The 56,080-nt window shown below is 65.4% G+C and carries 56 protein-coding genes and 1 riboswitch (1 of these 57 only partly in view); of the genes, 23 read left to right on the top strand and 33 right to left on the bottom strand.

Translation table 11 applies throughout. From position 1 onward, the window contains the following. The 7 genes in view from E3T29_RS09055 to E3T29_RS09025 are tightly spaced (at most 43 nt apart) and all read right to left on the bottom strand, a layout consistent with a single transcriptional unit that may run on beyond the window. Window positions 1-503: the 5' portion of an alkaline phosphatase family protein gene (locus E3T29_RS09055; RefSeq protein WP_134345142.1), read on the bottom strand. The gene continues 910 nt to the left of window position 1, outside the view; the window shows 503 of its 1,413 coding nt (coding positions 1-503); the start codon lies at window positions 501-503; the stop codon falls past the left edge of the window. Further along, window positions 500-1,369 carry a TatD family hydrolase gene (locus E3T29_RS09050; RefSeq protein WP_134345141.1) on the bottom strand — a complete coding sequence of 290 codons (870 nt, stop codon included), beginning with the start codon at window positions 1,367-1,369 and terminating at the stop codon, window positions 500-502. The genes E3T29_RS09055 and E3T29_RS09050 overlap by 4 nt, the downstream gene beginning before the upstream one ends. Before the next feature lie 9 nt (window positions 1,370-1,378). Next, window positions 1,379-2,086, bottom strand: coding sequence for an EboA domain-containing protein (locus E3T29_RS09045; RefSeq protein ID WP_134345140.1), 708 nt, complete (start codon window positions 2,084-2,086; stop codon window positions 1,379-1,381). A 43-nt stretch (window positions 2,087-2,129) separates the two neighbouring features. Next, entirely contained in the window at window positions 2,130-3,002 is an 873-nt protein-coding gene (locus E3T29_RS09040; protein WP_198417739.1) for an SCO3242 family prenyltransferase, read from the bottom strand. A gap of 7 nt (window positions 3,003-3,009) precedes the next feature. Next, entirely contained in the window at window positions 3,010-4,875 is a 1,866-nt protein-coding gene (locus E3T29_RS09035) for an FAD-dependent monooxygenase (RefSeq protein WP_134345139.1), read from the bottom strand. Between the two features lie 2 nt (window positions 4,876-4,877). Continuing rightward, window positions 4,878-5,912: an ABC transporter permease gene (locus tag E3T29_RS09030; RefSeq protein WP_134345138.1), complete on the bottom strand. Its 1,035-nt coding sequence runs from the start codon at window positions 5,910-5,912 to the stop codon at window positions 4,878-4,880. Continuing rightward, window positions 5,909-7,429 (bottom strand): sugar ABC transporter ATP-binding protein, encoded by a 1,521-nt coding sequence (locus E3T29_RS09025; protein ID WP_134345137.1) that lies wholly within the window; start codon window positions 7,427-7,429, stop codon window positions 5,909-5,911. The genes E3T29_RS09030 and E3T29_RS09025 overlap by 4 nt, the downstream gene beginning before the upstream one ends. Window positions 7,430-7,627: 198 nt before the next feature. Here E3T29_RS09025 and E3T29_RS09020 point away from each other — a divergent pair, with 198 nt between their 5' ends. The 4 genes from E3T29_RS09020 to E3T29_RS09005 all read left to right on the top strand — a co-directional run bounded on the left by E3T29_RS09020 (window position 7,628) and on the right by E3T29_RS09005 (window position 12,004). Next, window positions 7,628-8,674 (top strand): substrate-binding domain-containing protein, encoded by a 1,047-nt coding sequence (locus E3T29_RS09020; protein ID WP_134345136.1) that lies wholly within the window; start codon window positions 7,628-7,630, stop codon window positions 8,672-8,674. A 72-nt stretch (window positions 8,675-8,746) separates the two neighbouring features. After that, entirely contained in the window at window positions 8,747-9,937 is a 1,191-nt protein-coding gene (locus E3T29_RS09015; protein ID WP_241987728.1) for a Gfo/Idh/MocA family protein, read from the top strand. 8 nt (window positions 9,938-9,945) lie between these two features. After that, window positions 9,946-10,950 (top strand): sugar phosphate isomerase/epimerase, encoded by a 1,005-nt coding sequence (locus E3T29_RS09010; RefSeq protein ID WP_134345135.1) that lies wholly within the window; start codon window positions 9,946-9,948, stop codon window positions 10,948-10,950. A gap of 172 nt (window positions 10,951-11,122) precedes the next feature. After that, window positions 11,123-12,004 (top strand): thioredoxin domain-containing protein, encoded by an 882-nt coding sequence (locus tag E3T29_RS09005; RefSeq protein WP_241987727.1) that lies wholly within the window; start codon window positions 11,123-11,125, stop codon window positions 12,002-12,004. Window positions 12,005-12,113: 109 nt separating this feature from the next. Here the strand turns inward: E3T29_RS09005 and crcB are convergent, their stop codons facing one another. The 4 genes from crcB to E3T29_RS08985 all read right to left on the bottom strand — a co-directional run bounded on the left by crcB (window position 12,114) and on the right by E3T29_RS08985 (window position 13,996). Further along, window positions 12,114-12,494 (bottom strand): fluoride efflux transporter CrcB, encoded by a 381-nt coding sequence (gene crcB / locus E3T29_RS09000; protein ID WP_134345133.1) that lies wholly within the window; start codon window positions 12,492-12,494, stop codon window positions 12,114-12,116. After that, window positions 12,491-12,928 (bottom strand): CrcB family protein, encoded by a 438-nt coding sequence (locus tag E3T29_RS08995; protein ID WP_134345132.1) that lies wholly within the window; start codon window positions 12,926-12,928, stop codon window positions 12,491-12,493. Before E3T29_RS08995 ends, crcB begins: the two co-directional genes overlap by 4 nt. Window positions 12,929-12,969: 41 nt before the next feature. Further along, window positions 12,970-13,039: riboswitch (Fluoride riboswitch) on the bottom strand. 9 nt (window positions 13,040-13,048) lie between these two features. Further along, entirely contained in the window at window positions 13,049-13,549 is a 501-nt protein-coding gene (locus tag E3T29_RS08990) for a universal stress protein (RefSeq protein WP_241987726.1), read from the bottom strand. Window positions 13,550-13,621: 72 nt separating this feature from the next. Next, the gene (locus tag E3T29_RS08985) at window positions 13,622-13,996 is read right to left on the bottom strand and encodes a helix-turn-helix transcriptional regulator (RefSeq protein ID WP_233197461.1); all 375 of its coding nucleotides are present in this window, start codon (window positions 13,994-13,996) and stop codon (window positions 13,622-13,624) included. A 180-nt stretch (window positions 13,997-14,176) separates the two neighbouring features. Here E3T29_RS08985 and arsB point away from each other — a divergent pair, with 180 nt between their 5' ends. From arsB to E3T29_RS08970, 3 genes are read left to right on the top strand one after another with little or no spacing between them, the layout of a single operon-like run. Next, complete coding sequence (gene arsB, locus E3T29_RS08980) at window positions 14,177-15,205, top strand: ACR3 family arsenite efflux transporter (protein ID WP_241987734.1); 1,029 nt, start codon at window positions 14,177-14,179, stop codon at window positions 15,203-15,205. 16 nt (window positions 15,206-15,221) lie between these two features. After that, window positions 15,222-15,623, top strand: a complete 402-nt coding sequence (locus E3T29_RS08975; RefSeq protein ID WP_134345129.1) for an arsenate reductase ArsC — start codon at window positions 15,222-15,224, stop codon at window positions 15,621-15,623. Between the two features lie 2 nt (window positions 15,624-15,625). Next, window positions 15,626-16,264 carry an arsenate reductase ArsC gene (locus E3T29_RS08970; protein ID WP_134345128.1) on the top strand — a complete coding sequence of 213 codons (639 nt, stop codon included), beginning with the start codon at window positions 15,626-15,628 and terminating at the stop codon, window positions 16,262-16,264. Window positions 16,265-16,492: 228 nt separating this feature from the next. Here E3T29_RS08970 and E3T29_RS08965 read toward each other — a convergent pair whose 3' ends face one another. The 5 genes from E3T29_RS08965 to E3T29_RS08945 form a co-directional block, all read right to left on the bottom strand. Next, window positions 16,493-16,783 (bottom strand): metal-sensitive transcriptional regulator, encoded by a 291-nt coding sequence (locus E3T29_RS08965; RefSeq protein WP_092340367.1) that lies wholly within the window; start codon window positions 16,781-16,783, stop codon window positions 16,493-16,495. A 1-nt stretch (window position 16,784) separates the two neighbouring features. Continuing rightward, window positions 16,785-17,087, bottom strand: coding sequence for a rhodanese-like domain-containing protein (locus E3T29_RS08960; RefSeq protein ID WP_134345127.1), 303 nt, complete (start codon window positions 17,085-17,087; stop codon window positions 16,785-16,787). After that, window positions 17,084-18,748: an FAD-dependent oxidoreductase gene (locus E3T29_RS08955; RefSeq protein WP_134345169.1), complete on the bottom strand. Its 1,665-nt coding sequence runs from the start codon at window positions 18,746-18,748 to the stop codon at window positions 17,084-17,086. The genes E3T29_RS08960 and E3T29_RS08955 overlap by 4 nt, the downstream gene beginning before the upstream one ends. A gap of 174 nt (window positions 18,749-18,922) precedes the next feature. Continuing rightward, window positions 18,923-21,163 carry a cation-translocating P-type ATPase gene (locus tag E3T29_RS08950; protein ID WP_134345126.1) on the bottom strand — a complete coding sequence of 747 codons (2,241 nt, stop codon included), beginning with the start codon at window positions 21,161-21,163 and terminating at the stop codon, window positions 18,923-18,925. Further along, entirely contained in the window at window positions 21,163-21,384 is a 222-nt protein-coding gene (locus tag E3T29_RS08945; protein WP_134345125.1) for a heavy-metal-associated domain-containing protein, read from the bottom strand. Before E3T29_RS08945 ends, E3T29_RS08950 begins: the two co-directional genes overlap by 1 nt. Window positions 21,385-21,520: 136 nt before the next feature. On the opposite strand from E3T29_RS08945, the gene E3T29_RS08940 reads away from it, so the two are divergent. Together E3T29_RS08940 and E3T29_RS08935 are read left to right on the top strand one after the other, a co-directional pair. After that, window positions 21,521-21,829: a metal-sensitive transcriptional regulator gene (locus E3T29_RS08940; protein WP_104089193.1), complete on the top strand. Its 309-nt coding sequence runs from the start codon at window positions 21,521-21,523 to the stop codon at window positions 21,827-21,829. Window positions 21,830-21,922: 93 nt separating this feature from the next. Further along, on the top strand, window positions 21,923-22,609 hold the full coding sequence (locus E3T29_RS08935) for a response regulator transcription factor (RefSeq protein ID WP_134345124.1): 687 nt from the start codon (window positions 21,923-21,925) through the stop codon (window positions 22,607-22,609). On the opposite strand, the gene E3T29_RS08930 is transcribed toward E3T29_RS08935, so the two are convergent. Next, window positions 22,509-24,263, bottom strand: coding sequence for a GAF domain-containing sensor histidine kinase (locus tag E3T29_RS08930; protein WP_134345123.1), 1,755 nt, complete (start codon window positions 24,261-24,263; stop codon window positions 22,509-22,511). The genes E3T29_RS08935 and E3T29_RS08930 overlap by 101 nt on opposite strands. Window positions 24,264-24,326: 63 nt before the next feature. Next, the gene (locus E3T29_RS08925) at window positions 24,327-25,181 is read right to left on the bottom strand and encodes a universal stress protein (protein ID WP_134345122.1); all 855 of its coding nucleotides are present in this window, start codon (window positions 25,179-25,181) and stop codon (window positions 24,327-24,329) included. Window positions 25,182-25,437: 256 nt separating this feature from the next. Between E3T29_RS08925 and E3T29_RS08920 the strand changes: the two genes are divergently transcribed. From E3T29_RS08920 to E3T29_RS08910, 3 genes are all read left to right on the top strand, one after another. Next, window positions 25,438-26,493: a zinc-dependent alcohol dehydrogenase family protein gene (locus E3T29_RS08920; RefSeq protein WP_134345121.1), complete on the top strand. Its 1,056-nt coding sequence runs from the start codon at window positions 25,438-25,440 to the stop codon at window positions 26,491-26,493. A gap of 26 nt (window positions 26,494-26,519) precedes the next feature. Beyond that, window positions 26,520-27,080 (top strand): flavodoxin domain-containing protein, encoded by a 561-nt coding sequence (locus E3T29_RS08915; protein WP_134345120.1) that lies wholly within the window; start codon window positions 26,520-26,522, stop codon window positions 27,078-27,080. Window positions 27,081-27,205: 125 nt separating this feature from the next. Next, the gene (locus tag E3T29_RS08910; protein ID WP_134345119.1) at window positions 27,206-28,069 is read left to right on the top strand and encodes a universal stress protein; all 864 of its coding nucleotides are present in this window, start codon (window positions 27,206-27,208) and stop codon (window positions 28,067-28,069) included. 164 nt (window positions 28,070-28,233) lie between these two features. Here the strand turns inward: E3T29_RS08910 and E3T29_RS08905 are convergent, their stop codons facing one another. Further along, window positions 28,234-28,413, bottom strand: coding sequence for a hypothetical protein (locus E3T29_RS08905; RefSeq protein WP_134345118.1), 180 nt, complete (start codon window positions 28,411-28,413; stop codon window positions 28,234-28,236). 220 nt (window positions 28,414-28,633) lie between these two features. Here E3T29_RS08905 and E3T29_RS08900 point away from each other — a divergent pair, with 220 nt between their 5' ends. Next, complete coding sequence (locus tag E3T29_RS08900; protein ID WP_241987725.1) at window positions 28,634-29,557, top strand: hypothetical protein; 924 nt, start codon at window positions 28,634-28,636, stop codon at window positions 29,555-29,557. A 41-nt stretch (window positions 29,558-29,598) separates the two neighbouring features. Then, window positions 29,599-30,759 carry a hypothetical protein gene (locus E3T29_RS20210; RefSeq protein ID WP_241987724.1) on the top strand — a complete coding sequence of 387 codons (1,161 nt, stop codon included), beginning with the start codon at window positions 29,599-29,601 and terminating at the stop codon, window positions 30,757-30,759. Between the two features lie 5 nt (window positions 30,760-30,764). On the opposite strand, the gene E3T29_RS08890 is transcribed toward E3T29_RS20210, so the two are convergent. Continuing rightward, window positions 30,765-31,523 (bottom strand): NUDIX hydrolase, encoded by a 759-nt coding sequence (locus tag E3T29_RS08890; RefSeq protein ID WP_134345117.1) that lies wholly within the window; start codon window positions 31,521-31,523, stop codon window positions 30,765-30,767. A 152-nt stretch (window positions 31,524-31,675) separates the two neighbouring features. On the opposite strand from E3T29_RS08890, the gene E3T29_RS08885 reads away from it, so the two are divergent. The 6 genes from E3T29_RS08885 (at window position 31,676) to E3T29_RS08860 (ending at window position 38,728) form a co-directional block, all read left to right on the top strand. Further along, window positions 31,676-32,731, top strand: coding sequence for a 2,3-butanediol dehydrogenase (locus E3T29_RS08885; RefSeq protein WP_134345116.1), 1,056 nt, complete (start codon window positions 31,676-31,678; stop codon window positions 32,729-32,731). Window positions 32,732-32,795: 64 nt separating this feature from the next. After that, window positions 32,796-33,560 (top strand): MBL fold metallo-hydrolase, encoded by a 765-nt coding sequence (locus E3T29_RS08880; protein WP_134345115.1) that lies wholly within the window; start codon window positions 32,796-32,798, stop codon window positions 33,558-33,560. Between the two features lie 611 nt (window positions 33,561-34,171). Further along, a complete protein-coding gene (locus E3T29_RS08875; protein WP_134345114.1) occupies window positions 34,172-35,125 on the top strand; it encodes a hypothetical protein in 954 nt (317 codons plus the stop codon). Then, window positions 35,126-36,700, top strand: a complete 1,575-nt coding sequence (locus E3T29_RS08870) for a hypothetical protein (RefSeq protein ID WP_241987723.1) — start codon at window positions 35,126-35,128, stop codon at window positions 36,698-36,700. Further along, a complete protein-coding gene (locus E3T29_RS08865) occupies window positions 36,657-37,388 on the top strand; it encodes an ABC transporter ATP-binding protein (RefSeq protein ID WP_134345113.1) in 732 nt (243 codons plus the stop codon). Before E3T29_RS08870 ends, E3T29_RS08865 begins: the two co-directional genes overlap by 44 nt. Continuing rightward, entirely contained in the window at window positions 37,388-38,728 is a 1,341-nt protein-coding gene (locus tag E3T29_RS08860) for an ABC transporter permease (RefSeq protein ID WP_370449140.1), read from the top strand. Before E3T29_RS08865 ends, E3T29_RS08860 begins: the two co-directional genes overlap by 1 nt. Before the next feature lie 54 nt (window positions 38,729-38,782). Here E3T29_RS08860 and E3T29_RS08855 read toward each other — a convergent pair whose 3' ends face one another. Beyond that, on the bottom strand, window positions 38,783-40,105 hold the full coding sequence (locus E3T29_RS08855) for a class I SAM-dependent methyltransferase (RefSeq protein WP_134345112.1): 1,323 nt from the start codon (window positions 40,103-40,105) through the stop codon (window positions 38,783-38,785). Then, complete coding sequence (locus tag E3T29_RS08850; RefSeq protein ID WP_241987721.1) at window positions 40,102-41,427, bottom strand: FAD-binding oxidoreductase; 1,326 nt, start codon at window positions 41,425-41,427, stop codon at window positions 40,102-40,104. Before E3T29_RS08850 ends, E3T29_RS08855 begins: the two co-directional genes overlap by 4 nt. 9 nt (window positions 41,428-41,436) lie before the next feature. Here E3T29_RS08850 and E3T29_RS19635 point away from each other — a divergent pair, with 9 nt between their 5' ends. Then, on the top strand, window positions 41,437-41,577 hold the full coding sequence (locus tag E3T29_RS19635; protein WP_166789821.1) for a hypothetical protein: 141 nt from the start codon (window positions 41,437-41,439) through the stop codon (window positions 41,575-41,577). Window positions 41,578-41,596: 19 nt separating this feature from the next. On the opposite strand, the gene E3T29_RS08845 is transcribed toward E3T29_RS19635, so the two are convergent. Further along, window positions 41,597-42,112 carry a bifunctional nuclease family protein gene (locus E3T29_RS08845; protein ID WP_134345110.1) on the bottom strand — a complete coding sequence of 172 codons (516 nt, stop codon included), beginning with the start codon at window positions 42,110-42,112 and terminating at the stop codon, window positions 41,597-41,599. A 117-nt stretch (window positions 42,113-42,229) separates the two neighbouring features. On the opposite strand from E3T29_RS08845, the gene E3T29_RS08840 reads away from it, so the two are divergent. Both E3T29_RS08840 and E3T29_RS08835 read left to right on the top strand, forming a co-directional pair. Continuing rightward, window positions 42,230-42,730, top strand: coding sequence for a helix-turn-helix domain-containing protein (locus E3T29_RS08840; protein WP_134345109.1), 501 nt, complete (start codon window positions 42,230-42,232; stop codon window positions 42,728-42,730). Then, window positions 42,727-43,059, top strand: a complete 333-nt coding sequence (locus E3T29_RS08835) for a DUF86 domain-containing protein (protein WP_134345108.1) — start codon at window positions 42,727-42,729, stop codon at window positions 43,057-43,059. The genes E3T29_RS08840 and E3T29_RS08835 overlap by 4 nt, the downstream gene beginning before the upstream one ends. A gap of 667 nt (window positions 43,060-43,726) precedes the next feature. Here E3T29_RS08835 and nrdF read toward each other — a convergent pair. The 10 genes from nrdF to araB all read right to left on the bottom strand — a co-directional run bounded on the left by nrdF (window position 43,727) and on the right by araB (window position 55,919). Then, window positions 43,727-44,704 carry a class 1b ribonucleoside-diphosphate reductase subunit beta gene (gene nrdF, locus E3T29_RS08830; protein ID WP_134345107.1) on the bottom strand — a complete coding sequence of 326 codons (978 nt, stop codon included), beginning with the start codon at window positions 44,702-44,704 and terminating at the stop codon, window positions 43,727-43,729. A gap of 37 nt (window positions 44,705-44,741) precedes the next feature. Then, window positions 44,742-46,847, bottom strand: a complete 2,106-nt coding sequence (nrdE, locus tag E3T29_RS08825; protein WP_134345165.1) for a class 1b ribonucleoside-diphosphate reductase subunit alpha — start codon at window positions 46,845-46,847, stop codon at window positions 44,742-44,744. A gap of 29 nt (window positions 46,848-46,876) precedes the next feature. Next, the gene (gene nrdI / locus E3T29_RS08820; RefSeq protein ID WP_092340388.1) at window positions 46,877-47,281 is read right to left on the bottom strand and encodes a class Ib ribonucleoside-diphosphate reductase assembly flavoprotein NrdI; all 405 of its coding nucleotides are present in this window, start codon (window positions 47,279-47,281) and stop codon (window positions 46,877-46,879) included. A gap of 56 nt (window positions 47,282-47,337) precedes the next feature. After that, window positions 47,338-47,571 carry a glutaredoxin-like protein NrdH gene (gene nrdH, locus E3T29_RS08815; RefSeq protein ID WP_134345106.1) on the bottom strand — a complete coding sequence of 78 codons (234 nt, stop codon included), beginning with the start codon at window positions 47,569-47,571 and terminating at the stop codon, window positions 47,338-47,340. A gap of 432 nt (window positions 47,572-48,003) precedes the next feature. Then, window positions 48,004-49,185 carry a multiple monosaccharide ABC transporter permease gene (gene mmsB / locus E3T29_RS08810; RefSeq protein ID WP_092340389.1) on the bottom strand — a complete coding sequence of 394 codons (1,182 nt, stop codon included), beginning with the start codon at window positions 49,183-49,185 and terminating at the stop codon, window positions 48,004-48,006. Next, window positions 49,185-50,723 carry a multiple monosaccharide ABC transporter ATP-binding protein gene (gene mmsA / locus E3T29_RS08805; RefSeq protein WP_092340390.1) on the bottom strand — a complete coding sequence of 513 codons (1,539 nt, stop codon included), beginning with the start codon at window positions 50,721-50,723 and terminating at the stop codon, window positions 49,185-49,187. The genes mmsB and mmsA overlap by 1 nt, the downstream gene beginning before the upstream one ends. Window positions 50,724-50,801: 78 nt before the next feature. Beyond that, window positions 50,802-51,926, bottom strand: a complete 1,125-nt coding sequence (chvE, locus tag E3T29_RS08800; RefSeq protein ID WP_134345105.1) for a multiple monosaccharide ABC transporter substrate-binding protein — start codon at window positions 51,924-51,926, stop codon at window positions 50,802-50,804. Window positions 51,927-52,006: 80 nt separating this feature from the next. After that, a complete protein-coding gene (gene araA / locus E3T29_RS08795; protein ID WP_092340392.1) occupies window positions 52,007-53,524 on the bottom strand; it encodes an L-arabinose isomerase in 1,518 nt (505 codons plus the stop codon). Window positions 53,525-53,538: 14 nt separating this feature from the next. Next, window positions 53,539-54,234, bottom strand: a complete 696-nt coding sequence (locus E3T29_RS08790) for an L-ribulose-5-phosphate 4-epimerase (protein WP_134345104.1) — start codon at window positions 54,232-54,234, stop codon at window positions 53,539-53,541. Next, a complete protein-coding gene (gene araB / locus E3T29_RS08785) occupies window positions 54,231-55,919 on the bottom strand; it encodes a ribulokinase (RefSeq protein WP_134345164.1) in 1,689 nt (562 codons plus the stop codon). Before araB ends, E3T29_RS08790 begins: the two co-directional genes overlap by 4 nt. Window positions 55,920-56,080 lie beyond the last annotated feature (161 nt).

The following is a 56,080-nucleotide window of genomic DNA, read 5'->3' as shown; positions in this document are numbered from 1 at the left end:
GTGAACAGCGGAAAGGCACCGAGCTTCTTGACCAGTTCGTCGTGCAGCTCGGGCGGGCGGATGTAGGCATCCGGTGATTTGCGTCCGTCGGCGTGATAGACGGGGCGCGGGGTGATCGTGACGTCGGTCGTGGCGCCCATGGCGTACCACCAGCACACGTTCGCCACCCGGTAGCCGGGATTGGTGCGGCGGGCGGTCTCCCAGACCTTCTCGCCGCCGACCAGCCGGTTGTGCTGGCGCCAGAGGTTGACCTCGCCGATGTCGCGCAGGTACCAGCCGTTGCCGACGATGCCGTGTTCGGCGGGCCTGAGTCCGGTGAGGAAGGTGGACTGTGCCGAGCAGGTGACGGCGGGCAGCACGGTGCCGAGTTCGGCGGAGAATCCGCGGGCCGCAACGGCCCGCAGCTGCGGCATCACGGCGAGCAGGCGCGGGGTCAGCCCGGCGACGTCGATCACGAGCAGCGGCGTGGGCCCGTTCGGTGCGCCGGGCACGGGGTCGGTCATGCGCGGGCACCCCGCATAATGGAGTTGCCGGCGAATTCGGCCGGCACCGCGGTATCCGTTGTGTCGCTGGGTTCATCGAGATCGAGGCGGCCACTCTGGCCGTAGAACTCGACCGGGTTGCGCCAGAGGATGCGGTCGACCGCGTCGTCGTCGAAACCGGCGGCCAGCATGGCCTCACCGGTTCGCAGCGTGGTGAGGGGGTCGCTGCGCCCCCAGTCGGCGGCCGAGTTGACGAGCACGCGGTCGAGGCCGACGTCTTTCAGCACGGCGACCATGCGGGTGGGGTCCATCTTGGTATCGGGGTAGATGCTGAAGCCCATCCAGCAGCCGGAATCGACGACCTCGTGCACGGTGACCTCGTTGAGGTGGTCGACGACGACCATGCCGGGCGCAATGCCGCTCTCCCGCACCACGTCGAGGGTGCGGCGGGTGCCGGCGACCTTGTCGCGGTGCGGGGTGTGCACGAGCGCGGGGAGTTCGTGGGCCACGGCGAGCGCGAGCTGGGCGGCGAAGGCGCGGTCTTCCTGTGGGGTCATCGAGTCGTACCCGAGCTCGCCCACCGCCACGACGCCGTCCTTCTCGAGGTAACGCGGCAGAATATCCAGCACGGCGGCCAGGCGCTGGTCGCCGGCCTCCTTCGGGTTGAGCCCGATCGTGCAGAAGTGGCGGATGCCGAATTGGCTGGCCCTGAAGGGTTCCCAGCCGACGAGGGCGTCGAAGTAGTCGATGAACGAGTCCACGCTCGTGCGCGGCTGGCCGAGCCAGAAGGCCGGCTCCACCACCGCGCGCACCCCGGCCGCGTACATGGCCTCGTAGTCGGTGGTGGTGCGGGAACTCATGTGAATGTGCGGGTCCATGATGCGCATGTCGAGTTCTTACTCCTTATATAGGGGAATGGCTGGTTGCAGTGCGAAGAGCAGGGCGGCCGGGAGGTCCGCGCGGTGAAGATACTCGGGAAACGCAGCGACCACGGCGGGAATATCGGCGGGAATATCGCGCCCCGCTGCGCTGCGTTCGTGGGCGAGGTCAACGAGCATGCGGGCGAGTTCGGCGTCTTGCCGCTCGGCGAGATTCGCGATGACGTGCAGGGGTACACCCATGAAGACGCACTTGACCACGGCCTGGCGGTACGCCTCGAGGCCGAGGTAGTGCGCGCCATACGGTTGCAGGGCAGCCGCGACCAGGCGCACGTCATTGGTGCGGAGGGCGTCTTCGACGAGGGTCAGGAGCTCTGAACCGATGCCAGTGCCGCCAGAAGCGTCGGGATCATCGAGCAGGTGCAGCCCGCGCAGCACCCCGCGTTTCTCCCCGGAATCGCCGTGACGATACAGGTCGTCCAGTAGATCAACGCGGGCCGGGCCGGCGAGTGCGCCCAGCAGCACTCCGCGAGCCGCGTCGTCGATGGTGCCGTAGCGCAGGCCCCGCGGATCGTCGTCCCGGAGCGGGGTACGCCCACAGCGCCGGGACACAGCCGGGAAGTACCGGGTGATCGCTGCCGAATGACGCTCAACGTCGCCCCGGGCGACTTCAAGCCAGATCGAACCGGCGTCGTTCAAGTGGTCGTGCAGGGCGGTGGCGCTCACTGGAACGCTCCCGAGGTTTTGCTCGTGGTGACACAGGTGACAATCATGTGGCGGATACCTTCCGGCTGAGGCGCAGACCGAGCGGCAGCAGGGCGGCAACGGCCAGCCCGGTTCCAACGAAGCCGGACCGCGCGATCAGCGCTGCCTGCAGTCCGATCGTGCCGATGACCGAGGCACCGACCGCGCGGCGCACGTCGCCAGCGGCGCGCGTGTTGCGCGCGCGCAGTTGGGCTGGCGCGACGGAGCCGAGGTAGACGGTGGCTAGGGCGGCCCCGACGGCCCTGGGTAGCCATCCGTTGGTCGGCCGGATGGCGGGACCGGCAGCGGCGACGACGGAAGCACAGACGGTACCCGCGACGGCCAGGGTGCCGACGAGTGTGCTCGTGGATCCGTGCACCTCGTCCCGGCTGAGGGTGGTGGTGCCGAGGGTGTGGGTGAAGACCGTGAGCGCCGTCGGCAGCGCTGATCGCACCGATTCGGCGCCGAGCAACACGTCGAGCAACCGGGTGGCCGCCATCGAGACCGGACCGAACGGGGTGGATTTGAACACCAGATCGTAGGCCCAGACGCTCGCGGCGAGCGGGAGCGCGACCGCAAGGGCACGCCGTCCGCCACTCAGTGCGGCGATGCCGATGCCGGCCGTGGTGAGCACGATGGCCACGGTAAGGGCCTCGGCGGGCGTCACGTCGCCGGCCGGAATTGGTCGTTCCGGGCGCTCGACCGCGTCCAGAGCCCGGTCGGCGTAGTCGTTCAGGGCCATGCCCGCCCAGTAGATGAGGGTTGAGCAGAGCGGGAGCAGAACGGTGTGCGGGCCGAGGGAGCGCCCAGTGGCTGCGGCGCCGGCCAGGGTGTCGCCGGGCGCGGTGAGCGCGGCGGGGAGCCGCACGAGGCGGGCAAAAGCATTCGGGTTCATCATGCGCGACTCAGGCCGACTGACCGGCGAAGACGCGGCTGTCGGCACGGCTGTCGGCGCGGCTGTCGGCGCGGCTGAGCATCGCCGTCATCGCTGCGAACACGGCCTCTTCCGGGTTCTCGGCGAGCTGATCCGACCGCCAGCCGATGTGCTTGTCGGGGCGCACGAGCACCGCGCCGTCTTCGGCCACCTCGCGCAACCTGGCCCAGTCGAAGTACAGGTCTGTGACGGGCTGGCCGGGACCGATGATCACGGTTTCAAGCTTGACACCGAGCCGCGCGCCCACCCGCGCCGCGGCATCCGCCCAGGCTGAGCCAGTGATGCCGGTGATCAGCGTGAACTGCGAGAAGGGAGCGAGATCGTGGGTCGAGATCTTGTGCACGCTGTCGCCCACCCAGGCGTGCGGCAGGCGCGAGCCTGGCACGGTCGAGGCTTGGTAGTACAGTTCGGGATCGCGCTCGGGTTCCGGGCGCCGTGAACCATCGCCGACGATGGCCGTAGATTCGTAGAACTGCCCGACCTCAACGCCGTGGGCGTTGAACTCGTAGTCCTTGACCTCCATCGCGGCCTGAATGGCCTGCCGTTTGGCTGCGCCCGCCGGGGTGTTTGCCTTGCGTTCCTCGATCATTTCGATCATCTCCGATTCGGTGCGCGCGGTGGTCACACCGAGGGCGTCGAACAGCTGGCCGAACTCGCGGGCCGACTTGTTCGCGCGCAGGACGATCTGGCTGGCGACCGGGGCACGCTCCGTGGAGTAGGTTTCCAGCAGGTCGGAGCCCGCCGTGCCGGCGAGCACGGCGGCGAGCTTCCAGGCCAGGTTGTAGGAATCCTGAATGGAGGTGTTCGATCCCAGCCCATTGCTCGGCGGATGCTTGTGCACCGCGTCTCCCACGCAGAACACTCGCCCGCACTGCAGCCGGGTGGCGTACTGGGCGTTGTTTCCCCACAGCGACGTTCCGGTGATCTCTACCTCGAGGTCGGGCAGGCCGAGCAGGTTGCGCACGATCTGCGTGGCTGCGGCCTCATCGATCACCGGAGCCGGTTGCGTGATGTCGTAGCCCCACACGACGAGCCACTGGTTCCACGGCCGGATCATGCGAACGAGGCCCGTTCCGATACCGCCGATGTTGGACCCGGGCTGCACCACCCAGTAGAGCACCGAGGGTCGATGCCCGACGAAGGGCGTGATGTCGGCGGTGAAGGTGATGTTCATCGATCCGGCGATATCCATTTCCCCTTCCATCGGCAGGTCGATGTCGGCGGCGACCTGGGAGCGTGCTCCGTCGGCGCCGATTAAATATCTCGCACGGATGCTGAACTCGGTTCCCGTAAGCCGATCCAGGACGCGCACGGTCACGCCGTGCGCGTCCTGCACGTGGGAGAGGTACTCGGTCGAGAACCTGGTCTGTGTTCCCCGCATCGTGGCGTTCTTCACCAGAATTGGCTCGAGGTAGGTCTGCGGAATGTCGCAGGTGCTGGCCGGGGAGGCCAGTTCGTAGTCGGCGTGGCGGGCCGGGTGCGTACCGAAGGTGAGAATTCGCCCGAGTTCTTCGCCGGCGATCGACGTGCAGAACACGGTGTCACCCATCAGTTCGTTCGGCGTCGACTCGGCACGCACCGCGTCTTCGATACCGATGTCCCGGAAGATCTCCATCGTGCGCTGGTTGGTGATGTGGGCGCGCGGGGTGTTGGCCGTCCACCGGTACTTGGTGATCATCATGTTGGCGACGCCGAGGGTGGAGAGGAACAGAGCCGCGGCGGCGCCGGCGGGGCCCGACCCGACGATCAGCACCTCCGTCTCGACCAGGGCGCCGTGCGGTAGAGCGGTCTCGCGAATCCCGTCATCGAAGACGACCGGCGCCCTGCTGCCCGGCACGGTCACTTGCTGCGGCTGCCGCGGGAGGCGAATCGCTGTTGCAACAGCACGGCGCCCACGATGATGACGCCCTTCGCCACGTTCTGCACCGAGGTCGAGAGATTGTTCTGAGTGAAGACGTTCGTGAGCGTGCTGAAGATGAGTATCCCGAGCACGGATCCCACAATGGTGCCGCGGCCGCCGATGAGCAGGGTGCCGCCCACCACGACGGCCGCGATCACGTCGAGCTCAAGGAGCGTGCCGTGCGTCGAGGTACCGACCGTGGTGCGGCCGAGGAACATCACCCCGGCGATGCCGGCGGTGAGGCCCGAGAGCATGTAGACGTACACCATGTGGCGCTTCACCTTGATGCCGGCGAGGCGGCTCGCCTCGGCATTGCCGCCGACGGCCACTGTACGTCGGCCGAAGGTGGTGCGGTTGAGCAGCACCCAGCCGGCCACCGCCACGACCAGGAAGATCCAGATCAGAATCGGCACGCCGAGCAGGTCGGCGCGAAAGAAGTCCAGGAAGCCCTGGTTGTTCACGATCTGGGTCGACCGGTTCGAGATGAGTTCGGCGAGGCCGCGCGCGCCGACGAGCATGGCGAGCGTGGCCATGAACGCCACGACGCCTCCGTACGCAATCACCACGCCGTTCACGAAGCCGGCCAGGGTACCGACGAAAAGCGCGACCACGACGATCAGCAGCCAGGACGACTGTGCGGAGGCGAGCTGCACCGCGGTGAGGCTCGCCACCACGCTCGACAGGCCCACCACCGACCCCACCGACAGGTCGATGCCCCCGGCCGTGATCACGAAGGTCATTCCGACGCAGACCACGCCGACGATCGAGGCGAAGCGGATGATCGTGACGAAGTTGTCGAAGCTGGCGAATCGGTCGCCCGCGGTGAGGATTCCCACCAGGATCAGCAACCCGAAGGCGATGACCAGCCCGAGGTTGCGGCCGACCGATCCGCCCAGCATCCGCTTGACGATGCCGGGTGGTGTGTCCGGCGTAACGGGGGTCGGCGGGGCCGCCTGGGTGATTTGCTCGCTCATGCGGCACTTCCTCTCATGACCAGATCGAGCACACCGGGCTCGTCGATTTCGTTGGCATTGGTAGTGGTGAGAACCTCGCCGTCGCTGACGACCAGCACGCGGTCGGCCAGGCCGAGTACCTCGTCGATCTCGCTCGAGACCACGATGATGGCGGTTCCGGCCTCGGCGAGACGTCGAATGAGACCGTAGATCTCGGCGCGCGCGCCCACATCGACACCGCGGGTGGGTTCGTCGAGCAACAGCACAGCGGTTCCGTGCACGAGCCAGCGGGCGAGCAGAATCTTCTGTTGGTTTCCACCAGACAGTGTTCGAGTCACCCGGTCGGGATCTGCCGGTCGCAGCTCAAGGGCCTCGATCTGCTCTCGCGCGGCCTGGCGCTCGCGGCGCTCGTTCAGAAACCCGCCGCGGGCGAACCGACCGAATGACGACAACGTGACATTTTTGAAGATCGGTTCGTCGAGGATGAGTCCCTGGCTCTTTCGCTCCTCGGGAGACAGCCCGATGCCGGCACGCACGGCGGCCTCGACCGAGCCGGCGCGCAGTACGGTGCCGTTCACGGTCACGGTGCCGCCCGTGCTGCGGCGAGCGCCGTAGATGGCCTCGAGAATTTCGGAGCGACCAGATCCCACGAGGCCGGCGAGCCCCACGACCTCGCCAGCCCGCACCTCGAGGGAAACATTGCTGAACACGCCGCGCACGCTGAGCCGGTTGCAGGCCAGCACCACCGGCGCATCCGCCGCGATCGGCGTGGCAGCGGGAAAAACGTTGGCCACGTCGCGGCCTGTCATCAGGCGGATGAGGTCGGGCGTCGGTGTGTCGGCCACGATCAGGCCCGACGCCGTGGTCTTACCGTCTTTGATCACGGTGATGCGGTCGCCAATGCGGCGAATTTCAGCGAGTCGGTGGGAGATGTAAACCACGGCGATGCCCTGCGCGGTGAGCTCGGCGACAACGCGAAACAAATTCTCCACTTCCTGAGAATCAAGTACCGCGCTGGGTTCGTCCATGATGATCAGCCGGGTGTCCCGGCTCAAGGCCCGGGCCATGCTCACGATCTGCTTGTTCGCGGCCGAGAGCAGGCCCACCTCCGTGCGCGGCGAGATTTCGCTGTGGCCGAGACGGGCGAGGATCTGCTCGGTTCGGGCATTGGCTGAGGCAACGTGAAGCAAACCGCCCGTGGATTGTTCGTGCCCGAGAAATACGTTCTCCGCGATAGTCAGGCCGTCGACCACGTCGAGTTCCTGATACATGGTGGCGATACCGAGTTCGAGCGCGGCGACCGGGCCACCAATGGTGACCGGGTTGCCCTGCCAAAAGATCTCACCGGAGTCGGGCTGGTACGCACCGGACAGCGTCTTGATGAGGGTGGATTTTCCCGCGCCGTTTTGGCCGAGTACGCAGTGCACCTCGCCGGGTCGCACAACAAGATCGACGCCCTGGAGCGCCTTCACCCCGGCGAAACTCTTTCTGAGCCCGCGAACTTCGAGCAATGGTGCGGAATGGTCGACAGTGATCATGCGAAAAACCTAACACAACGTGGGTACTTACGTCGATGAACAGCAATAAGTTGCACGCAAACCGTCATCATCTGCTATCGTTCAACTCGTCAGCGCCGACGACAGCTCAACTGATCGACAATTGCCCGCACCCGTCGCTGACAGAATTCGCAGCGCCACTTCCATACCCGCAGCAATTACCGAGTCAGAGGGAAAATCATGCTTGCACCACGCACCGTCCGTCGCAAAATTCTTTTGGCCGCCGGCACCTCGCTGGCCGTCGTCGGCCTCATCACCGGTTGCACTGCGGGCGGTGCAACGACGAATACCCAGCCCACAAACGCGAGCGTCGAGGGCAACGAAGCCCAGGGCGACACCATCACCATCGGTTACTCTGGCCCCGCGGCCGACCACGGCTGGCTTGGTGCCATCAACAACGCCGCTATCGCCGAGGCCGCCAAGTACCCCGACGTCGACCTGAGGATCGCTGAGGGCACCAACGACGCCAACCTGCAGATCAGCCAAGTCGAAAGCTTCATCAACGATAAAGTCGACGCCATCGTGCTGCTGCCCACCGACGGCGCCGCGTTGACCCAGGTGGCCATCCGCGCCATGGAGGCCGGCATCCCAGTGATCAACGTGGACCGCGAGTTCTCGAGCACCTTCGCCGCCCGCGCCACCATCCTCGGTGACAACTACGGCATGGGCGTCAGCGCCGGCACCTACATCTGCGAGGAACTCAGCGACAATCCCGACGCCGTGGTCGCCGAGATTGCCGGTATCGATTCGCTCCCCCTCACCCAGGAGCGCAGCGCCGGCTTCGCCAAGGCGCTCTCCGACTGCGGTCTGTCGGTCACCAACCGCGTCTCCGCTGACTTCACCGTGGCGGGCGGCGAGGCCACGACCTCGCAGTTGCTCGCCGCCGCCCCGCAGATCGACGCGCTCTGGAACCACGACGATGACCAGGGAATCGGCGTGCTCGCTGCCATCGACGCCGCCGGACGCGACGAGTTCATCATGGTCGGCGGTGCCGGTTCTGCCAACGCCATGCGCCTGATCCAGGCCGGCGACAGCGTGATGAAGGCCACCGTGGTGTATCCGTCCACCCAGGCGGCCGACGGTATCCGTCTGGCCCGCCTGCTCGTGCAGGAGAAGGCAATGAGCGACCTCGTCGAGGTCGAGATTCCGAACCGGATCGTGCTCAACGCCCCCGTCGTGACCAGTGAGAACGTGGAGCAGTACCTGCCGACCGCCTTCGAGTCCTAAGCACTACAGGCGCGTCGCACGGGGAGCAAGCGAGTCTTGCTCCCCGTAACCATCTACAGGAAGAGTCTTCACATGAGCGCACCGCTTCGCGTCGCAATGATCGGCCACGGGTTCATGGGCGCCGCGCACTCCCAGGGCTGGCGCGTCGCCCCGCGCTTTTTTGACCTGGCCGTGCAGCCCAAGATGAGTATTCTCGTGGGGCGCGACGACGCTAAAGCCGCGGAGGCCGCCACACGCTGGGGCTGGGCCGAGTCGTCCACCGACTGGCGGGCGGTGATCGACCGGCCGGATATCGACGTGATCGACATCGTCACCCCTGGCACGTCGCACGCCGAGATAGCGATCGCCGCCCTCGACGCCGGCAAACACGTACTCTGTGAAAAACCGCTCGCAAACACGGTCGCCGAGGCCGAGGCGATGACGAATGCCGCCACCCGCGCCTTCGCTCGTGGCGTCTATGCCATGGTCGGGTTCACCTACCGTCGTGTTCCCGCCGCCACGCTCGCCCGCGACTTCGTCGCCGCCGGCAAAATCGGAAAGATTCGCCAGGTGCGGGTGAACTACCTGCAGGACTGGCTGGTCGACCCGCAGTCCCCACTCACCTGGCGGCTGCAGAAGGAGCTCGCTGGCTCAGGGGCGCTCGGCGACATCGGTGCCCACGCCATCGATCTGGCCCAGTTCATCACCGGCCAGCGCCTGACCAGCGTGTCGGGCACGCTCGAAACCCTCGTCAATGAACGCCCGCTACTCGGCACGAAGCAGGGCCTCTCCGGCACCGCAACGACCGAGCGCGGCGCCGTAACCGTCGACGACGTTGCCCTGTTCACCGGGCGTTTCGAGGGCGGCGCCCTCGGAAGTTTCGAGGCCACCCGCTTCAGCACCGGCCGCAAAAACGCGTTCCGCATCGAGGTCGCCGGCTCCGAGGGCGCGATTTCTTTCGATTTGGAAGACCTCAACGCGCTGAGCTTCTTCGACGGGAATGCCGCGAGCGGGCAGCAAGGCTTCACCAAAATTCTGGTGACCGAGCCGCAGCATCCGTATTTGGCCGCCTGGTGGCCGCCCGGGCACACGCTCGGCTACGAACACGGCTTCACCCATCAGGCCCGAGATTTTGTCGAAGCTATAGCGGCCGGCGCGCAGCCGACCCCGTCGTTCGCCGACGGCCTTCAGGTGCAGCAGGTGCTCGCCGCAGTCGAGGCCAGCTCCGACAATGGAAGCGCCTGGACATCCACCCTCGCCCCCGTACTCGCAGCACAGAACTAGGAGAACTCATGACCCGCCCGATCACCCTGTTCACCGGCCAGTGGGCCGACCTTCCCTTCGAAGATGTGGCCAGGCTCGCCGCCGGCTGGGGCTACGACGGGCTTGAGATCGCCTGCTGGGGGGACCACCTCGACCCGAATCGTTGGGACGACGCCGACTATGTCGCCGGCAAGCTCGCCGTGCTCGAGAAGTACAACCTGAAAGTGTGGGCAATCTCTAACCATCTCAAGGGGCAGGCCGTCTGTGACGACCCGATCGACCAGCGTCACCGCGACATCTTGCCGGATTCGGTCTGGGGCGACGGCGACCCGGAGGGTGTGCGCCAGCGCGCCGCCGAGGAGATGAAGAATACCGCGCGCCTCGCTGCGAAACTCGGCGTGAAGACGGTCATCGGCTTCACCGGCTCGTCGATCTGGAAGTACGTGGCCATGTTCCCGCCGGTGTCGCAGGAGCTCATCGACGCCGGATACCAGGATTTCGCTGACCGGTGGAACCCGATTCTCGACGTGTTCGACGAGGTCGGCGTGCGGTTCGCCCACGAGGTGCACCCGAGTGAGATCGCCTTCGACTATTGGACCACCCAGCGCGCCCTCGACGCCATTGCTCACCGCCCCGCCTTCGGCCTCAACTGGGACCCAAGCCACTTCATCTGGCAGGATCTCGACCCGGTCAGTTTTCTCTGGGACTTTCGCGATCGCATTTATCACGTGGACTGCAAAGACACCAAGAAGCGGATGTCTAACGGCCGCAACGGCCGACTCGGCTCGCTGCTGGCCTGGGCCGACCCGCGCCGCGGCTGGGACTTTATCTCCACCGGTCACGGGGACGTGCCTTGGGAAGACAGCTTTCGCATGCTCAACACGATCGGCTACGACGGCCCGCTCTCGGTGGAATGGGAGGATGCCGGAATGGACCGCCTGGTCGGCGCTCCCGAAGCGCTCTCCTTCGTGCGGTCGCTCGCCTTCGACGCACCGACCGATGCCTTCGATGCGGCGTTCAGTACGCGCCGATGACCGCTCGCGTGCGCCGGGCATCCGTTTGTTACTGCCCCCCCCATTCGGGCCGTCAGGGCCGGCTCCCAGCCGCCTTTCAGCCAGCATGAACCTGGCCGTTAGGCGGGAGCGCTAACGTCGTAGGCAACGGCTGCTCCGGCAGCACAGCGACGAACGAATGGTGAACTCCCGCATGAGCACTTCCGGCCAGGCCCGTCCGCCCAAGAAAGACCGCCGCGAGGAGGCCCGCGAACACGCCAGGCTGATGCGCGCCGAGCAGGTCAAGCGGGACAAGCGCCGTCGCCTCTTTCTGCGCGGCGGCATCGGCATCGGCTTGCTCGCCGTGGTCGCCATCGTGACCCTCGTTATCGTGAACAACGTCACCGCGCCGGCGGCGCAGGGGCCGGCCAACATGGCCAGCGATGGAATTCTGCTCGGCAGCGACGGAACCACCGTCTCCGCGGCCACCTCGACCCCCCTCGCCGCCGACGCCGATCCGGTTGCGACCGACCAGAGCGCCCTGACCGACACGGCGAACATCGTGATGTACGTCGACTACCTCTGCCCCATCTGCGGCAACTTCGAGACCACCAATGGCGAACAGATCACGAACTGGGTCACCGCCGGGAATGCATCGGTCGAGATCCACCCGATCTCGATTCTTGACCGCGCCTCATCGGGCACGAAGTATTCCACCCGGGCTGCCAACGCGGCCGCCTGTGTAGCCGACTACGACCCCAACAACTTTCTGGCCTTCAACTCGGCCATGTTCGCCGACCAGCCCACCGAGAACTCCACCGGCCTCACGGATGCCGAACTGACCACCCTCGTTGAAGGCGCCGGGGTGACCTCCACCGACGTTGCCAGCTGCATCAAGGATCAGACCTACGCCGACTGGGTCGACGCCTCAACCCAGCGCGCGCTCAACGGCCCCATCCCCAACTCGGACATCGAGAAGGTCAAGGGAACGCCCACCGTGCTCGTGAACGGTGTCAGCTACACCGGTTCCTTCACCGATGCCGCCGCCTTCGAGGCCTTCGTGACCGCGCAGACGACCGCCGCGGCAGGCGAGTAGCCCGCCCGCTTCCACTCTGCACGGGGCCCGGGCCCCGTCCACGGGCCCAGTTTATAAACTTGGCCCGTGGACGGAACATGGGCCCGATGCCGCGGCGGGGCTTTAGCCCTTAGCCGAGAGCGAGCCCGGCCCAGAGCCCGAGCGCGGCCGCCAGAACAGATGCCGCGAGCATACCGACTCCATTCACCAGTGCGGCCAGATACCGGTGCGCCTGGGCCAGCCGCACGGTCTCGAAACTGGCCGTGCTGAATGTCGTGTAGCCGCCGAGCAGGCCGACGCCGAGCACCAGGCTCCACTCCGGCGTGAGCAGGAGGTTCATGGCGAGGCCGGTGACGAGGCCGAGCAGCAGCGAGCCGCTCACGTTGATGATCGTGGTTCCATACGGAAACGCGCCGCCCAGACGGGTGCGCACGAAGCCGTCCAGAAACAGGCGTGCGGACGCGCCCACGCCGCCGGCCGCAGCGATGCCTAAGAACAGGAGCGGGGTCATCCGTTTTCCCCCCGAGAGGACTCACCGCGCCGGTGCAGTGCCGCGCCCAGCACGATTCCGAGCCAGGTCGCGAGGCCGCCGAGCAGAACCGTGCCGAGCGCATAAACGATCGCCAGTCCGATGGCGCCGCCGTGAAGGAGCAGAGCGCTGTCGGTGGCGAGGGCGCTGTAGGTCGTGAATCCGCCGAGCAAGCCGGTGCCGAGCAGCAGGCGCGCGGTGCGGCGGCCGCCGGCGTCGTGGCCGAGGCGCACGAGCGCTTCGAGCAGTAGCCCGAGCAGCAGGGCTCCGAACAGGTTGATGCCGAGAGTGGTCAGCGGCAGGTGGGCGCCGTCGCGGTCGACCGGCGGCAGCATTAGCCCAAGCGCTTCACGCAGGGCGGTGCCCACGGTTCCGCCGAGAAAGACGAGACCAAGGTAGCGCCAGTTCAGGTGCACGGCTCCTGGCGTGATCGTGGCGATGGTTCACCTACCTGTTGCACTCAGTAGGAACCATCAGCGCAGGCAGTTTGAGCGGATGCTCGGGCGGGATCCATCGCCGTGGCCAGAATACACGCCCTAATCGGTGGACTCCCACGGCAGTTCGTCGCGAAAGGCCACCGGAGCCAGGGGAATGACCACGACGGGTCGGTGCTGCCGGTGCGCGAGGTGCACGGCCACGGAGCCGCCGAAGAATTCCTGCACGCTGGCTCGCACGCCCCGCTCGCGGGTGCCGACCACGATCATTGCGGCATCCAGCGTGTCAGCGAGGTGGGCCAGGGCGCGGGCCGGGTCACCCGCGACCGCCCTGGTCGACCAGGTCAGGCTGCGGCCGTCGAGCAGCGTCGTCAGGTGGGCTCGCAGGGCAACCGGAAAGCCCTCGTCGTCCAGATCGAGCAGGTCGGGGTCGACCGGCAGCGACAGGATGCTGCCGTCGGCGAACTCATCGACCACATAGCGGCCGGGCTCGACCGTGGCGCAGACCAGCTCGGCGTGAAACCGGTCCGCGAAGGCGGCGGCCTCGAGCACGACCGCGTCGGGCTGGCCGGGTGTGACTCCAACAATCACGTAGGTGCTCACGATCGGCTCCTTTCAAGGGCTTCCGGTACCAGCTTGGCCGCGTTGCCGCCATAGGGATAGTGGCGCCGGGCGTCAGACGGCCGCGAGCACTCCGGCGACGGAGTTCAGCGAGCCGGGTACCAGGCTGTAGTACGACCAGGTGCCTCGTTTGGCGCGGGCCAGGAAGCCAGCCTCAACGAGTACCTTGAGGTGGTGTGAGATGGTGGGCTGGCTCAGGGTCAGCTGGTCGGTCAGATCGCAGACGCAGGCTTCCTGGTCGGTGTGGGCCGAGACGATCGAGATAATGCGCAGCCGGGCCGGGTCGGCGAGGGCTTTGAGCGAGCGGGCCAGGGCGTCGGCGTGGTCGGGGGCGAGGGTCGCGCGCGCCTGGGGTGAGGAGCAGGCATCCGCTTCGTCGGTTGAACGGCGAGAAATGTCGGTCAGTGGCAGGGTCTGGGTAAACGACACGTGAACACACTCTCCTTAGATTGACATCGGTCGATGAAGTGTTCTAGCGTAGACATCGACAACGATCAATGTTACCGCGAATCGCTGTCCAAGAATTGGAGATTCGTGAGCAGCACCGCCCCAGCCCCCACCCGACTCGGCGCGATCGACCGGCTGCTGCCGGTCTGGATCCTCGCCGCCATGGCCCTCGGCCTACTGCTGGCCCTGTACGTTCCCGCCGTCGGCGAGCTGCTGCACGCCTTCACGATCGGGTCGATCAGCGTGCCGATCGCCATCGGGCTGCTCATCATGATGTACCCGGTGCTGGCCAAGGTTCGCTACACGGATGCCCGTGCCGTCGCCTCCGACAAGCGCCTGCTGGTCTCCTCCCTGCTTCTGAACTGGCTGGTCGGGCCGGCGCTCATGTTCGCCCTGGCCTGGATCTTTCTGCCCGACCTGCCGGAATACCGCACCGGCCTGATCATCGTCGGGCTCGCCCGCTGCATCGCCATGGTGCTGATCTGGAACGACCTGGCCTGCGGCGACCGCGAAGCCGCCGCCTTTCTCGTGGCCGTGAACTCGGTGTTCCAGGTCGTCGCGTTCGGCGCGCTCGGCTGGTTCTACCTGCAAGTGCTTCCGGCCTGGCTCGGCCTGCCCACGACGAGCGCCGAGTTCTCGATCTGGGCGATCACCGCGAGCGTGCTGATATTCCTGGGAATTCCGCTGCTGGCCGGGTATTTGTCGCGCCGCATCGGCGAGGCCCGCCGCGGCCGCGACTGGTACGAGGCGCGTTTTCTGCCCCGGGTCGGCCCGTTCGCGCTCTGGGGGCTGCTGTTCACGATCGTGATGCTGTTCGCCCTGCAGGGGCAGCAGGTCATCGACCACCCCGGCGACGTCGCCCGCATCGCGCTGCCGATGCTGGTCTACTTCGCGGTCATGTTCCTGGTCGGCTTCGTCACCGGACGCCTGCTGCGCCTGAGCTACGAGCGCACCACGACGCTCGCCTTCACCGCCGCCGGCAACAACTTCGAGCTCGCCATCGCCGTCGCGATCGGCACCTTCGGCGCGCTCAGCGGCCAGGCCCTGGCCGGCATCGTCGGTCCGCTGATCGAGGTTCCTGCATTGGTCGCCCTGGTCTACGTGGCGCTCTGGCTCAAGCCCCGACTGTTTCCCGAGCGGATGCCGGCGGCCGCGCCGCCGACGCCCGCCGCGGCATCCACTCTCGTCTAAACGAAAGAAGACCCCAATGAAACCCTCCGTACTCTTCGTCTGCGTGCACAACGCCGGCCGCTCGCAGATGGCCGCCGGCTATCTGACCGCGCTCGCGCAGGGACGCGTCGACGTGTTCTCGGCCGGCTCCGAGCCGAAGGACCAGATCAACCCGGTCGCGATCGCGGCGATGGCCGAAGAGGGCATCGATATCGCGCACAACGTGCCGAAGATTCTCACGACCGAGGCGGTCAAGCAGGCCGACGTCGTCATCACCATGGGCTGCGGCGACGCCTGTCCGATCTTTCCGGGCAAGCGGTATGAGGACTGGGAGCTGGCCGACCCGGCCGGCCAGGGCATCGAGAGTGTGCGCCCCATTCGCGATGAGATCAAGGCGCGCATCGAGGTACTCCTGGCCGAGATTCTGCCGGTCGCCTGACAATGCTGCCCGGCCTGACCTATCCCGAGGAGTCGCTGCGACGCCTCGCCGCCGATCTCGCTGAGCAGTTTCACGGAGTCTTCGGTGCCGAGACCGTTGAGCGCTACGTGCTCGAGAGCTATACCGGGCTGCTGCGCACGTCGAGCGTGAAGGCGCACCTGACGACCCGCACCGCGCACTTTGCCCGGGAGCGCCTCACCGCGCTGGCCCAGGCCAAGGGTGCGATCGACCGTTCGGTTCCCGAGGTATTGTTCGTCTGCGAGCAGAATGCTGGCCGGTCACAGATGGCCGCGGTGTTCACCAACGCTTTGTCGGGCGGCTCGGTGCACGTGCGTTCGGCCGGATCGATGCCCTCCTCCGCGCTGAACCCCACCATGGTGGCGGTTATGGCCGAACTCAACCTGTCGCTGGACGAGGCGTTCCCCAAGCCGCTCACCGACGACGTCGTGCAGGCAGCGGACGTCGTCATTACCATGGGCTGCGGCGACGCCTGCCCGATCTACCCGGGCAAACGCTACGTCGACTGGGAACTCGTCGACCCGGCCGGCCAGCCGATCGAGGAGGTGCGGCGCATCCGCGACCAGATCAAGGCACATGTCATCGAAATGCTCGCCGGCCTCGGCGTGACGCCCGTCGCCTGACCCACCCTGCGGTCGGGGCCAGGTGGGCCCGGCGAATGGATGCCGCCCCACCCGGACGGGGCCCAGGCCCCGTCCCCGGGCCCAGTTTATAAACTGGGCCCGGGGCTATAACGTGGGCCCGGTGGTCGCGGCGCGTTTGCGGGGCGCGCCCGCGGCATCCGTTCTGCTGACGCGGCGAACGGGCGGCGCGACACATGCGCAAACGTGGCGAAACGGAGGCCCGCCCCGCTACGCGAGCGTCAGGAACAGCTTCTCGAGCTCGGGCACCGTCATTGAGTTCTCGTTGTCGGGATTTGCGATGCAGTCGCGCATCGCGGTCGACACGATGACGAAGCCGGCCTTGTCGAGCGCGCTCGACACGGCGGCGAGCTGCGTGACGACGTCGCGGCAGTTGCCGCCGCCCTCGACGGCGGCGATCACCGCCGTCAGCTGCCCCTGCGCCCGGCGCAACCGGTTGAGGATCTTCTTCTGCTCAGCGGCCCTGGCCGCCGTGTCATCGGTCACCGACGAGATCGCCACCTCAGGCCCCCTGCTCGGTGGGAAGCCCGGCCTGCTGCCAGGCCGTCGTGCCGCCGGCGATGTTCACGGCGTCATGGCCGTGGGCCGCCAGATACTCGGCGACCTGGGCGCTGCGACCGCCGAGGGCGCAGATGACGTGCACCGGGACATCCGCTGGGATCTCACCGATTCGCTCGACAACCTCGCCCATCGGAATGTGCACGACGCCGGGCACGTGGGCGGCTTCGTACTCCCACGGTTCGCGCACGTCGATGACGACGGGTTCGGTGAGCGCGTTCAGCTCGGTGACGGTGATCTCTTTCATACGAGGACCCTTTCAGCAATGGGGGAAACAACAAGGCTAGACGTTCCGGCCAGCCAGGTGCGATAGCCGCCGTCAAGATTGCGCACGTCGAATCCGTTCTGGGTGAGAATGCGCGCGGCGGTATGCCCGCGCTGGCCCACTTGGCAGTGCACGATCAGAGGCACGCGTGGCAGCTCGTCGAGCCTGGCGCGCAGGTCGTCGAGCGACACGTTGAGCGCGCCCGGAATGCTGCCGGCCGCGAATTCGCCGGCCGACCGCACGTCGACGAGCACGGCGCCGTTCGAACGAGCCTCCTCCAGCTCGTGCCACTGCAGGTTCACGCTCGTGCCCTCGGCGAGGTTCGACGCGACATAGCCGAGCTGGTTGATCGGGTCTTTTGCGGAGGCATATTGCGGCGCATAGGCCAGTTCGAGGCGCGTCAAAGCGGATGCGCTCAGCCCCGCCGCCATCGCGACCGCCAGTACGTCGATACGCTTGTCCACCCCGGAGCCGCCCACGATCTGGGCGCCGAGGATGGCGTCGGATTCGGCGTCGATGAGCAGCTTGATGGACATCCCCTCCGCGCCGGGAAAATAGCCGGCGTGGTTGGCGGGGTGCGTGTGCACGATGCGGTGGGTACGCCCGGCGGCTATGAGACGTTTCTCGTTCCAGCCGACCAGGGCCACGGTGAGACCGAAGATGGCCACGATCGACGTACCGAGCGCCGGGGCAGCCTGCCCGGGGGTGCCTGCGATGCTGTCGGCCACGGAGCGGCCGTGTCGGTTCGCGAGGCCCGCCATGGTGACGAGCGTGCCGGAGCCGCTGACGGCATCCGTTTTCTCGACGCCGTCGCCGACCGCGAAGATGTGCGGGTCGCTCGTGGCCTGGGTGCCGTCGACCCAGATGCCGCCGCTCTCGCCGATGCGGAGGCCGGCCTGCGCGGCCAGGGTAACGTCGGGGCGCACGCCGCTCGCGTCGATCACGAGGTCGGCGGGCACGGTGCTGCCGTCGCTGAGCATGATGCCGAGGGCCGACGTTCCGGTGACCGTGGCGTTCAGGCGCACGTCGACACCGCGCTCACGCAGGCGATCGAGTACGGGAGCGGCCATCTCGGGATCGAGCGGGGTGAAGATCTGCGGCCCGCGCTGCACGAGGGTCACGTGCACGCCACGGTGCACGAGGTTTTCGACGGCTTCGAGGCCGATGAATCCGCCGCCGATCACCACAGCGGATGCCGCTGCGACGCTCGCCAGCACCGCGGTGATGTGATCGACGTCATCGACCGTGCGCAGGGTGTGCGTGGGGACGGTGCTGTCTTCAGATGCGTTGGACATGGCCGAAGCGCCGGCCGCGAGCACGAGCCGGTCGTAGTGTTCGACGCTCGTTTCATCGGTCAGCAGGTCGCGCACCGCGACGGTCTGGGCTTTGCGGTCGATCTGCACGACCTCGGTGTCGACACGCACGTCGAGTGCGAAGCGTGCCCCAAGGGATTCGGGGGTCTGCAGCAGCAGGTCACCGCGATCCCGAATGATTCCCCCCACGAAATACGGCAGCCCGCAGTTCGCGAACGACACGTAATGGCCGCGCTCGAACACGATGATCTCGGCGCTCTCGTCGAGTCGGCGCAACCTGGTCGCCGCCGACATTCCGCCCGCAACTCCGCCTACAATGATGATTTTCACGTGTGCCTCCGGGTCAAGGATACCCGAGGGGTATGCGCGCACAAACCTGCGGGCGGAGCAGGCATCGGTGAGGGCCGCGCGGCCGCAGCCGCTTGCCCGGGCCCACCTTATGAACACGGGCCCAGTCTATAAACTGGGCCCGTGGACGGGGCCTGGGCCCCGTCCACAAAATGCTCAAGCGGGTTGGGCTCGGAAACCGCGCAGGCGCAGGCTGTTCGTCACCACGAAGATCGACGACAGGGCCATCGCGGCCCCGGCGATCAGGGGGTTCAGCAGCCCGGCCATTGCGAGCGGAATCGCCGCGACGTTGTAGGCGAAGGCCCAGAACAGGTTGGCCTTGATCGTCGTGAGGGTGCGGCGGGCCAGCCGTATCGCATCCGCTGCGGCGAGCAGGTCGCTGCGCATGAGCGTCAAGTCGCTCGCCTCGATGGCCACGTCGGTGCCCGACCCCATGGCAATGCCGAGGTCGGCGGTGGCGAGCGCGACCGCATCGTTCACGCCGTCCCCGACCATCGCGACCACGTGCCCCTGCGCCTGCAAAGAAGCGATTACCCGCGCCTTGTCGGCCGGCAGCACCCCGGCGGTCACGTCGGTAATTCCGACGAGAGCGGCCACGCTCTGCGCCGCGGCGAGATTGTCACCGGTCACGAGCATCGGCGTCAGCCCGAGGGCACGAAAACGTGCGATCGCCGCAGCGCTCGTGGGCTTGAGGGTGTCGGCGACGGTGAGCACGCCGCGCACCTTGCCCTCCCACGCCACCATGACGGCCGTCTTGCCGAGCGCCTCGGCCGTTCCCATCACGGCCTGCATCTCGATCGGCACCACCAGCCCCCATCGTTCGACCAGCCAGACGGGCCGTCCAACCAGCACCAGGCGTCCGTCAACCAGCGCCTGCACGCCCAGGCCCTGCTCCGACAGAAACTCCGACGCAGCCGGCACCGCGCCCAGGCGCGATACAGCGCCGGCCGTGATCGCCCGCGCGATCGGATGCTCCGACCCGCTTTCCGCGGCCCCGGCCAGCCCCAGCAGCTCATCTTCAGAGCCGCACTCGTGCATATCTGCGGTCGACAGCGTCATGCGCCCGGTGGTGACCGTGCCGGTCTTGTCGAGAACGATCGTGTCGACCCGGCGCGTGGATTCCAGAACCTGCGGCCCCTTGATCAGAATACCGAGCTGCGCGCCGCGCCCGGTTCCCACCAGCAGTGCGGTCGGCGTGGCCAGCCCGAGCGCACACGGGCAAGCAATGATCAGGGTCGCGACGGCCGCGGTGAACGCCATCGCGGCGCCGGCGCCGACCAGCAGCCAGCCGGCCAGGGTCGCCAGCGCGAGGAGGATCACGATCGGCACGAACACGCCGGAGACCCGGTCGGCCAGGCGCTGTACCTCGGCCTTGCCGGTCTGCGCCTGCTCCACCAGCCGGCCGATGTGGGCCAGCTCAGTGTCGGCACCCACCTTCGTGGCTTGCACGACGAGTCGCCCGCCGGAGTTCAGCGTGGCGCCCACAACACTGTCGCCCGGTCCGACCTCGATCGGTACGGATTCGCCGGTGAGCAGGCTCGCATCGATAGCGCTCGCGCCATCAACGATCACCCCGTCGGTCGCGACCTTCTCACCCGGCCGCACTACGAACTGGTCGCCGACCGCGAGCAACGCGGTGCTGATTCGACTCTCCACACCATCGCGCCACAGCGTAGTCTCCTTCGCACCGAGCTCGAGCAGCGCCGCGAGGGCTGCGCCGGAGTTGCGCTTGGCCCGCGCTTCCGCGTACCGACCGGCCAGAATAAACACGGTGACAGCGGATGCCACCTCCAGGTAGATCTCGTGGGTGCCGGCCCCCGGGGTAGCCGAGAAGGTGAAACTCATGGTCATGCCCGGCATGCCGGCCATGCCGAAGAACAGGGCGTAGAGCGACCAGCCCAAGGCGGCGAGCACGCCGACGCTGACCAGGGTGTCCATGGTGGCGGCGCCGTGCCGGGCGTTCACCCAGGCGGCGCGATGGAACGGCCAGGCACCCCAGATGGCGACCGGGGCCGCGAGAGTCAGGGCCAGCCACTGCCAGTTCGTGAACTGCAGCACGGGAATCATCGACAGGGCGGCGACCGGCAGGGTCAGCGCGGCGGAGATTAACAGCCGCTGCCGCAGCGACGCAAGCTCAGGGTCGACGGCGGCCGCGGCGGGGGTCACGGTGACCGGAGCCGGCTGCACTGCCGTGTAACCCGTGGCTTCGATGGTCTTGATGGCATCGTCGACACTCGTGCCGGCCGGCACGAAAACGCTCGCCTTTTCGGTGGCGTAGTTGACGCTGGCTTCGACCCCGGGCATCCGGTTGAGTTTCTTCTCGATGCGGGACGCACACGAGGTGCAGGTCATGCCCCCAACGAGCAGATCAACTTGCTGGCCCACATCGGCAGACATCAGGCGGCTACCAGTTGGTAGCCCGCCTCCTCGACGGCCGCGGCAACCAGGGCGCGGTCCAGCGGGGCGGCGCTCGTGACGGTGACCTGCGAGGTACCGCCCTTGACGAGGTCGACCGTAACGTTCTCGGCGCCCGCGAGAGCTGTAATCTCTTCGGTCACGCTGGCGACGCAGTGGCCGCAGGTCATTCCATCAACGCTGTAGGCGGTCGTGGTGCTCATCGAAAATTCCTAACTGTTTTCTACCCCCGAATGGGTATTCATTCGAATATACCCCTTGGGGGTACCTTTACCCCTACTATACCCCGAGGGGGTACAGTTACGCATGGGGTTCACGAACGACGCAGAGGACAATGTCATGACCGAGTCAGAGAGCCACGACGGCCCGCACGGCTATATCTCCAACAAGGACGCCTACCTCAAGCGCCTGCGCCGCATCGAGGGTCAGGCCCGCGGCCTGCAGAGCATGGTCACCGACGACAAGTACTGTATCGACATTCTCACGCAAATTTCGGCCATGACGAGCGCCCTCGAATCGGTCGCTCTCGGCCTGCTCGATGACCACCTCAACCACTGCGTATTGCACGCGGCCATGGCCGGCGGCACCGAAGCCGAGGCCAAGCTGCAGGAGGCATCCGCGGCCATCGCTCGGCTGGTTCGCTCCTAAAGGACCGGACCTTTGGCCCTAGTCGCCGGGCTGCGCCGCGCGCGACACTGTTAATACATATAGAGCCAGCGTGCCCATTCGGGAAGGACCACCATGAACCTGCCGCACAGCGCGCCCCAGACGACGACCGAGGCATCATTCGCCGTTCCGATCCGCGTTTTCATTCTCGACGACCACGAACTGGTGCGCCGGGGCCTGCGTGAGCTCCTCGAGGGCGAGGGCTTCGACGTCGTCGCCGACACCGGTTTGGCGGCGGAAGCCACCGTGCTGATCCCGAAGCTGCGCCCCGACGTGGCCATTCTCGACGCCCGCCTGCCCGACGGCACCGGCATCGAGGTGTGTCGCGACGTACGCTCGGTCAATCCGGCCCTGCAGTGCCTCATTCTCACGAGTTACGACGACGAGCAGGCCTTACGTGGCGCCGTGCTGGCCGGTGCGGCAGGCTACGTACTGAAGGAAATTCGCAGCACCGACCTGCTCGACAAGATCCGTCGCGCGGCCGCCGGTGAGTCGCTGTTCGACCCAGCGGTCAAGGCGGGCATCATCACCGGCCTGGCCGACCCGCTAGACGCCCGTCTCGCGTCGCTCACCGCGCAGGAGCGCAAGGTGCTCGACCTGATCGGCGAGGGACTGACCAACCGTGAAATCGGTCAGACCATGTTCCTGGCCGAGAAAACGGTCAAGAATTACGTGTCGTCGATGCTGGCGAAGCTGGATTTTCAGCGCCGAACCCAGGCTGCCGTGTACGTTGCGAAACGTGGAGACGAACACCAACGGTAATCTCCGGCACCGGCGCAGACCAGCGCAGCCGGGTGCCCTCGCCGGGGGCGCTGCGCACCGAGAATTTGCCGCCGAGCAGCGCCGCTCTTTGTTTGAGGTTGTCCAGGCCGCTGCGCCGGGTGGGTTTACTGAAACCACAACCGTTGTCGGCGATGACGAGCTTGATGCGGTCGTCTTGGGCATCGACCGAAATGTCGATCATGCTCGCCTGCGAATGCCGCGCAGCATTACTGAGGCCCTCCGAGATCACGGCGAGCAGGCTGCTGGCGAGGTCATCGGCGAGCGGCGCATCGATCGGCCCGGACAAACGGATGCGCGGCGCATACGGCAGGCTCGCCGCCCCCTCCTTGATCACGGCCAGAATGCGACTGCTGAGCGTGCCGGTGTCTTGCGCCATGCCGCGCAGCGAATAGATCGTGTCGCGCAGTTCCCGAATGGTGTCATCGAGCTCGTTCGTGACGGCGTTGATGCGGTCGAGCGCTACGGAATCGTTGGTGAACCGCCGCAGGCTCTGCATGCTCAGCCCGGCGGCGAACAGCCGCTGAATGACCAGGTCGTGCAGGTCGCGGGCGATGCGGTCGCGGTCGCCGAGCACGGCCTGCTCTTCGCGCATGCGGTGCACGGAGGCCAGTTCGAGCGCGAGTGACACCTGCGTGCCGAAGACCGCGCTCATCTCCACATCGGTGACGCTGTATCGAGCGGATGCCGGTGCGCGCGACAGCAGAATCACGCCCTGCCCGTCGCCGGCCGGCCCCAGGGCGGCAATGAGGGTGGACCCCAGGTGCGACCACTGGGCGGCCGAGCCGGTCGCGGCATCCGCTATCTGGAGGGGCGCAGTGGCGAGCGTGGCGGAGCGGCCGGTGGCCTGCAGCTCGGCCAGCACACCGGGTTGCAACAGCACGGTCGTGCCGAGCAGTCCCGCCGCAGTCGTGCCATCCGTGCCGGCCGCAGCCGCACAGTACAGGCTGTCGTCGGTGGGAAAACCGATCACGGCCAGTTCGGCACCGGAAGCATCGAGTACTCGCTGAACGACGAGGTCGAGGCCGTTGTCTTCACCGTCGACCGGTCGCAGCAGGTCGCGGCCCATCGCGGCGACCGCTTCGAGCCAGCGAGAGCGAGCACGGGCCTCGTCGTAGAGTCGGGCGTTCTCGATCGTGACGCCGGCGGCCGCGGCGAGCGCCACGGCCAGGGTCTGGTCTTCGTCGGTGAAGTCCCCGCCGCCCTCTTTCTCGGTGAGGTAGAGGTTACCGAAGACCGTGTCGCGCACCCGCACTGGAACCCCGAGGAACGACTTCATTGGCGGATGGTGGGCGGGAAAGCCGAAGGAGTCGGGGTGATCGTGCAGGTCGTGCAGGCGAATGGGGTGCGGTTCTCGAATGAGCAGGCCGAGCACGCCGTGTCCGGTGGGTAGCGCGCCAATCTGGCGCACGGTCTCTTCGTCGAAGCCCACGGTGACGAAGTGGCTGAGCGCCTGGCCATCGCCGATCACGCCGAGCGCGCCGTAGCGGGCCTGCACGAGCTGGCAGGCCGCGGTGACGACGCGTTCGAGCACGGCTTCGAGGCTGAGGTCTTCAGCCACCGAGACGACTGCGTCGAGCAGACCGCGCATGCGATCCTGGGTGAGGGCAAGTTCGGCGGCGGTCTGATCCGTCATCGTCGTCCCCCACCCTCATGCCATCCGGTGGTCTAACTTTGGCATGATTTCGGGTGCATGAGGCTACTTATGGGTGGTTCTGGTAACAATTGTCGGGCAGGAGATGTGCAGCAGCACTTCGTGGCTGACCGAACCCATGAGCAGGCGCTGCAGCGAGCCCCGGCCGCGACTGCCGACGACGAGCAACTGGGCGTGCTGCGCCGCGGCAACGAGTGCGCGGGCCGGCGATTCGTCGGTCTCCAGAACCTGGTGCACCACGAGGTCAGGGTACTGCGTGGTCAGACCGGCGACGGACTCGGCGAGCACAACGCGCTCCTCTTCCATGCGCTCGGTCACGGCGTCGGCCGGAATGCTGCGCAGAACGCGACGATTCGGCAGGTGCACTGCGTAGAGCGCGTACAGTTCCTGGCCGGTGCGGTCGGCCTCGGCGGCGGCGAACGCCACGGCGGTCAGCGAGTCGGCCGAGCCGTCGACGCCGACGTAGACGCCGGTTCTCTCGGTCTCGGGCAGCGAGGGAATCACGGCGACGGGGCAGGTTGCCAGCGCGGCGATCTGCAGGCTCACGCTGCCGAACAGTTCGCCCTCGACCCGGCCCTTCTGGTCGGTTCCGACGACGACCAGGTCGGCGTCCTTCGAGAGTTCGCTCAGCACGCGCGGTGCGCTGCCGGTGCGCAGTTCGGTGTGGGTGGTGACGCCGGGGGCGAGGGCCACGGCGCGGGCGCCGGCTTCGGTGAGCAGCTTCTTCTCGGCGTCGAGGATGGAGTCGTAGTAGCCGTAGCCATCGGCCAGCCAGGTTTCGTACACGGTGTGCATGAGCGTCACCGGGCTCTTGACGTTCTCAGCGCGGGCCATGGCCCACGCGAGGGCGGTCTCGCCGGCGGCCGAATCGTCGATGCCAACCACAATCATCCGGTTCATTGCTCTACCTCGTTCTTGATCACAGGTCGCAGCAGTGGAGTCCCCCGCCACGAGCGCGGAGCTGATGCCCCATCGCCTCACCCCCATCCTGTCAGCAACGGGTTGCAACAAGTAGGGCCGGAAGTCCCGATTAGGTGCCCAATCTGTGGCCGCACAGGGCGGGACTTTCGGCCCTAGCCGACCTCGGCCCGCCGGTCTTAACGTAGTTCTGACGGGCCTTCTGCCCGCCCACATTCTAAGAATCAAGGAGATACCCGTGAAGGCATTGGTTTATGGCGGTCCCGGTCGAAAGAGCTGGACCGACGTTCCCGACCCGAAGCTGCACAGTTCGATGGATGCCATCGTGCGCGTGGACACCACCACGATCTGCGGCACCGACCTGCATATTCTCAAGGGCGATGTGCCCGCCGTCACGGTCGGGCGCATCCTCGGCCACGAGGGCGTCGGCACGATCACCGAGGTCGGCTCAGCGGTGAGCAACCTCAAGGTCGGCGACCGGGTCATCATCTCCTGCATCAAGAGCTGCGGCCACTGCAGCAATTGCAGCAAAGGGCTGTACTCGCACTGCCTCGGCGACGAGGGCGCCTCCGGCATCGGCTGGGTCTTCGGCCACCTCATCGACGGCACCCAAGCCGAGTTCGTGCGCGTTCCTTACGCCGACAACTCCCTGCACAAGCTGCCCGAGGGCGTCAGCGACGACCAGGGCGTCATGCTCAGCGACATTCTGCCGACCGGTTTTGAAATCGGCGTGCAGTACGGCCGGGTCAAGCCCGGCGATGTCGTCGCCGTGATCGGCGCCGGCCCGGTGGGACTGGCCGCCATCGCCACCGCCGGCCTCTACGGCGCCGCGAGCATCATCGCCATCGACCTCGACGAAAACCGCCTCGAACGGGCCCGAGACTTCGGCGCCACCGACACGGTCGTCTCCGGTGCGACGGATTGGAAGGAACAAGTCCTCGCGCTCACCGACGGCGCCGGCGTCGACGTCGCCATCGAGGCCGTCGGCATACCGCAGACCTTCACCATGGCCACCGAGATCGTGCGCCCCGGCGGCAACGTCGCCAACGTCGGCGTGCACGGCAAGCCCGTCGACCTGCACCTGGAGAACCTGTGGATCCAAAACATCAACATCAGCATGGGCCTGGTCAACGCCAACACCACGAAGATGCTGCTGAAGCTCGTTGCGAGCAAGAAGCTGGCGGCCGAGAAACTCGTCACGCACCACTTCAGCTTCGACCAGTTCCTCGAGGCCTACGACACCTTCGGCCGCGCGGCCGAAACCAAGGCCCTCAAGGTCGTCATTTCCCGCTAGTTCCGCGCCCACTGCCTGGAGGTTTCATGCGCGCCCTGATCGTCTACGAATCGATGTACGGCAACACTCGTCTCGTCGCCGAGGCGATCGGGCGCGGCCTGGCCCCGGCCGAGGTGATCCTCGTGCCCACGAATCAGGCCGCGGGCGTTGACCTGTCGCAGGTCGACCTGCTCGTGGTCGGCGGCCCCACCCACGTGCACGGCATGAGCCGACCGAGCACCCGTCAGGGCGCGATCGACGCCGCCATCACGCCCCAGCACACCCTGCACCTCGAAGCGGATGCCGCCGGCTCCGGCGTGCGCGAATGGCTCGCGTCCCTGAACGGGCTGGCCTGCCGCGCTGCGGCGTTCGACACCCGGCAGGAGGGCCCGATCCTGCTGACCGGGCGCGCCGCCAAGAGCATCAGCAAGAACCTGCTCGCCGCCGGTGCCGACGTCATCGCCGACGCGACGAGTTTTCTGGTGAGCAAGAGCATTGCGCTGGTGCCGGGCGAGGTGCGGCGCGCCGAGGCGTGGGGCACCATGTTGCGGGAGCGGTCGGCGCCGGGCCCCCAGCATCCGTTTACGGGCGCAATCACCACCGCGTAAATCACTCGGGATGTGACTTAAGGCCCTACTCGGGGGTGCCGCCGGTGGCTAACGTGAAGAACACTCGTTGGTGACGCTCACACGACATTCCCGCTCGTGGCCCGCCCCGAAGAAGGGATTTTCTCATGACACACACGCTCACACGGAGCCAGACGGTCGTCGCCTGGGACGGGTCGGAACCCGCCAGGGCAGCCCTCGATTGGTCGCTCGCCAGAAGCAACGACGGCGAACTCAACCTGGTGCGCATCCTCGATCGCACCGTGTCATCGGCTGATTACTTCACCGAGGAATCCACCACGGTGCGCGCCCGGGAGGTGCTCAAGGACGACGCCGACCGGGTGAGCGCAAAATTCCCGGATCTCACCGTGCATGCCGATCTGCGCTCCGGCGACCCGATCACCGAACTGCGTGCCCTGAGCGGAGCCGATACCCTCGTCGTGGTCGGAACGCACCGCCGCCGCGGGTCGACCCTGCGCTACGAATGGTCGATGGGCGCCAGGCTGGCCGGTTCGGCCAACGGACCGATCGCGATTATCCCGGAGGGTGACAACAAACCTCACTCGGGCATCGTTGTCGGCGTCGACGGTTCGGCCGCGTCGAATGCCGCCGTGGACTTCGCCGCCGAGGAGGCCGACCGCACCGGTCAAGAACTGTACGCGATCCACGCCTGGCAGGAACCGCTGGTCTGGCGCGACACGACCGAACCCGACGCCTGGTTCCTCCAGACGCTCGAGACCTCCCATCGGCGCATCCTCGACGAATCGCTGCTGGCCGTGGCTCGCCGCTTTCCGTCGCTCGTTATTCGGGCCTCACTGGTGCGGGGAGCCCCGCAATCGGCGCTGCTCGATGCGGCCCGTGGGGCTGCGCTGCTCGTCGTTGGTGATCACGGGCAGAAGGGCATCTCGAAACTGCTGCTCGGGTCGGTGAGCCACTCGATCGTGCTCAACATCCAGTCGCCCATGGTGGTCATCCCCGCGCCGTCCGCGTGAGCGGTCGCCGGGTTCTCCGGCTCGCTGCGCTGGACTTGCGCCGGTGCGCGGGAGTTGTGGCCTGGCCGGTACTCCCGCGCCTCGCGCCGCGCTGGACTTGCGCCAGTGCGCCCCAGTTGCGCCTCGCGCGCAGCGGCGCAGCTCCCGCGTAGGCAGAAACAGGGCTAATAGACCTCGCGAAAGTGCCCGATGAAGGTGATCGTGTTGCCCTCCGCGTCGACGATGGTGGAGAGCTGCACGCCCTTGTTCGCCTGCACGATCTCGCCCGGTTCCAGCCCGCGACCGTGCAGTTCGGCGAGGTGCGCCGGCAGGTCATCGACGGCGAGAAGATGATTGATGGTCATGGGGCCTCCACGGTTCACGCTTGGTGTCGCCACCGTACCCCGACCGGCCGCGAATGGCCCGGGTCGCGCCGGTCGGAGTCGCCGGGCGAGCTCGCGGCACTCGTTGGAGATGGCGGCACCCGTAGGAGTGAGTGCCCGGTTCTCTGAGGAGTGCCACGACGAGCGGATGCCCGGCTCCCGCAGGTGCCACAAGCCCGCCGAGCCCGGTTAGGGTTTTGATATGAGCTCCTTTGCGCTGCCCCGCCGTTCCCTGCGCATTCTGGCGACCGGAGTGGCCCTCGTCGGGCTCGCGGCGACGCTCATCGCCATCCCGGCCCCGCCAGCCACAGCCGCCGCTGCCACCGCCCCGGACGCCTCCGACCCAACACCGATCGACCCCGAGCCCTTCAGCCCCGGCCTCATCATCAGCGACTACAACTTTTTCAACCCGGACGCCCTCACCGAGAGCGGCATCCAGGACTTTCTCGAGGCGCGCTCCTGCCGGCCGAGCGACGGAGTGCCGTGCCTCTGGGAGTACCGCGAGACGACGACCAGCCAGCCGGCCAAGGGCGACGGGCACTGCCTGCCCTATCCCGGCGCTGAGAACGAATCGGCCTCCCGCATCATCGCGAAGATCGCGGCGGCCTGCACGATCAGCCCAGAGGTCTTGCTGGTGCTGCTGCAGAAGGAGCAGTCGCTGCTGACCCGGCCCAGCGCATCCGGTTATCTGCGCGCCACCGGCTACGCCTGCCCGGACACCGCGGACTGCGACGCCCAGTACTTCGGCTTCTTCAACCAGGTCTACAACGCGGCCTGGCAGTTTCGGCAGTACACCCAGGAGCCCGACCGGGCGTTCCAGATCGGCAGCGTCGACGTGGGCTTCAACCCCAACACCGAGTGCGGCGCCTCCACCGTCGCCATCAAAAATCAGGCCACCGCCAATCTGTACAACTACACGCCGTACCAGCCCAACCCGGTCGCCCTCGCGAAGGCCGGCGACGAAAGCGACGGATGCTCGACCTACGGCAACCTCAATTTCTGGCTGTTCTACAACGCCTGGTTCGGAGACTCCACCCTCGAACCGTTCTCAGTACTGTTCGACGACTGCCTCAACTATGTCGGCGGCCAGGGCTGCCGTGTTCCGACGCTGATCCCCACACCGTGAGTCAGTTCGCGCGCGGTCCAAGTCTGCGGCGACTGGCGCGAGTGACCTGCCTCGCAATTGTCCTCGCGTCGATCGTTGCAGCAGCGCCCTCGGCGTCGGCAGCCGACGATTACCCCACCTGGGCCGAGGTTGACGCCGCCCGGTCGAGCGAGGCCGCCACGGCCGCCGAGGTGAAACGGATCGAGTCCGCGATCGATGGCCTGCAGGCGCGCGCAGCCGCTCTCGGCGATACGGCCGTGACCGAGACCGCGCTCGCTGCGGTGGCTCAGGCTGAGCTCGAGAAGGCGACCACCCAGCAAACGGTGCTGACGGCCCAAGCGGATGCGGCATCCGCTCGGGCTGATGCGAGCGGTGAGCGCCTCGGCGTGCTCGGCGCCCAGCTCTACCGTTCCGGCGGCAGCAGCCTCGCCGTGGGCGCCCTCTTCGATGGCGGGAAGGCCAACGACCTGCTCTTTCAGCTCGGCACCATGTCCCGGCTCACGGAGCAGGCGGGCCTGGTCACCGAGCAGGCCGATACCGAGCGCAACGCGGCGGCAGCCCTCACCGCTCAGACCGACATGAAGACACGGGAGCGCGACCGCCTGCACGACGAGGCCCTGTCAGCTCTGGCGGCTACCGAGACGGCGCAGCAGTCAGCGGATGCCGAAGTTGCCCGCAAGCAGGCGTCCAGCGATGTTCTCTATGCCCAGCTGGCCTCCCTCAAGAACACGTCCGCGCAGGTGGAACGGCAGTACCGCACCGGCGTGACCGCGCAGCACGACTACGAAGAGCAACAGCGGCAGGCCGCAGAAAACGCCGGAGCCTGGGATGCGGGCGAGCAACCGACCGTTCCCAGTGTCCCGACCAGCCCGGTCGTTCCGGTCGTTCCGGTCGTTCCCCCGACCGGCGGTACCGTCGACCGCCCCGGCGCCCAGCGCATTGCAGCGGCCCAGGTGGCAGCCAGGGGCTGGGGCGACGCCGAGCTGACCTGCCTGGTCTCCCTGTGGCAGCGCGAGTCCGGCTGGCGAGTGAACGCCTACAACGCCAGCAGCGGCGCGTACGGAATTCCGCAGTCCCTGCCCGGAAGCAAGATGGCTTCGGCCGGCGATGACTGGCAGACCAACCCGGCCACTCAGATCAGCTGGGGCCTCGGCTACATCGCCTCACGCTACGGCACGCCCTGCGGCGCCTGGGCGCACTCCGAGACCAACAACTGGTACTGAGAAGGTCACTCCCGAACGCTGTACACCCACGGTACCTGGCCGATTTCGAGACGGTGCCGCCCGCCATCCCGCTCAGCGAGCGCGTCATCGGCGTAGGCGACGTCCCCCGCCCAGAACAGCGCCGGCCCGCGCTCGCTCGCGCCAAGCCGGGTTTCGTAGTGCGCCAGTCCGCGCTGCCCGGCACTGGCCACGATTTCGGCCACCGTCCCATACCCTTGCAGCCCGTGCAGGGTCACCCAGGTCGGCGCGACCAGGGTCATCACAGCGGTTGCGTGCCGCTGAAGCGCCGCTTCCGGCCGCAGCCAGGCGTAGTCGATGACTTCGTCTTCGGCGAGCGCGATGGAACCGGGCGGTGCCGTCGTGACGTAGAACCAGGTGCGCAGCCGCTTCGGGGCGCTCGACGGCGGAACCCACAGCGCCGTCGCCACGAGAGAGTCTGGCTCGACCTCGAGCCCGGTCTCCTCTCGCACCTCGCGCACGGCCGCCCGACGGGCGGCGAGTTGCTCGACGATCTCGGCCCAAGCCGCCGAGCGGCGGTCGGGAGCCTGCACGGCGGGGCTGGCGCTGCCGGCTGGCGCTGCGGCATCCGCTTGCCGTCGATCGCCCGGGTCGACGCCGCCGCCCGGAAACACCCACGCCCCAGCGAAAGACCCGCGGTGACGGGGGCGTTCGAGCAGCAGCACTTCCGGCCCGGCGGAGCTGTCACGCAACAGAACGACGGTCGCCGCGACCCCCAGGGGAACTGGTTCGGTATCGTGCGTCATCGCCGGTCCTTTGGTGTCAGGTCGTGCAGTGTGATCCACCCTAACGCCCGGTATCGGAACGACCCGGCAAGTAGGCTGAAAGTGAGCCGAAGCGTATCGCCGGTGCCACGAGGGTACCGTCGCTGTTTCGGTGCAAGGAGTAGTGAAGCATCATGAAGGCAGCTCGTTTTCACGGCCCGGCAGACATTCGCATCGAGGACATTCCCGCACCCGAACTTCGACCAGGAGCCGTCGCCATCGACGTCGCCTGGTGCGGAATCTGCGGAACCGACCTGCACGAGTACCTCGAAGGGCCGATCTTCATTCCGGCCGAGGGACACCCCCACCCGCTCTCGCACGAAGAAGAACCGGTCACGCTCGGGCACGAGTTCTCCGGCACCGTCACCGCGCTCGGCGAGGGTGTGACCGACCTCGCCGTCGGCGACAACGTCGTGGTCGAACCCTATTTCGTCTGCAACGAGTGTGCTCCCTGCCTGGCTGGCAATTACCACCTCTGCACGAAGATGGGCTTCATCGGTCTGGCCGGCGGAGGCGGCGGACTCAGCGAGAAGGTCGTCGTCGACCGCCGCTGGGTGCACGCGATCGGCGATATCCCGCTCGACGAAGCCGCGCTCATCGAACCGCTGTCCGTTGCCCACCACGCTTTCGTGCGCAGTGGAGCCAAGGCCGGCGATGTCGCCCTCATCGGCGGGGCCGGCCCGATCGGCCTGCTCGTCGCCGCAGTGCTCAAGGCCGAGGGCCTGACCGTGATCATGTCCGAGCTCAGCGAGGCTCGCAAGGAGAAGGCGCGGGTCACCGGGGTGGCCGACCACGTGCTCGATCCCAGCAAGGAAGACGTCGTCGCCCGGGTGCGCGAACTCACCGGCGGCAACGGAGCTGACGTCTGCTTCGAGTGCACCAGCGTGAACGTTGTGCTGGGCCAGTTGTTCGACGCGGTTCGGCCCGCCGGCGTCATCGTGAACGTGTCGATCTGGGGCAAGCCGGCCAGCGTCGACATGCAGAAACTCGTTCTCAAGGAGATCGACCTGCGCGGAACGATCGCGTATGTGCGCGATCACCCGGCCACGATCAAGCTCGTGCAGGACGGCCGGGTCAAGCTGGCTCCCTTCATCACCGGGCGCATCGCCCTCGATGACCTGATCACACAGGGCTTCGACACGCTGATCAACCACAACGAGACCGCGGTCAAGATCATCGTGCACCCGTAACCCGGGTTAACCGGCGGCGCCTCCAGTCGGGGACGCCGCCGATCGCGGCAGTAGGCTGCCTTCTATGCCCGCCATCCTGCGCACGAGCCCGCTCACCCGCAGTCTGCTCGCGCCGAACGCCGGGCCGATGACGCTCGACGGCACCAACAGTTATCTCATCGGAGCACCCGACTCGAGCGGCATCGTCGTGGTCGACCCGGGGCCGCTTGACGAGGGCCACCTCGCGGTCCTCGCCGCGGCCGGCCGGGTGGAACTCGTGCTGATCACGCACCGGCACGCCGACCACACCGCGGCGAGCGTTCGTTTCGCCGAGCTCACCGGAGCCCCGGTGCGGGCGTTCGATGCGGCCTTCTGCGTGAATGGTGACCCACTCAGCAACGGGGAGCTGCTCGCGGTCGCCGGCACCAGCATCCGCGTTCTCGCCACCCCCGGCCACACCGACGACTCGGTCTGCCTATACCTGCCGGGCGACGGCGAAGCCGGCTCTATACTCACCGGCGACACCATTCTCGGCCGCGGTACGTCCATCATCGACGACAGCCTCGCCGACTACCTGGCCTCGCTCGAGACCCTGCGCGCGCTCGGGTCGGCCACCGTTCTGCCCGCGCACGGCCCCGTATTGCCCGACCTCGCGGCCATCTGCACGGTCTACCTGGCGCACCGCCACGAGCGTCTCGATCAGGTGCGGGCCGCGCTTGGCGAGCTCGGTTCCACAGCGACGGTGGCACAGGTCACCGATCTCGTTTACGTCCAAACGGATGCCGCGGTGCGGTTCGCAGCCGAGGCCTCCGTCACAGCGCAGCTGGCCTACCTGCGCGCCGAGCGCTGACTGAGCTCGCGAGCCTACTGGTCGGGCTTTTTGTCGTCAGTAGTCCGAGCCGCACGTGCCCGGGCCTCGAGGGTCCGGGCCGTCAGGGCGCGCGCCCGCGCAGCGGCAGTGTCCGCTGCAGCGCTAAATCGGGCATTTCTGCCCCCTGAGCTGGCTGCGCGGGCAACCTTGTTGCTCTGTTTGGGGTTTTGGGCCATGGTGCATTCTCCAATCACGTGAAAACGGAAGATGACTCCTGGTTGAACCCTATCCGCCCGACGTCGACGGCGCCTATGTGACGTTCGTCGGTGCCTCGCTCATCCCCTCCACGTCATAACTCCTGCAATCTGACTCGTTGGTTTTCAGTTCTCCCGTCATTACGCGGATCTTCTCATCCGAGTTCAGAAATTGCAGGAGTTATGCGGGAAGCCTCAGACGTCCCCCGTAATCTTCCGCTACGACGCGCCACCCAGGGCCGCCTTGCATCTGAAACAGACCGAACGGTATGGTTAATGTAGCGCTGCAACTCGGCGTTCACCCCTATTCGCCGTCGCGATGCGCTAGCTTATGGGGAGATCGGGGGCGGCGATCGATACCCGGCGCAGCCCAGACCATGCTCAAAGGGGAACTTCATGCGCCATCGCTCACTACTCACGACCATCGCCGCCGCCGCTCTGCTGTCGTTGACGCTCGCGGGCTGCAGCGCCGAGAAGGCCGCCGAGAAGCTCGACCCGGCCGAAGGCCCTCTGCAGAAGTACATGTCGGGAATCTACGAAGGCTTCGACGAAGACTCGGCGATCGCGGGGCAGAACGAGCAGGAAGAACTCGTAGCTGCCTGCATGTCCGACGAGGGCTTCGACTACTCTCCCGTCGACGCCTCGCAGTACAGCGGCATGATGACCGACACCGACGAATACGGAACCGAGAAATGGGTGGCCGAAAACGGCTACGGCATGAGCCAGTCCCCGGAGCAGATCGCTGAGCAGGAGGCGCAGAGCGCGGAATTCGTCGACCCGAACCAGGACTACCTGGCGTCGCTGTCCGAGAGCGAGCAAACCGCCTACAACGAAGCACTCTACGGTCCACAGCCCAGTGAAGAGGAGCTGGCCGACGGTTCCTACGTCGACAGCTACGAAATGGCGGGCTGCTACGGCTCCGCCAGTCAGGAAGTCAACGGCGACCAGCCATCGCAGGAAGAACACGCGGCGGTCTACGACGCGATGAGCCTCATGTATGAAGACCTGCAGGCGTCCCCCGCGATCGTGAAGCTCGACGCCGCATGGGCGGCCTGCATGGCCGATGCCGGGTATGCGACCTTCGCGAAGAAGGCGGACGCCCAGGAGTCGATCATGAATGAGCAAAACGCGCTCTACGAAGACCAGACGGGCGCTGCCCCCGATGAGACGATCCTCGCCGACCTCCGTGACAAGGAACTCGCGCTGGCCATGGCCGACTTCACCTGCGCCGAAGATGTCGACTACACCGAAGCAACAACCAAGGTGCAGTTCGAGTTGGAAGAGCAGTTCATCACCGATCACAAGTCCGAGCTCGACGCGCTCATCGCGGACTACGAGCAAGGCAAGTAGGTGTCGCGCCTGTTCGGACGACGAGCAGCTACAGAGCAAGACGCGACCGAGGTGATCGACGCGATCGACCCCAGCACCTCGCCGGCCCGGTCGCGCAGCCAGGGCTGGCGACGCCTGTTCGCCGGTAACCGGGTGATCTGGGTCATGGCCACGGTGGCCATCGTGGCGCTCGTTGCCGGCCTCGGGCTCGGGCAGCTGATCGTCTCACCCGGGCAGGCCGCAGCCGATGCCGATGCTCCCACCGGCGGTCTCATCACCGTGCCCATCGAAAACCGCACACTGGCCAACGACGTCACCATGCGCGGCGACGCGACCTACGCCGATTCGGTGGAGGTCAGCATTGAGACCGGCGAACTCGCCGGCGCGCCCATTGTCACCGGGCAGGTCCCCGAGGTCGCCGCCATATTCGATACCGCGTCGATCGCGCTCGAGGTCACCGGGCGCCCAGTGATCGTCTTGCCCGGCGACCTGCCGGTCTATCGCACCCTGCGGGTCGGCGTTTCCGGCCCCGATGTTCTGCAGTTCAAGCAGGGTTTGAACGCGGCCGGAATCGATGCCGGCGCGCTCGACTCCGACGTGTTCGACGCGAAGACGGCGAGCGCGGTCACTGCCCTCTACGCCAAGGTCGGCTACCCGGCACCCACCGGCGGCACCGACGTCGCGAGCGCGGTGAGCAGCGCCGAAGCCGGGGTCACGAGCGCGCAGGCATCCGTTGACAGTGCCAACGGCGCGCTGACCATCGTGCAGGGCACGAGCGCGAACGTTGACGTGGTCGAACAGGGCAACCTGGTGCGCAGCGCTCAGCGCGCCCTCGCCGACCTGCAGGCCGCGGGCACTCCGACCCAGATAGCGGATGCCGAGGACGCCGTCACCCTGGCCCTCGCACGGCAGGCCCAAGCCCTCGCTCCCCGCGACGCGAGCGCCGAGAAGGCCGCCGTCACCGCGGCCAAGGCCGAGTTGACCCGCGCCGGCGAAACCCTGAGCGACGCCCGTGACGGCGCGCTCGCCTACCTGCCGGCCGGCGAAGTGCTCTACCTGCCCGGCCTGCCCCGCCGCGTCGACGAGATCAGCGTGAAACGCGGATCGAGCATCACCGGACCGGTCATGCGCGTCTCCGGCGCGACCCTGGTCATCTCCGGCTCGGCCACGGCGAGCGACGCCGCACTGCTCGAAGTCGGCGCCCCGGCCATGCTTGCCATGCCCGACGGCGACCAGCCCGCCACGATCAGCTCGATCCTGCCGGCCGAACCGGCCAGCGGCGAGACGGCTAGCGGCCGGTTCACCGTGCTGTTCGCACCCGACGCGCTCACCGACGAACAGATCCAAGCCGTGCAGGGCAGCAACGTGCGCGTGCGCATCCCGGTCAGCTCGACCGAGGGCGAAGTGCTCGCTGTTCCACTCGCCGCGCTGACCGCCGGGCCTGGCGGCGAATCCCGGGTCGAGTTCGACCCCGGCGACAACGCCGAGACCGTGCTGGTCGAGGTGACGACCGGGCTCGCCGCCGAAGGGTTCGTCGAGATCACCGCCGTCGATGGCTCACTCACGGCCGGCGACCTCGTCGTGGTGGGCCGGTGATGGGCCGGTGCTGACAGCCCCGGTCGTCGAACTGGTCAACGTCACGCGGTCGTTCCCCGGTCCGCCCGAGGTGCAGGCGCTCAAATCGGTCAACCTGCGGGTGGAGCGCGGCGACTACCTGTCGATCGTCGGCCCCAGCGGCTCGGGTAAGTCGACCATGCTCAACCTGCTCGGCCTGCTCGACCGGCCGAGCGTGGGCGAATACCACCTCGACGGCCGGGACACGAGCCTGCTCGACGAGAAGCAGCGCGCCATCGTGCGCGGCGGCACCATCGGCTTCGTCTTTCAGGCCTTTCACCTGCTGCCGCACCGCACCGTGCTCGACAACGTGCTGCTCGCCACCCTGTACAGCGGCGTGCCGCGCGCCGAACGCGAGGACCGCGCCCGTGCCGCCCTTGACCGGGTGAAGCTCAACCACCGCCTCGACTTTCTGCCCGGCACCCTCTCCGGCGGTGAACGCCAGCGCGTGGCGGTGGCCCGCGCCGTCGTCGCCTCGCCCGAGCTGCTGCTCGCCGACGAACCCACCGGAAATCTCGACGAGACCACCGGCGGCGAGGTCATGGATCTCTTCGAGGAACTGCACGCCGACGGCCTCACCCTCATCGTCATCACCCACGACCAGGCGGTGAGCGATCGGGCCGGGCGGCGCGTGCGCATCACCGACGGTCGCCTGAGCGAGTTGTCGTGATGTTTTCCTTCAAGCGGATGCTGCGCCGCCGTTCCCGCGTCGCCGCCGTTCCCGAGACTGTCTCGGGGGTGGAGCTGGCGGCATCCGCTGACCTGGCCAGCATCGATCCAGTCATTCGCCGTGCCGACCGGTTCTCGGTTCAGGACCTGCTGGTGGAGGCGAGCTACGGCGTCGGGGCACGTCCCAGCCGACTCATCATGACAACCCTCGGAACCGTGCTCGGCATCGCCTCGCTCGTCGTCACGATCGGGTTCGCGCAAACCGCCGCCGGGCAGATTTCCAGCCAGTTCGACGCCGTTTCGGCGACCCAGGTCATGATCGAACCGGCCACGACCCGCAACTCGAGCGGCGCCGAGCAGGCCACCAGTCGGCTGCCGTGGGATGCCCCGGAGCGGCTCGATCGCCTGGCTGGGGTGGAACGCGCGGGTCTGGTGGCCGATATCGACGTGGCCGGCCAGCTCATCACGTCTGTTCCGGTGAACGATCCCTCGGCCGCGCAGACTCTGAGTCCCGCCGTCATCGCCACCTCGCCGGGCCTGCTCGCGGCAGTGCGCGGCAACATCGTCACCGGGCGCTACTTCGATGCCGGCCATGACGAGCGTGCCGATCGGGTGGTCGTGCTCGGCGCGCGGGCCGCCGAGACGCTTGGCATAAACCGGGTCGACTCGCAGCCGTCGATCTTCATCGGCGACGTTCCGTACACCGTCATCGGTATCATCGACGGCGTCGAACGCCGCGCCAACCTGCTCGACGCTGTGATTCTGCCGATGGGCACCGCCCGCGCCGACTTCGCCCTGACCGCTCCGGCCGAACTGCACGTGCAGATCGCTGTCGGCGCCGGCACACTCGTAGCGCGGCAGGCACCGATCGCGCTCGACCCGAATGCTCCCGAGAACTTCACGGTGCAGGCGCCAGCTACCGCCTCGTCACTGCAAGACAACATTCAGTCCGACATCAACGTGGTCTTTCTCACGCTCGGCGTTCTCGCCCTGCTCGCTGGCGGTCTCGGCATCGCCAACGTCACCCTGCTCTCGGTGATGGAACGGGTCGGCGAGATCGGCCTGCGGCGGGCCTTGGGTGCCACCAAGCGAGACATCGCCCGGCAGTTCATCGTGGAGTCGGCGGTGATCGGGCTGCTCGGCGGCCTGATCGGCTCGGCTCTCGGGGTGTTCGCGGTGGTCGTCGTGTCGCTGCTGCAGGGTTGGACGCCCATCCTCGATCCCGTCGTCGCCATCGGCGCGGCCCTGCTCGGAACCGTCGTCGGCCTGGCCGCCGGCGCCTACCCGGCGGTGCGCGCCTCCAACATCGAGCCGATCACGGCCCTGCGCGGCGGCACCTGAGGGGCTCTCCGGCCGCCGCGCGTTGAACCGTTTTCTCACCGAGCCGGGCTACGGTTACGGCGTCCACCACGACCGCAACGGCAGTTCGCCGACACCGCCACGTTCGTCGGGCCTGGTCATCAGCACCTGGTGCAGTTGGATCCCATTGCTCTCGAACCCGAGCCTCGAGCCCGCCATGTACAGCCCCCACACCTTTGCGGTGGGCAGCCCGACCTCCTCGACCGCCTCGTCCCAATGCTCGACCAGGTTGGCGCACCAATCGCGCAGCGTCAGCGCGTAGTGCTGACGCAGGTTCTCCTCGTGCAGCACCTCCAGACCCACATCCTGCGCCTCGCTGATGATCCGGCCCGAGCCGGTGAGCTCTCCGTCGGGAAAGACATAGCGTTCGATGAAGCCGCGGGTCGCCGGCTCGGTGCGGTTTTCCGGACGGGTGATGCAGTGATTGAGCAACAAGCCTCCGGGGCGCAGCCTGGCCTGCAGAAAGCCGAAGTACGACGGATAGTTGCGCACACCGATGTGCTCGAGCAGCCCGATGGATGACACGGCGTCAAAGCCGGTTTCGGTGATGTCGCGGTAGTCACCGAATCGAACCTCCGCCAGATCGCTCAGGCCCTCGTCGGCGATGGCCCGCTGCGCCCACTCAGCCTGCTCTCTCGACAACGTCACACCGGTGGAGCGGATGCCGCGGCGTGCGGCGTAGCGCACCATGCCGCCCCAGCCGCAGCCGACATCGAGCAAGCGGTCGCTGGGGTTCAACCGCAACTTCTCGAACACGAGCCGGTACTTGTTCTCCTGTGCTTGGTCGAGGGGGGCGTCGCTGTCTGGGTAGCAGGCGCAGGTGTACGTCATCGATGGCCCGAGCACCCACTCGTAAAACCGGTTCGACACGTCGTAGTGGTGGTGGATCGCTTCGGCGTCACGTGTCTTGCTGTGCCGCAGCCCGCTGGCGACGCGGCGCCATCGAGCCTGCGCTTCTTCCGGCGGCGGACTGATCGGGCGCAACTGCCTCACACCGATAGAGCGGATGATGTCCACCATCATCCGCGCGGGTGGCCGGGTGAACTCGAGGCTGATGGCGAGCGCCTTGAGCAGCTCATAGGGGTCACCGGGGTGCACACCGTGGATGTCGAGGTCGCCGGCGATATAGGCGCGGGCCAGTCCGAGGTCGCCGCGGCCGGTAGCGAGGTAGGTCGTGCCGCGCGGGGCCAGAAGGTCCAGCCCGAACGGCGCATCCGGCGGTCCCGCCGTGCTCCCGTCGTAAGCGGTGAAGCTCACCGGGAGGCGACCGCCGGCCAGAATCTCCAGAACCTGCGCGAGGGTGAACTTGCCGGCCGGGGCATCCGTCGTCTGTGTCGCCTGATCCTTGAACGTGGTCATTGTCGTTGCACCGCCTTCGCATAGAGGTCGAGGAGACGGGAATCGGGGTCGTACCGCTCCTTCGCGGCCCGATAGGCATCTCCGCCGTAGAGTTCGTCGAACTCCTCCCGTGAGTAATAGGAGTCAGAGTAGAGCGATTTGTGCCCGTGAAGGTCGCCGATCTTTCGTTCGATCAGCCCGTTCGTCTCCCCCTCGGCGCGCCCAACCGGCACCGTCGACCAGAACCCGACGTTCACGTAACTCTGTCGCGGTCGAATCGGGTAGAGCGGCCAGCGGTCGTCGGCTCTCAAGCGCAGCGGGCACAGCCAAATCGGAGCGATCGGTACGGTCTCGAGGAACCAATCCAGAAATTCCGTGCACCGCTCCAGGAGCAGCTCAACGTCTTGCACGACTCGCTCGCGGGGCGGCTTGCCGTGCAATTTCTCAAGTCGATCGCCAAGGTGGAATCGCTGTTCGATCCGCATCAGCGTGGCGTAGAAGCTGCTGCGGCGGTAGCGCGCGGGCCAGAACCGGCGAAGCAGCGGATGCTGCGCGCCAAACGCCTCAGAGCACCAGAACCAGTCCGTGTCCCAGCGCCACAGGTAGTCGTAGATCGTGAGGCGATCATGGGTCTTGTGCCGGATGGAGCGGTAGTAGATCTGTTGGCCGGTGTAGTCGCTGACCGGGCCGGGCGCGCCAGTCTGTCTACCCACGCAGAGGTAGCTTTCGTCGGCGCTGAACACCACGCCGTCGAGATAGTCAACGGCGACGCCGTCGAGGCTGCCGGTGGCCATGATGCCGTCTATAGCGGCGACCAGATCGACGAGCGAGTGGAACCGCACGTGCGCGAGAGCGACGAAGGGTTTGACGGGTTCGAGTTCGATGCGCAGGCGCACCGCGTAGCCCAGAGTTCCGTAGGAGTTGGGGAATGCGCGGTACAGCACGATGTTCTCGCTCGATGATACGGTGAGCACTTCTCCGGCGCCGGTGAGGACGTCCAGTTCGAGCACCGACTCGTGGGGCAGGCCGTTGCGGAACGAGGTGGACTCAATGCCGAGGCCGGTGACCGCGCCGCCGAGGGTGATGGTTTTCAACTGTGGCACGACGAGCGGCGCCAGTCCGAAGCGCAGCGTCTCGGCGACCAGGTCTTCGTAGGTGCACATGCCGGCCACGTCGGCCGTTCGCGCCGCCACATCGACCGCGATGACGGCCGTCAACCCCGACGTGTCGAGGCCTGAAGCACGGGTCTTCGTTCGGGTTCGGAACAGATTCGAGGTGCGCTTGGCCAGTCGAATCGGAGCCGTGACCGGGACGGCCAGGTAGCTCTCCAGAAGGCGCTGCACGCCGGCGGCGTGAGCGCTTCGGGCGTCAACCACAGCAGCGGGCACGCCCTCACGTTAGTCCCGGTCGGAGCCATCGCACCAGTGCTCTTTGTCACCGCCATCGTGCGCGCGTTCTGGCAGACTCAGGCCATGACCACGACGATCGGCTGAGCGTGCGGGCGCCGCGGCGTCAGCTCTGAAAGTCCTCCGGGTCGACGTGCTCCAGAAAATCCTTGAATTCGTCGAGCGACTGCTCCCGGACAGGCGCCTCCTCCACGTTGCGTCCAGATTCAACCATCGCGGCGGGAATGCCCTCGGCCTGCAAGACGTCCTCGGCGACGAAGATCGGTGCTCCGGCGCGCAGAGCGAGTGCGACGGAATCCGAGGGCCGGGCATCGAGCACGAATGAGCCGGTCGCAATGCGAAGAGTGATCTCGGCGTAGAAGATTCCCTGGTCGATGCGGGTGACGTCGACTCGCTCGAAGTGGGCGCCGACGGTGTCGATCAGCGTCTTCATCAGATCGTGTGACAACGGTCGTGGCGGCTCCTCACCGCTGAGGGCGATCAGCGTCGAAGTCGCCTCCGCTTCCCCGACCACAATCGCCAGCACGGTTCCAACGGCCTGCGGCTCTCCGACCGGTTTCAGGAGGATGATGTGCTGGCCCTCGCTGTCGATCGCAACCCCGAGAACGCGTACCTCTACCATGGCGACCCTCTCGAATCATCGTGCCTGACACCGCCATCGTACGTCCGCTCTCCGGTCATCGACCGTCGAATCCGCCCGGCTATTCCGTTGATATCGACAAAACGCTATACTTTGCCCATGTCGATATCCGCTGCATCCATTCTGATGCAGGCCCGACGACGGGCCGGTCTTACGCAAGCTCAGTTGGGTGCAAGCGCCGGAGTCACGCAGAGCGTAATCAGTGCATACGAGGCCGGCAAGCGAGAACCCGCCCTGGCCACCCTCCAACGTCTCGTACGGGCCAGCGGGTTCCAGCTCGATCTGGCACTCACCCCCTTTGCACCCACGTCGCCGCACCAGCGATTGCTCGCCAGCCACCGCGATGAACTGGTGGCCCGACTCGAAGAGCTTGGAGCCAGCAACGTTCGCATGTTCGGTAGCGTCGCCCGCGGCGATGACACTGCCTCCAGCGACGTCGACCTGCTCGTCGACCTCGACGCAGGCGTCGGGCTGTTCGGCCTGGCCCGGCTCCAAAGCGAGTCCGAGCGCATCTTGGGCGTGCCGGTCGACATCGTCCCGGCGGATAGCCTCAAGCCCCGCATGGCGCAGAGAGTGCTTACCGAGTCGAGACCCTTGTGAGTCGTTCCGATCGAGAACGCGTCGATGACATCCGCGCGGCCTGCCTGGCAATCGCGGACTATCTGAGCCGCGCGGATGCCGCCGAGGACCTGATCTTCGATGCCATTCGCATGCGGCTGATCGAGATCGGGGAGGCGACGAAGGATCTGACCTTTCAAACCCGGGAGCTTGAACCCAGCATCCCCTGGAGCGAGATCGCCCGACTGCGAGATCACCTAGCGCACCGCTACTTCGACACCACGCACTCGATCCTGAGCAACACCGCCAGAAATGACATTCCCGCCCTGCTCGAAGCCACGGAACGCCTCGTAGCTCGGCTGGCATCCTGAGCTATTCGACCGAAGTGCGAGATGTCAGCAGCCTATGTTCTGGCGGGCATTTTCGAAAAATCGCGCAGCAGCACAGGAACCTGTCGCCACACAGTCGGGGTGGCAGCCGGTGATGACGAGGAGCCCAAACTCGGATCTAACTAAATTTGGGTTCCTCGTCAGTTTCTGAATCTACTTTCCGGACTTCTTTTTCGTTTGCGCAAGGGCACTGGCAGCGACAGTTTTGGCTGCAGCGCTGTACCGTGCGTCCTTCATGACTGTGCTTGCCACTCTTGCGACCTTGATGCTTGTCTGTTTGGCGTTTTGGGCCACGGCAGACCTCCAATCGATTGCGTTCGGGATGTGAGTCTTGCGATTGGACCCGAGCCGTCCAAGTACAAGAGTCACACGAAGCACTTAGCGCTTCTTGGGCTGAATACGAATGGTCCGCGTGATGCGAATCCGAACGATGCGTTTTGCCATCATTCTTCCTTTCTGGCCCTGCCAACCCCCTGCAATCGCTGGTCTTGTCAGTACTAGTTTTGACAAGACCAAATACTTTCTCGTAAGCTGAATGGGTTCATGAGGAACAATCCCGCTTGCGGGGGCTCTGCGAGCGCAGTCTTTCTGCGCTCGACAGGGCTATTTTTTGTGCTCTGACCGAATAGTCAGAATTCTTAAGTGGCGTCTAGAAGTCCCAGTCGTCGTCTTCGGTCACGACAGCCTTGCCGATGACATACGACGAACCCGAACCCGAGAAGAAGTCGTGGTTCTCGTCGCCGTTCGGTGAGAGCGCCGAGAGAATCGCCGGGTTCACGTCGCAGACGTCCTTCGGGAAGATCGCCTCGTAGCCGAGGTTCATCAGCGCCTTGTTGGCGTTGTAGTGCAGAAACATCTTCACGTCTTCGGTCAGGCCGACCTCGTCGTACAGGTCCTGCGTGTACTGCACCTCGTTCTCGTACAGCTCGAACACGAGGTTGAAGGCGTAGTCCTTGATCTCGTCGCGACGCTCCTGCGTCTCTTTTTCAAGGCCCTTCTGGAACTTGTAGCCGATGTAGTAGCCGTGCACCGCTTCGTCACGAATGATCAAGCGGATGAGGTCGGCCGTGTTGGTGAGGCGGGCCCGGCTGGAGAAATACATGGGCAGGTAAAAGCCCGAGTAGAACAGGAAGGACTCGAGCAGAACCGAGGCCACCTTGCGCTTCAGCGGGTCGTCGCCCTGGTAGTAGTCCATCACGATCGAGGCCTTGCGCTGCAGGTTCTCGTTCTCGGTCGACCAGCGGAACGCCTCGTCGATGTCCTTGGTGTTGCTCAGGGTCGAGAAGATCGACGAGTAGCTTTTGGCATGCACGGATTCCATGAACGCGATGTTCGTGTACACGGCTTCCTCGTGCGGCGTGATCGCATCGGGGATGAGCGAGACGGCGCCGACGGTGCCCTGGATCGTGTCGAGCAGGGTCAGCCCGGTGAACACGCGCAGGGTGAGCTGCTGCTCCACCGGGGTGAGCTGGTTCCACGACTGGATGTCGTTGCTCAGCGGGATCTTCTCGGGCAGCCAGAAGTTGTTGGTGAGGCGGTTCCACACCTCGACATCTTTCTCATCTTCGATCTTGTTCCAGTTGATCGCATCAACATGCGACACCAACTTGACCTTGGGGCTACTCATGATTCGTCCTTCATAGACATTCCGGTGTTCAGAAAAGTTACAGCGCGCACGAGACGCAACCCTCAACCTCAGTGCCCTCAAGGGCCATCTGACGCAGACGGATGTAGTAGATGGTCTTGATGCCCTTTTTCCACGCGTAGATCTGGGCGCGGTTGATGTCGCGGGTGGTGGCGGTGTCCTTGAAGAACAGCGTCAGCGAGAGGCCCTGGTCCACGTGCTGCGTCGCCGCCGCGTACACGTCGATGACCTTCTCGTAGCCGATCTCGTAGGCGTCCTGGTAGTAGTCCAGGTTGTCGTTCGTCATGAACGGCGCCGGGTAGTACACGCGGCCCAGCTTGCCTTCCTTGCGGATCTCGATCTTCGCTGCGATCGGGTGGATCGACGCGGTGGAGTTGTTGATGTACGAGATCGACCCGGTGGGCGGCACGGCCTGCAGGTTCTGGTTGTAGATACCGTGCTTCACAACGGATGCCTTGAGCTCGGCCCAATCCGCCTGCGTGGGAATCGACACCCCGGCCTGGCTGAACAGCTCGGCGCCGCGGGCGGTGGTCGGCTCCCAGACCTGGTCGGTGTACTTGTCGAAGAACGAACCGGAGGCGTAGGTGGAGTTCTCGAAGCCCTCGAAGGTGCCACCGCGCTCGATGGCGATGGCGTTGGAGGCCGTCAACGCGTGGAACAACACCGTGTAGAAGTAGATGTTGGTGAAGTCGATGCTCTCTTCGCTGCCATAGTAGATGCGCTCGCGGGCCAGGTAGCCGTGCAGGTTCATCTGGCCAAGGCCGATGGCGTGCGAACGGTCGTTACCGTCTTCGATGGAGCGAACCGAGCTGATGTGGCTCTGCTCGGACACCGCGTTCAGGCCACGGATGGCCGCGTTCACGGTGCGACCGAGGTTGCCGGAGTCCATCGCCAGGGCGATGTTCATCGAGCCGAGGTTGCAGGAGATGTCCTTGCCGATCTCGTTGTACGAGAGGTCCTCGTTGTACGTGGTCGGGGTGTTCACCTGCAGAATCTCGGAGCAGAGGTTCGACATGTTGATACGACCCTCGATCGGGTTCGCCTTGTTGACGGTGTCCTCGAACATGATGTACGGGTAGCCCGACTCGAACTGGATCTCCGCGAGGGTCTGGAAGAACTCGCGCGCCTTCATCTTGGACTTCTTGATGCGGGGGTTGTCGACCATCTCGTGATATTTCTCGGTCACGGAGATGTCGGCGAAGGGCACGCCATAGACCTTTTCCACGTCGTACGGCGAGAAGAGGTACATCCACTCGTCGTTCTTGGCGAGCTCGAAGGTGATGTCGGGAATGACGACGCCGAGCGAGAGGGTCTTGATGCGAATCTTCTCATCAGCGTTCTCCCGCTTGGTGTCGAGAAAACGCATGATGTCGGGGTGGTGCGCCTGCAGGTACACCGCGCCCGCGCCCTGGCGGGCGCCGAGCTGGTTGGCGTAGCTGAAGGAGTCTTCGAGCAGCTTCATCACGGGAATGATGCCGCTGGACTGGTTCTCGATCTGCTTGATCGGCGCGCCGGCCTCACGAATGTTGCTCAGCAGCAGCGCCACGCCGCCGCCACGCTTGGAGAGCTGCAACGAGGAGTTGATGCCGCGGGAGATCGACTCCATGTTGTCTTCGATGCGCAGCAGGAAGCACGAGACGAGCTCGCCGCGCTGAGCCTTGCCAGAGTTCAAAAAGGTGGGGGTCGCGGGCTGGAAGCGTCCGGCGATGATCTCTTCGACCAGGGCGACGGCGAGCTTCTCATCACCGGAGGCGAGACCCAGCGCGGTCATGACGACGCGGTCTTCGAAACGCTCGAGGTAACGCTTGCCATCGAAGGTCTTCAGCGTGTACGAGGTGTAGTACTTGAAGGCACCGAGGAAGCTCTGAAAACGGAACTTCTTGGAGTACGCGAGGTCGTTCAGGCTCGTGATGAACTCGAACGAGTACTGGTCGAGTACGGCCTGCTCGTAGTATTCCTTCTCGACCAGGTAGTCGAGGCGCTCGCGCAGCGAGTGAAAGAACACCGTGTTCTGGTTGACGTGCTGCAGGAAGAACTCACGGGCCGCCTCGCGGTCCTTGTCGAACTGGATCTCCCCGTTCGGGCCGTACAGGTTGAGCATCGCGTTGAGCGAGTGGTAGTCCATGCCCGAGGGTGCATCGATGGGCGTGATCTTCACGGCTGTTGTTTCCAAAATTCTTCCAATCCGTCGTGAACGATGCGCACATCATCCGGTGTTCCAAATACTTCGAAGCGATAGAGGTGGGGCACCTTGCACTTGGCGGCGATGATGTCGCCAGCCAGGCAGTATGCCGTACCGAAATTCATGTTGCCGGCGCCGATGACGCCGCGAATCAACGACCGATTGGTCTCGTTGTTCAAAAACTTGATGACCTGCTTGGGCACCGCCCCGCCCACACTGCCGCCACCATAGGTGGGCACGCAGAGCACGAACGGCTCCTGGGCAACGAGCGGCTCCTCACGCGCATGAAGCGGGATTCGCGCTGCCGTTCGACCGAGTTTCTCGACAAACCGGGCAGTGTTGCCCGAGGTGCTCGAGAAGTACACGATGTCAGTCATCTAGTGTGGCGATTCTGATCGGGCGGCGCGTTGAGACGGGGGTGTGCTGGTGGTGGCTACGCGAGGCGAGCGGCAAGTGCGTTGATCTTGTCTGGACGAAAGCCCGACCAGTGCTCTTCGTCGGTGATCACGACGGGCGCCTGCAGGTAGCCCAATGCCTTGACAGCTTCGAGGGCGTTTTCGTCGACCGAGAGGTCGAGCACCTCATACTCGAGACCCTTGTTGTCGAGGGCCCGGTAGGTGGCCGTGCACTGCACACAGGAGGGCTTCGTGTAAACGGTGATTGCCATGGTTATGGCCTTTCTTCTTGGCTGGTGAAGTCTAAAACTGTTCGACATACTTCGCAAGTATGTTCGATGAAACTCTTCGATTTCCGGCGAGTATTCGTCAGAAATCGTCGTTCAAAGTGAGCAAGTGTACTGTCGGGCTGTAGTGCCTGACTAGAGTTTCAATACTACATCTAGTGATCGCTACGCTCAATAGCCACTACATGCAGTAATTACATTTGTGTAGTTATCCACCGACATTCCACACGTTGCCCACAGTCCCCCGGCGCAAAACCGCCGAGATTCCGCGGAACTGCACCGAGTTATCCACAGTCACCGCCCGGAACATTATTTTGCCTGTGGAATCTCGGGCGGCGTGTCGTATCGGCCGGCCCCAGGCACACGAAAGCCCCGACGTCCAAAGACAGTCGGGGCTCTATCGTGAGTCGAATTCGGTCAGTGACTGCCGGAACGACGCTTGTTGTAGACGTCGAAAGCCACGGCGCCCAACAGCACGAGCCCCTTGATGAGCTGTTGGAACTCTGTTCCCACACCGAGAATCGACATACCGTTGTTCAGGATTCCAATGATCAGGCCACCGATGATGGCACCGGTCACCGTGCCGATACCGCCCGTAACTGCCGCGCCACCGATGAATACGGCCGCAATTGCATCAAGTTCGAAGCCATCACCGGCCTTGGGATTGGCGAGGTTCAGCTGTGCGGTGAAGACCAGGCCGGCGAGGGCCGCGATAACGCCCATGTTAACGAAGAGCAAGAACGTGACCCGCTTGGTCTTTACACCCGAGAGGGCCGCCGCGAGCCTGTTCCCGCCAAGCGCGTACACATGTCGCCCGAAGACGCTTCGAGACATCACTGCGGAATATCCCACAGTGAGAATGCCGAGCACGACGAGCACGATCGGAGTGCCACGGTAGCTGGCGAGCAGGAACGTTATCAATAGGATCAGTCCAGCGGTGAACACGAGCTTGACCAGGAACCACGCTAGCGGTTCATCTTCCACGTCGTACTTCCTGCGCGCCATGCGAGATCTCACGCCCTGAGCCACCAGCAGGACGGTTGCGAGTAATCCCAGCCCCACTGTCAGCGGTTCAAGCAGACTCGTTCCGCCCCCGAGGTCCGGCAGGAACCCACTGCCAAGCGCACGGAACTCGTCGGGGAACGGCGAGATTTGCTGGTTTTGCAGAGCAATCTGAGTGAGACCACGGAATGTGAGCATGCCGGCCAAGGTGACGATGAAGGCCGGTATGCCAAAGTAGGCGATCCAGAACCCCTGCCACATTCCCACGAGCGCACCCAGGATCAGGCAGAGAATGATGGCCCCCCACCACGGAATATGCCATTGGGTGATCATGACCCCCGACATCGCGCCAACGAAGGCCACAACCGAGCCCACCGACAAATCGATATGGCCCGCGATGATCACCATGACCATACCGACCGCGAGGATAAGGATGTAGCTGTTCTGCACGATCAGGTTCGACACGTTGATCGGCTTCAGCGTAATTCCTGAAGTCGCCACTTGGAAGAAAATGATGATGGCAATCAGAGCGATGAACAGGCCAATCTGGCGGAGTTGTCCGGCGAGATAGTCGAGTGAGGATCTGAAGACAGTCATCAGCTTTCCTTGTCCCTTTCCTGGGTCATTCGTTGCATGAGATATTCGGCTGTGGCCTGGCTGCGTGGCACATCCGCGGTGATACGCCCCTCCGCCAGAGTGTAAATACGATCGCAGATACCGAGTAGCTCCGGCAGCTCGGAAGAAATGACGATGACCCCCTTCCCCTCATCGGCGAGCCGATTGATGATTCCATAGATTTCGTACTTGGCACCCACATCGATACCACGGGTGGGCTCGTCCAGGATGAGCACGTCGGGGTCTGAGAACATCCACTTCGAGAGCACGACCTTTTGCTGATTCCCGCCAGAGAGCTTGCCGGTAATTGCTTCCACGCTCGGTGCCTTGATGTTCATGCTTTTGAGAAAGCCTTCCGCGACGGTGGACTCGCGGTTCGCATCGACCCAACCGCTCCGTGCCAGCTTCTGCAGCGCGGCCAGCGAGATATTGCGCTGGATATTTTCGATCAGGTTGAGACCGAAGTGTTTGCGGTCCTCAGTGGCATAGGCAAGGCCGTGGCCGATGGCCGCCGAGACCGTGTTGGTCTTGATCAGCACCCCATTCTTGAACACTCGCCCCGAGATTTTGGCCCCGTAACTGTGGCCGAAGACGCTCATCGCCAGCTCGGTGCGCCCGGCCCCCATGAGGCCAGCGATGCCTACAATCTCGCCCGCTTTCACGTGGATATTGGCGTCCTTGACGACCATACGATCATGGTGCAGTGGATGGTAGACAGTCCAGTCCTCTACGCGCAGGATCTCTTCGCCGATGTGCGGCGTGTGGTCCGGATACCGACTCCCCAGGTCTCGGCCAACCATCCCCTTGATGATGCGCTCCTCCGAAATCTCATCCTTGTGCATGTCGAGGGTCTCAATGGTCTTGCCATCTCGGATGATCGTGACCTTGTCGGCGATTGCCTTAATCTCATTCAGCTTGTGGCTGATCATGATCGAGGTGATCCCTTGGCCTTTCAGGTGCTTGATCAGATCAAGCAGGTGCGCTGAGTCCTCGTCATTGAGAGCGGCGGTCGGCTCATCCAGGATGAGCAGCTTCACCTCCTTGGAGAGCGCCTTCGCGATCTCCACGAGTTGCTGCTTGCCGACGCCGATGTCGGTTACTTTCGTGATGGGGTTGTCTTTCAGCCCCACTCTGGCGAGGAGTTTGGCCGCCTCGCGGTTGGTCTTATTCCAGTCGATCCAGCCATTCGTCTGCTGCTCGTTGCCGAGGTAGATGTTCTCGGCGATCGACAGGTAGGGACTCAGCGCGAGCTCCTGGTGGATGATAACGATGCCCGTGGCCTCGGACTCGTTGATGGTCTTGAACTCGACGGTCTCGTTCTCGAAAACGATCTCGCCGTCGTAACTGCCGTGCGCGTAAACGCCACTCAGCACCTTCATCAAGGTGGACTTTCCCGCACCGTTCTCACCACAAATAGCATGAATCTGGCCGCGTTCGACCGCGAGGGAGACATCCTGGAGCGCCTTGACACCTGGGAAGGTCTTCGTGATGCCGCGCATCTCGAGAATGTTGGTTGTCACCGTTGCTCCTTCTTTCATGCCTGAGGGGTAGTCGTGGCGGCGGTTCCCCACCGCCACGACCTGTTGGGGAGGGGGGACTTACTTCAGGTCGGCTTCGGTGTAGTACCCGCTATCGACGAGAACCTCCTTGTAGTTGTCGATGGTGACCACGGTGGGCTGGAACAGGAAGGTCGGGACGTCCTTGACCTTGTTGTTATAACTCTTCGTGTCGTTGACCTCCGGGGTCTTGCCGTTCAGGATGTCATCGGCCATCTTCACGGCTTCCTTGCCCAGTTGGCGAGTGTCCTTGTAGATCGTTGAATACTGCTGGCCCGAGATGATCGACTTGACCGACGCAGCTTCAGCGTCCTGGCCGGTGATGACCGGCAGGGCGTCCGCGGAGTAACCCGAGCTAGTCAGCGCCGAGATGATGCCGATGGAGAGGCCGTCATACGGGGACAGCACACCGTCAACCTTGCTGCCGTCCGAGTATGTGCTGGCGATGAGGTTCTGCATCCGTTTCTGTGCTGTCGAGGGGTCCCAACGCAACGTGGCGACCTGCGTGAAACCAGTCTGGCCACTCTTGACGTTGAGAACGCCCTTGTCGATGTAAGGCTGCAGGGTCTCCATCGCGCCGTTGAAGAAGAACGTCGCGTTGTTGTCGTCGGGGCTTCCGGCGAACAGCTCAACATTGAACGGGCCGGCCTCGCTGGTGTCCTTACCGGAAGCATCGAGGATGCCCAGGCCGGTGAGCAGGCTGGATGCCTGGTCGACACCAACCTTGAAGTTGTCGAACGTGGTGTAGTAGTCGACGTTTTTGTTGCCGTTAATCAGGCGGTCGTATGCGATGACCTTGACGCCCGACTTGCCGGCCTGGTCAAGCTGGTCGCTCAGCGCTGTTCCGTCGATTGAGGCGATAATGAGGATCTTCGCGCCCTTAGTGAGCATGTTGCTGATCTGCTGCACTTGCGTGGGGATCTTGTCATCCGCGTACTCAAGGTCGACCTTGTAACCGAGCGCCTCCAGGTCGGCTTTGACGGCGTCGCCGTCTTTGATCCACCGCTCGGAGGTCTTGGTTGGCATGGCCACCCCGACGAGCGCACCCTTGTTGGCTCCCGCAGCGTCAGTCGTGGTGGTCGAACCACCACGGGTTCCCGAGCAGGCCGCGAGCGTGAGTACGAGTCCAATGGCAGCAATGCCGATAAGGACCTTTCGTGTCTTCACTGTGTTTCCCTTCGAATTTCTATATTTTCGACGATGATGTCAAGGCGGTGATTGAGATAGTGCTGGTAATGTTGGTCCCGCTACAGGCCTTGCGCCAGTCGGTAGTAGGCCTGGTTCCAACGCACCTCACGCGTGAAATCCCGCTGGGTGGTGGTCTTATCGATCACAAGAAGCTCGGTTCGAGCTATCTCGGCGAAATCGTGGAAAACCTCGATGCCGACGGCGGTCGACATCACGGTGTGGTGGGCGGCGCCGGCGGTGAGCCAGGCAGCGGCCGAGGTGGCGAAGTCGGGTTCGGGGCGCCAGACGGCGCGTCCCACCGGCAGGTTCGGCAGCGCGGCTGTCGGCTCGACAACCTCGACCACATTCGCCACCAGGCGGAATCGATCGCGCATGTCGCTCATCGCCACAACCACGGCGGGGCCGGGGTCGGTGTTGAAGACCAGGCGCACGGGGTCTTCGCGGCCGCCGATACCGAGCGGATGGATCTCGAGCGTCGGCCGTTCGCTGGTGAGCGAGGGGCTCACCTCGAGCATGTGAGCACCGAGAATCAACTCGGCGCCGGGGGTGAGGTCGTAGGTGTAGTCCTCCATCAGGCTCGCGCCGCCCGGAAGGCCGGAACCCATCACATTGGCAACACGCACCAAAACGGATGTCTTCCAGTCGCCCTCTGCGCCGAAGCCGTAGCCCTGGGCCATCAGGCGCTGAACGGCAAGGCCGGGCAGTTGGCGCAGGGCGCCTAAGTCTTCGAAGCTCGTGGTGAACGCGGCGAAGTCGCCGGCCTCGAGGAAGCTCTTCAGCCCCAGCTCGATCGCGGCGCCGTAGCGCAGCGACTCGTGCCGTTCGCCCCCCTTGCGCAGTTCGGGAACCACGTCGTACAGGTCGTCATATTCGGCGACCAAGACGTCGATGGCGGCATCCGTTGCGGAGTGCACGGCCTCGGCCAACTCGTTCACAGGCCAGGTGTTGACCTGCACGCCGAAGCGCAGTTCGGCCTCGGTTTTGTCGCCCTCGGTCACGGCCACGTAGCGCATGTTGTCTCCGAAGCGGGCGAGCTTCATGCTGCGGCTGGCTGCCCAGCCAGCCGCGGCGCGGGTCCAAGAGCCGATGCTGCCGGACACGGCCGGGTTGGACACGTGGCCGACCACGGTCTTGCGGGTCACGCCGAGACGAGTCTGGATGTAGCCGAACTCACGGTCGCCGTGCGCGGCCTGGTTGAGGTTCATGAAATCAAAATCGATCTCGGCCCAGGGCAACTCGACATTCGCCTGCGTGTGCAGGTGCAGCAGGGGCTTGGTGAGCGCGTCGAGGCCGGCGATCCACATCTTGGCCGGGGAAAACGTATGCATCCAGGCGATCAGGCCGATAACGCGGTCGTCGGCATTGGCATCAAGGGCTGCACGGCGGATGGACTCGGAGTCTTTTAGCACCGGCTTCCAGACCACATTGACCGGGACGGCGGTCGATGAGTGGAGCGCCCGAGCGATTTGCTGGGATTGCTCGGCCACCTGGCGCAGGGTCTCTTCGCCGTACAGGTTCTGGCTTCCGGTGAGGAACCAAACCTCGTATTGGTCGAGGGTCGTGGTGAGAGATGCCATTACTTCAGTGCTCCCTACGGAGCTTGTCCGTAGACGTTCTGGTATCGGGCAAATAGGGAATCGATGGAATCCTGCGAAATGGGAACGAGGTCGCCGCCCGCTCGGGCGAGCTGCACCGTGCGGGCCACGTCTTCCACCATCACGGCGGCCTTCACTGCGTCCCGGGCGTCCTTACCAATCGTGAACGGCCCGTGGTTAGCCATCAACACGGCCCGCGAACGGTGGCCGGCGAGGGTCTCGACGATGCCGCGGCCGATCGAATCATCACCGATAATCGCGAACGGTCCCACCGGAATCGGGCCACCGAATTCATCGGCCATGGCCGTGATCACACACGGGATGGCTTCGTTACGGGCGGCCCAGGCCGTGGCGTAAGTGGAATGCGTGTGCACGACGCCCCCAACGTCAGGCATGTTCCGATAGACGTATGCGTGCGCCGCGGTGTCACTCGACGGCGAACGGTCGGCGCCGGGCGTGCCCGGGATGACATTTCCCTGGAGGTCGCAGAGAATCATGTTCTCGGGAGCCAGGTCGGCATAGTCGACTCCGCTGGGCTTGATCACGAAGAGCTCCGCGCCCGGCACACGGCCGGAAACGTTGCCACCGGTCCAGACCACGAGTCCATTGCGGAACAGCTCGGCGTGCAGGCGGGTGATCTCGGCGCGAACGCGGGCGATCGCTACTTCGATCTGGGGTCCGTAGGTACTCATACCGACACCAGCGCTTCCCGTGCGGTGACCGCAGCCCGACGTTTGAGGGCCTTGAGGCGGTGCATAACGTCGTTTTCGCCGCGACCAAAATAATCGTGCAGCCGCGTGTATTCCGCGAATAGCTCGTCATACGCCGCCGAAGACGCCTCGTTGGGCACATAGACGTTTTTGTTGAGCTTGCCCATCTTCTCGCCGGCCGCGCGCACGTCGGGGTAAGCGCCGGCAGCAACGGCGGCGTGAATAGCCGCGCCAAGCGCGGGGCCCTGATCGCTCGCGATAGTGCTGATGGGCATGCGGAGAATATCGCTGTAAATCTGCATTAGGAACGCGTTTTTCAACAGGCCGCCGGCCACGATGAACTCGGTCACCGGCACGTGGCTGTCGTTGAATGTTTCCACGATGGCGCGGGTGCCAAAGGCCGTTGCTTCCAGCAGTGCACGGTAAATCTCTTCGGGCCGGGTAGTGAGGGTCATGCCGATGACTAGCCCGGAGAGTTCGTGGTCGACGAGTACTGAGCGGTTACCGCTGTGCCAGTCGAGCGCCACGAGCCCGTGCCCGCCAACGGGCTGGTCTTTGATGAGCTCGGTGAGGTACTCATGCACGCTGCGGCCGAGCGCGCGGGCCTCTTCCACGTATGCCGCCGGTACCTGGTTATTGACGTACCATGCGAAAATGTCGCCAACGCCGGATTGGCCGGCCTCGTAGCCGTAAAGCCCGGAGATGATGCCGCCGTCGACGACGCCGCACATCCCCGGCACCTCGGCGAGACGGTCGGAGTTCATCACTTGGCAGGTGCTGGTACCCATGATGGCCACCATTTGGCCGGGATTCACAGCCTGCGCGGCCGGGGCTGTCACGTGGGCGTCCACGTTGCCGACTGCCACGTGAATGCCTTCGGGGAGCCCCGTCCAGGCTGCGGCCTCGGCCGACAGCGAGCCAGCGGATGCGCCGAGCTGACCGATCTCGTGCGCCACTTTGTCGAGGGCAAAGCGTGAAAAGGCCGGATTGAGCGTGCCGAGGAAGGCCTCGCTCGGGTACTCGCCGTCCTGCAGGATGCCTTTGTATCCAGCAGTGCAGGCATTGCGCAGGTAACGCCCGGTCAGCTGCCAGACGATCCAGTCGGCGGCCTCGACCCAGTGGTCCATACGGTTGTAGAGCTCGGGGTCTTCCTCGAGAAGCTGGAGTCCCTTGGCGAATTCCCATTCGCTCGAGATCAGCCCGCCGTAACGCGGCAGCCAGCTCTCACCGCGCGAGGTCGCGAGGTCATTGATGCGATCGGCCTGGCCCTGTGCCGCGTGGTGGCGCCAGAGTTTCACATACGCGTGCGGGCGGCCCGCGTATTCGGCGAGCTCGTTGAGTGGCGTACCGTCGGCGAGTACGGGAACCATCGTGCATGCAGTGAAGTCGGTCCCGATTCCGATGACGCGAGATAAGTCGATGCCAGCGCTTGCGACGGCGGCCGGAACCGCACTCTGCAACACAGCCACGTAGTCCGCGGGTACTTGAAGTGCCCACTCGGGCGGAAGCGCCTCACCAGTCGCGGCGAGGGTCGTGTCCATGACCGCGTGGGGATAATCCAGGACGGCGGAGCCAAGCTCGACACCATCGGAGACGCGTACGACCACGGCCCGGCCGGAGAGAGTTCCGAAGTCGACGCCGATGACGTAAGACTCGGCGTCAGCCACCGCCGCAGCGCTTGCTGCAGGGTCGACCGATTCTCCGGCAGATGGGCGGGGCGCGGTGGTCACGAAATTGACTCCTTTGTCGGTTCTGGTGCGAACGCAAGGCGACGTCCCGTCGCGATGGATTACCACAGGTCATCATCGATATGTGAACGGTCACATTG

The organism is Cryobacterium sp. TMT1-66-1 (genome assembly GCF_004403435.1).
In the GTDB taxonomy this organism is placed as follows: domain Bacteria; phylum Actinomycetota; class Actinomycetes; order Actinomycetales; family Microbacteriaceae; genus Cryobacterium; species Cryobacterium flavum.
This window is presented reverse-complemented; position numbering and strand designations above follow the sequence as displayed.

Excerpts from the sequence above, each read along its gene's own strand:
- E3T29_RS09020 (WP_134345136.1), top strand. The coding sequence starts at position 7,628 with ATGCTTGCACCACGCACCGTCCGTCGCAAAATTCTTTTGGCCGCCGGC.
- E3T29_RS08940 (WP_104089193.1), top strand. The coding sequence starts at position 21,521 with ATGACCGAGTCAGAGAGCCACGACGGCCCGCACGGCTATATCTCCAAC.
- E3T29_RS08845 (WP_134345110.1), bottom strand. The coding sequence starts at position 42,112 with ATGGTAGAGGTACGCGTTCTCGGGGTTGCGATCGACAGCGAGGGCCAG.
- E3T29_RS08910 (WP_134345119.1), top strand. The coding sequence starts at position 27,206 with ATGACACACACGCTCACACGGAGCCAGACGGTCGTCGCCTGGGACGGG.
- mmsB (WP_092340389.1), bottom strand. The coding sequence starts at position 49,185 with ATGACTGTCTTCAGATCCTCACTCGACTATCTCGCCGGACAACTCCGC.
- E3T29_RS08925 (WP_134345122.1), bottom strand. The coding sequence starts at position 25,181 with ATGAACCGGATGATTGTGGTTGGCATCGACGATTCGGCCGCCGGCGAG.
- E3T29_RS08865 (WP_134345113.1), top strand. The coding sequence starts at position 36,657 with ATGGCTCACTCACGGCCGGCGACCTCGTCGTGGTGGGCCGGTGATGGG.
- E3T29_RS08790 (WP_134345104.1), bottom strand. The coding sequence starts at position 54,234 with ATGAGTACCTACGGACCCCAGATCGAAGTAGCGATCGCCCGCGTTCGC.
- nrdI (WP_092340388.1), bottom strand. The coding sequence starts at position 47,281 with ATGACTGACATCGTGTACTTCTCGAGCACCTCGGGCAACACTGCCCGG.
- E3T29_RS08885 (WP_134345116.1), top strand. The coding sequence starts at position 31,676 with ATGAAGGCAGCTCGTTTTCACGGCCCGGCAGACATTCGCATCGAGGAC.
- E3T29_RS08960 (WP_134345127.1), bottom strand. The coding sequence starts at position 17,087 with ATGAAAGAGATCACCGTCACCGAGCTGAACGCGCTCACCGAACCCGTC.
- araA (WP_092340392.1), bottom strand. The coding sequence starts at position 53,524 with ATGGCATCTCTCACCACGACCCTCGACCAATACGAGGTTTGGTTCCTC.
- E3T29_RS09005 (WP_241987727.1), top strand. The coding sequence starts at position 11,123 with ATGAGCACTTCCGGCCAGGCCCGTCCGCCCAAGAAAGACCGCCGCGAG.
- E3T29_RS08905 (WP_134345118.1), bottom strand. The coding sequence starts at position 28,413 with ATGACCATCAATCATCTTCTCGCCGTCGATGACCTGCCGGCGCACCTC.
- E3T29_RS08900 (WP_241987725.1), top strand. The coding sequence starts at position 28,634 with ATGAGCTCCTTTGCGCTGCCCCGCCGTTCCCTGCGCATTCTGGCGACC.
- E3T29_RS08930 (WP_134345123.1), bottom strand. The coding sequence starts at position 24,263 with ATGACGGATCAGACCGCCGCCGAACTTGCCCTCACCCAGGATCGCATG.
- E3T29_RS08875 (WP_134345114.1), top strand. The coding sequence starts at position 34,172 with ATGCGCCATCGCTCACTACTCACGACCATCGCCGCCGCCGCTCTGCTG.
- E3T29_RS09015 (WP_241987728.1), top strand. The coding sequence starts at position 8,747 with ATGAGCGCACCGCTTCGCGTCGCAATGATCGGCCACGGGTTCATGGGC.
- E3T29_RS08945 (WP_134345125.1), bottom strand. The coding sequence starts at position 21,384 with ATGAGCACCACGACCGCCTACAGCGTTGATGGAATGACCTGCGGCCAC.
- crcB (WP_134345133.1), bottom strand. The coding sequence starts at position 12,494 with ATGACCCCGCTCCTGTTCTTAGGCATCGCTGCGGCCGGCGGCGTGGGC.
- E3T29_RS08915 (WP_134345120.1), top strand. The coding sequence starts at position 26,520 with ATGCGCGCCCTGATCGTCTACGAATCGATGTACGGCAACACTCGTCTC.
- E3T29_RS08950 (WP_134345126.1), bottom strand. The coding sequence starts at position 21,163 with ATGTCTGCCGATGTGGGCCAGCAAGTTGATCTGCTCGTTGGGGGCATG.
- E3T29_RS09025 (WP_134345137.1), bottom strand. The coding sequence starts at position 7,429 with ATGATCACTGTCGACCATTCCGCACCATTGCTCGAAGTTCGCGGGCTC.
- nrdF (WP_134345107.1), bottom strand. The coding sequence starts at position 44,704 with ATGAGTAGCCCCAAGGTCAAGTTGGTGTCGCATGTTGATGCGATCAAC.
- E3T29_RS08855 (WP_134345112.1), bottom strand. The coding sequence starts at position 40,105 with ATGACCACGTTCAAGGATCAGGCGACACAGACGACGGATGCCCCGGCC.
- E3T29_RS08890 (WP_134345117.1), bottom strand. The coding sequence starts at position 31,523 with ATGACGCACGATACCGAACCAGTTCCCCTGGGGGTCGCGGCGACCGTC.
- E3T29_RS09030 (WP_134345138.1), bottom strand. The coding sequence starts at position 5,912 with ATGAGCGAGCAAATCACCCAGGCGGCCCCGCCGACCCCCGTTACGCCG.
- E3T29_RS08860 (WP_370449140.1), top strand. The coding sequence starts at position 37,388 with ATGTTTTCCTTCAAGCGGATGCTGCGCCGCCGTTCCCGCGTCGCCGCC.
- nrdE (WP_134345165.1), bottom strand. The coding sequence starts at position 46,847 with ATGGACTACCACTCGCTCAACGCGATGCTCAACCTGTACGGCCCGAAC.
- E3T29_RS08975 (WP_134345129.1), top strand. The coding sequence starts at position 15,222 with ATGAAACCCTCCGTACTCTTCGTCTGCGTGCACAACGCCGGCCGCTCG.
- nrdH (WP_134345106.1), bottom strand. The coding sequence starts at position 47,571 with ATGGCAATCACCGTTTACACGAAGCCCTCCTGTGTGCAGTGCACGGCC.
- E3T29_RS08935 (WP_134345124.1), top strand. The coding sequence starts at position 21,923 with ATGAACCTGCCGCACAGCGCGCCCCAGACGACGACCGAGGCATCATTC.
- E3T29_RS08840 (WP_134345109.1), top strand. The coding sequence starts at position 42,230 with ATGTCGATATCCGCTGCATCCATTCTGATGCAGGCCCGACGACGGGCC.
- E3T29_RS09010 (WP_134345135.1), top strand. The coding sequence starts at position 9,946 with ATGACCCGCCCGATCACCCTGTTCACCGGCCAGTGGGCCGACCTTCCC.
- arsB (WP_241987734.1), top strand. The coding sequence starts at position 14,177 with ATGGCCCTCGGCCTACTGCTGGCCCTGTACGTTCCCGCCGTCGGCGAG.
- E3T29_RS08970 (WP_134345128.1), top strand. The coding sequence starts at position 15,626 with ATGCTGCCCGGCCTGACCTATCCCGAGGAGTCGCTGCGACGCCTCGCC.
- E3T29_RS09040 (WP_198417739.1), bottom strand. The coding sequence starts at position 3,002 with ATGATGAACCCGAATGCTTTTGCCCGCCTCGTGCGGCTCCCCGCCGCG.
- E3T29_RS08880 (WP_134345115.1), top strand. The coding sequence starts at position 32,796 with ATGCCCGCCATCCTGCGCACGAGCCCGCTCACCCGCAGTCTGCTCGCG.
- E3T29_RS09050 (WP_134345141.1), bottom strand. The coding sequence starts at position 1,369 with ATGCGCATCATGGACCCGCACATTCACATGAGTTCCCGCACCACCACC.